This is a genomic window from Desulfobacca acetoxidans DSM 11109 (assembly GCF_000195295.1).
Classification (GTDB): Bacteria; Desulfobacterota; Desulfobaccia; order Desulfobaccales; family Desulfobaccaceae; genus Desulfobacca; species Desulfobacca acetoxidans.
The window spans coordinates 865074-922593 of sequence record NC_015388.1 but is presented as its reverse complement, the minus strand read 5'-3'; the positions used below and the strand labels follow the sequence as shown (position 1 = coordinate 922593).

Below are 57520 nucleotides of genomic sequence, written 5' to 3'. Positions count from 1 at the left end.
GGGGTGGCCGAAAACGGGCGCTTCCAGCGCCCCCCCCCCCGCCAAGGCCCCCAGTTTTGTGGGAGAAATCGGGTTTTCCCGTTGAGCGGCCCAATCTCAGGCCGGCGGGAGAACCGCGCGCCGCAGAAGACCGGAACCTTGACGGGGGCATTTATCGGTCAGAAAGATGCGGCGGCGGCAAGATTCGCCGAAGAGGTGCGGCCTTTTGTGGAAATTACCGACTGGCTGCCGGATCCTTCCCAGGGCTATGGCGCCATCAAAGGCTCAGCGCCGGCCTTGGTTTTCGCGCACCTGGGCGATGACCCGTGCAACGGGTTGGGCCTGGTCAAACGTCTCGTCAAGGCCGCCCCCGGGACCCTGGTTTTCATCCTGGCCCCCCACAAGTCCCCCGATCTCATCCTTGAAGCCTTCCGTCTGGGCGCCGCGGACTTCCTGGTCTGGCCTGTCAATAATGGCGAAGCCCTGGCCGCGGTCAGGAGGGCTGTGGAAAATGTCGGCGCAGCGCCGCGTCCGGGGGAAATTTATACGGTTTTCAGCCTGAAAGGCGGGCAGGGAATCAGCACCGTGGCGCTGAATCTGGCCGATCACGTCCAGCGGCTCAGCGGCGACAAAGTGCTGCTCATCGATCTCAACCTCTATTTGGGGGATATCGGCGTGCGGCTGAATCTGGGCGCGCCCTATAGCCCCTTCGATCTACACAAGGACCTCCACCGGCTGGACCGGGACCTGCTGTTCTCATCGCTGCTGAAACACGAAAGGGGATTTTATATCCTTTCCTGCCCCGATGAAATCAGCGATGCCGACCGCCTTCAGGGTGACGATGTTACGCAAATGCTCTCGGTTCTTACCAACTACCTGGATTATCTGATAATAGACCTGCCCCATGATTTTTCGACGCGGTCCCTGGCCGCCCTGGAGGCGGCGGACAACATATTACTCCTGGTTCAGCAGGAATTGGCTGCCGTCAAGATCACCTTACGGGTGTTGGATTTTTTCCGGGAGCTCGGATACGACAGAAATAAGATTCATTTGATACTCAACCGCTATCTGTCCCGGAGCGAGCTCGAGGCCGACGATCTGAGTAACATTCTGCAGCAACCGGTTTTCGCGACCCTGGCAAACGATTACAAGGCGGTAAGCGACAGTATTGCCACGGGGAAAACCGTGGACCTGTCGAGTGGGAACAGCCCTTTCAATCGTGATGTCAAAAAGTTGGCGGCGAAACTGACCGGCATAACCGTCCGGGAATCAGCGAGGCCCCTGTGGCAGCAGGCCTGGTCCCAGGTTCTGCATGGATTCTCCCGCAAGAAAGAGGCGACGGCCGTATGAAGCTCAGCGACAGTTTACGGGCGGGACGACGCTTGTCCCCGGTAAAGCCGCGGGCAGGCATCGATGACCAGCTTCACCAGCGCACCTACAACTCCGTTAAATCCAAGGTGCATTTTCGCCTCGTGGAGGAGCTTGATCTGGCCACGGTCACCGACCTGCCTCGTGAGGAATTGGCCGCGGCCGTCCGGCAGACCTTGCAGGAAATCACCACGGTGGAGCAACTGCCGTTGAACCAGACCGAGCGGTCCATGCTGGTGTCTGACCTCATGAATGAGATTATGGGCCTGGGGCCCTTGGAGCCGCTTATGGCCGACCCGACCGTCCAGGACATCCTGGTCAACGGACATGCCCAGGTGTACGTAGAAAAAAGCGGCCTTTTGACCCTGAGCGCCACCCGGTTTCGGGATGACGAACACCTGATGCAGATCATTGACCGCATCGTCACGGCCGTGGGAAGAAGAGTGGACGAATCGTCACCCATGGTTGACGCCCGGCTGGCCGACGGCTCCCGGGTCAACGTGGTTATTCCTCCCCTTTCCCTCTGCGGCCCGGTGCTTTCCATCCGCAAGTTTGCCCACCAGGCCCTCACAGTCGAGGCTCTGATAGACAATCAGTCCATTACCCCGGAGATCTATGAGTACATGCGGGCCGCAATCAAATCCCGATTGAACATCCTGATCTCGGGCGGCACCGGGGTTGGCAAGACTACCTTCCTTAATATCTTATCGGGATTCATCCCTGAAGCCGAGCGTATCATCACCATTGAAGACAGCGCCGAACTGCGCCTCCACCAACCCCACGTCATTAGTTTGGAGGCCAGGCCGGGAAACACGGAGGGGCGGGGGAGCGTCACCATGACTGACCTGGTTCGGAACAGCCTGCGCATGCGCCCCGACCGGATCATCGTGGGTGAGGCCCGGGGCGGCGAGGTCATGGATATGCTGCAGGCCATGAACACCGGCCATCCGGGCTCTATGAGCACCATTCACGCCAATTCTCCCCGCAACGCCTTGAGCCGCATTCAGGTAATGGCTGATATGGGTGAATCCAGCTTCTCCGAGCGGGCCCTGCGGGGCTTGATCGCCAGCGCCATCAACGTCATCGTGCAGCTCAACCGGCTGGCGGACGGGAAGCGTCGGGTCACCAGCATATCGGAAGTTACCGGAATGCAGGGGGAAACCGTCACCTCCCAGGACGTCTTTGTGTTCGAGCAGCACGGCATCGGCGCCAGGGGGGCGGTGTACGGCGTTTTCCAGGGAACGGGAGTAGTCAGCTCCTATCTTGATCATTTCCGCAGCCACGGCATAAACCTTAACACGGATATATTCTCTTTTCAAAGTCACGTGAGGTGACCGGTATGACCGCACTCATCGCCGGCCTTGTCTTCCTGACCGTATTCGGGCTCGTCCTTGCCTTTTATTTTGGTTATGAGGACCTCAAACAGGCCAGGAAGGATCAGTTGATCCGGAGTCTCACGGTGGGCCGCCGGAGAGGCGACCGGATGCCGGAGGAGGAAGCGGTTCGCCAGGAGACCAGGTTCCTGACAATGCTGCTGACCCGCGTTGATTTGAGCGGCCTGGAGACATTGATTCAATCTGCCTGGGCGGGCCTTAGTCTCGAGCGCTTTTTCCTGGTATCGGTTTGTTGCGGTTTTGTTTTCATGCTCCTCCCCCTCCTTCTATTCGGGAACGCCGTCCTGAGCTTCCTGGCTTTCGCAGCCGGCCTCTGCCTGCCCTTGGGGGTTCTCATGATCAGGCGGGCCCGCCGGGAGGAGAAGCTGGTGGCGCAGCTTCCCGACGCCATCGACACCATAGTGCGGAGCCTCAAGGTCGGGCAATCGGTGGATGCCGCCACCCTGGAAGTGGCCCGCGGCTTCCCGCCCCCCATCGGCGCCGATTTCCGCGCCATCAACGAGGAAATGGCCATGGGGCTGCCGTTTGAAACGGTTATAAAAAATTTCCAGCGGCGCTACCCCCGGCTGCCAGATGTGCGGATTCTCTGCGCCACCTTCGTTATCCAGAGGGAAACGGGCGGCAAGCTGACGGATATTCTGGCCGGATTGGCCAGCACCATTCGAGCCAGGTTACACTTCCAGCGCCGGGTGAGAGCCTCTACCGCCGAAGGCAGGACCACCGCTTTCATTCTGGGGATCTTACCGTTGGGTTTTGCCGCCGTCACCTGGCTCTTGAGACCGGAGTATATGCGCGTTTTTCGGGATCACCCTCTGGGCCGGAAGCTCCTCGTGGTGGTGATTCTTATGGAGGCGGCGGGTTTTCTCGTCATGCGCGCCATGTTGAGGGTCAAAGTATGAATCCATGGAGCCTCACCGCCGCGGTATTATCCTTTGCGGGGGTAACCACACTGGCCTATTATCTGGGCCGTCTGGCTGAGCAAAGGCTCTACACCCGGTTAATTAAAAGAAGTCTCACGGCAGGCCGGGACAGGCCCAAGTCTTTCTTCGGCGATGCTGCGCCTCAACGGCTGCTGACCGAGGTTGTCCTTCCCCTGGGACGCCTGGCGGCCCCGTCGGGTGAGGAAGATCTGGCCGTCATCAGGCGCCTTCTTTGCCAGGCCGGATACCGTTCGGCTCCCTATAATCTGGTTGAGGCTTATTTCGGGCTGCGAGCCCTGTTGGCTTTGGGGCTCGGCGCCCTCTATGTGCTCTGGCTATTTTTCGCCGGAGGGTGGACGTCAAGAAGTCTGCTCATTCTTTTCCTGCCGCTGACTGCAGGTTATTATCTCCCCGCGGTGATATTGCGCCGCCAGGCTTCCGAGCGCCGCCTGAAGATCTGGCAGGAGCTGCCCGACGTCTTGGATCTGTTAAATATCTGCATCGAAGCAGGGCTCAGTCTGGACAGTGCCCTATATCGCGTCAGCCGGGAGCTGCGGGATATAGCCCCGGTGCTTTCGCGGGAACTGGCCCAATACTTCCTTGAAATCCAAAGCGGCCTTCCCAGAAAGGAGGTCCTGGAAAAGATTGTTGACCGGAACCAGGTGAATGCCTTGAGCGGAGTGGTAAACGTGCTCATGCAATCCAGCCGCCTGGGAACGGATATCGCCGAATCCCTGAAGGTCTATTCCGTCTCCTTAAGGACCGAACGTATGCAGGCCGCGGAGGAGCAAGGGGCCAAGGTCTCCACCAAACTGACGTTTCCCATGACAATGCTGATCCTGCCGGCCCTCCTCCTGGTGGTCCTGGGTCCGGCCATGATTAAGATGCTTGAAAAGCTCAGTCAGCATTTTTAGCGTCAAGCCGGAAATATTTTCCTGGTCGGGCCGATGAATACGGCGGGCGCGGCCCGCCCTATAACATTTTTTCTCTCGATGAAAATCGGCTGTTTTTATGCTTCGTTGTGTTCCTCAGAACATGAGCACTTGTATAAAAACAGTGAGCCGTGAGCCGTGAGCCGTGAGCAGCAAAAACATTATTGTGAGCAGCCGCCACGATTCTGTTTTTATGCTTCGTTGTGTTCCTCAGAACATGAGCACTTGTATGAAAGATGGTGGTGCAGGCTTTCCAGCCGGCACGCTGATGCACAGGCCTGGAGGCCTATGCTACCAGTCATTCTTTCATGCTTCGTTGTGTTCCCCAGAACATGTGACAACCGGGTCGGCATTGCGGTACTCGAGGCGCCATGATTAAGGGCTGATGAAAATGACTCGTAAAATGACTTTTGCTGCGAAAGCAGGATTAATACCAAGGATACTTCTCGTCCTGTCTCTGCTGGGACTGCTGGTCCCGAGTCTGTGGGGGTGCTCTCGCAAAACCGCCTCTTCTCAGGAGCGCCAGATGGCCGAGATGACTAAACGGGCCGAAATGCAGAACCAGGAGAAATGGGAAAAAGAAAAGCCGAAGCCCAACCACCTGGAGCTGGCCCGGGCACTGGTGGACAAAGGCCTTTTCCAGGTGGCCCTGGTGCAACTGGAGCAGGCCCAGGATACCGCTGGAAGGACATGCGAGGTTTACCACCTTACGGGCCGGTGTTATTTAGGATTGGGCCAGTATCCCAAGGCCTTGGAGAGCTTCCGCCGAGCCTTGTCGATTGACCGGAGCTATGCTCCCTCTCATAACGGCCTGGGCCTGGCCCTGGATCTTTCGGGGTCGAGAGAACAAGCCTGGGAATCCTACCAGAAAGCCATTGAGCTCAATCCGGCCAGGGCCGACTTCTACAGCAACTTGGGGTTTTCCAAGCTCATGGCGGAACGCTTCCAGGAAGCGGAGAAATACCTCCGGGAGAGCCTCGTTCTGAATCCGGATTTAAAAATTGCCGTCAATAACCTGGCCTTGTGCTACGCCCTGCAGGGACGGTTCGATCAGGCCGCGGCGCTGTTAAAACAATATAGCCCTCCCGCGGCCGCGTCCAACAATCTCGGAGTCCTCTACGAAATCAACGGCAACCGCAAGGCGGCCTTGCAGCACTATCGAACGGCCCTCAGCATAGACGAAACCCTCCCGGCCGCGCAAGCAAACCTGGGGAATCAGGGGGACTCGCGGCAAGATCGCAAGACTGCGAAACCGTGATGGAGAAGCATGTATGCAACGTTTAATCCTATCATCTCTCTTGCTAGCGACCCTGCTGATGCTGAGCAGCGGCTGCGCCCATGACCCTGATAACTACGGCCAGTCTTACCAGCAGTGGTTTGAGGCCCAGGTTAAAAATCCCGACGCGCCGGCCAACCCCAGCCCGGCCGCGACCCTGCCGGGAGAAATCGCCATGGAAATCCAGAAAAAGCGGTATATCCCAATGTTGACCGAGAAAAAGAAGGATAACAAAGGCAAGGTTCAATCACAGTTTGACACCCAATCAAATGACTAGTCGGCATCGGGAAACCTGGACCGGGGCCTTATCATCTGCTTTGGCAGCCGGTATGTAACTTTTTAGATTTACTCTCGAAGAGAACAAAGTCATCATGTTGAGCGATGAAAAAGGAAGTGTCGCCGTCGTTGTGGCGGTCTGCCTCTTCGCACTGGTGGGGGTGCTGGGCTTCAGCCTGGACACCGCTTTTCTCTATGTGGAAAAAAACCATACGCAGAATGCCGTGGAAGCCGCCGCCCTGGCAGGGGCGACAAACTTGTGCGCGGGAGACCAGGAAGATATCGAGGCCATTGTCCGGAACGTCGCCGCGGAAAACGGCCTTACCGGGGCTAATCATGAGGTGTTCGTAACCTTCGGCTTCTATGACGAAATGAACGACTATGGCGACTTCCCCGTGTATAAAGATTTTGTCGAGAAAAGCGGCATGCCGGCGGGGGAATACGTCAACGCCGTGGCCGTGGCCTGCCTCACCAATAACGTCACGCTGACCGGGCTCAATAAAAGCGGGACCGTCGCTGCCATGGCGGTAGCCTTTTTAAGGCGGTTCGACATGGTAAGTCTGGACGGCGACATCTTGCTGGGACACAACAGCCAATGGCAAAACTGCACCTTTTATAGCAACGGCGATATCAAGTATCCGGCCAGCGCTTCCATGAGCGGCAAATCATATGGCCCCCCGACTTTCTCCGATTGCCGCCTCCTGTGCGCCGGACAGATGCTGGAATGCCCGGTAACCGTCAAGACATCCTGGTCAGGAAGCAAAATGACCATTAATTGGGATGGCGGTTCGCCGCATGCCTTGGCCGGGGCTCAGACGGGCGTGTCTCCCATCACCGAGATCCGCCCGGTGGATGAAGATTATCTGAAAATCTGGAAGGCGCGGGCCGATGTTATCTATACGCCGGCCGACGCCGGGAAAGACAATGTCTTCTACAGCACGTCTTCCTTCCTGTATCTCGGGAAGTATCATTACAACTTTGATTTGGGCGGACTGGCTGGTTCCGAGCGCCGGGTGATCTTCTTCGACGCCGGCAATCCCCCCCCCGACGACTACCGGGTTCTGATCGGTCCAAAGCCCTCCACTACCGATATGTCGCATACCCCGAACGGCTATACGATCAGCAATCTCACCTTTGTAACCACCTGCCCGATTCTGATAACACATTTACAAACCAGTGTTTACCCCAATCTCAGCTTGGGTAGCGAGGGTCAGGAACAGGTGCTCATCATCTCCCCCAAAAGTATAGAAATGTGGACTCACGGGGTCCTGTCGGAAGGCGTGGTGTTCCGCACCGGCGGGGACTTTCTGGTACGGGGCGCCCGTTCCGCCAAAATGAGGGTCATTGCGGATGGCGACATCGACGGCGATACCGACGGGGTAACGACCCGGCTTTATTACGGGATGCTCTCTCAGCCCGGCGACTGCCGCTTCGGTCCGCCCTGTCCGCCGGTTATACCTAAATTGGGGGTGCTGGAGTCCTCGGGGAATTAAAACAAACCCGGCTCACGGGGTGGAAACCGGAATGGTAAGTACCTCAAAGTCTTTCCGGTCGGTCCGGATCTGCAGGTGCGTTGCCAGGGGCTGTTCGCTCTCGGCAGTGTAGCGAACCTGGAGGCGATAGGCCCGGCCTGGAATAAGGGGCTCGACATAGCAGGTGAGTCCCTCACCGGCCGCGTTTTGGACCTGGAAGGGCACTTCGTCGTGACTGCGGATGGTGACTTCGCCGGAATATTTCTGCTTCGGGCACTGGGGACAGCGAATGTGGGTAAGGACGAGCCGCGCCGGATAAGCCGCCACTGCCGGGGTTATCCGTCCGAACACCGGGACCACGATTCTTTCCTTGCCCGGGAAATTCGTCCTGAGCAGCAACCGGCCCCGGTAACTTCCGGGAGTATGTAAAAGATTTTCCGCCTTCAGAAGAAATCTCCGGCCAGGGGTCAGGGGCGAGATCGCCACCCGAATATTCCGGGCGACGTCATTGAGATCGGCGTGCACCTTCAGACGGGTTTCACCTCTCCAGATAAGTTCCAGTTGCTGCTCCAGGGGCCGGCCAGCCAGGCCCGTGAGAAAAATCCGGTCTGGCGTGATGCTCAGCAGCGGGGTAATCTGCGCCATAACTTTTACCAGCGCTACTGGCAAGGCCGGGTCGTTGGAATGCACGGCGGTTTTGAAGGTGCGCTCGCCATTGACTCCTGTCGTGTTGATTCTGATCTGGATCTCGTCTTTACCACCGGGGGGAACCTCCGGCGGGAAGTCCAGCACCGTGATCCCACAGCACCCCGTCTCCACTTTCCGAATGTGCAAGGGAGCACCTCCCGTGTTCCGGACCTGGATTCGGGTTGTCAGCACCGCGCCTTCCAACACCTTCCCCAGGTTCAGAGACTCGGACTCGAAACGGATGACGGGAGCATCCGGGGGGGGCTGGCTCGCAGCAGTATGACTTGTCTGGCTGAACAGCAGCCAGAGGCCGAGGAGAGCAGCACCGAAGGCTCTATTTATATTGCTGGCGGGCATAAGGACGACCTCCCACCCAAAGCGTTACGGTTACGGGGCCGTTTTCCCCCGAATTTCTGCGGTAGAGATCGGCATGCTGGGCCATAAGGTCGCGGTGCTGACTGGCCTGGTCAGCCGGGAGCCGTATCCAAATCTCACCGGGCGGCGGCTGAATGTTGCCGAAAGGACCGGATTCCGGCGCCGGCATCGGCCCCTGGGCCGCTGACCCGCTGGTGGCCGACCGACCGTGTCTGGCCTCGTATTGCAGGGCCCAGACCGGATTGTGGGTTTGGACGGACAGGGTCGGCAAGGTGGCCTTGGCTTCGGCCTCGTACAACTGGTGGCGCACCTGGACAGCCTCAGCCTCGGCCAGATGCATAGGATCCACCGCTAGGGTTCCAGTCGTCCTGAGCGGCTGGACAGGTTTTACGGTGGGAGTCGCCGGCATTCCCGCAGCTTTGCTCCCCTGGCCCGGCGAGGGAGCCGGGCGGACCGCCGGAGCCGCCACCGTAGGCTCATCACCTGAAAAGAATTGCCCTTTTGCCAAAAAGGTGAGCAATACTAGGCCGGCCAGCACGGCCAGCCCGATAACAAGGCGCTTATCGTTCATACGCCCTCTCCCTTTTTCTGTTTGCATAAAAACAGAATGAATTTGTAGGATGGGCAATGCCCACCCTACGCCTCTGTTTTCATGCTTTGTTGTGTTCTTGAGAACATGTGATCTTGTATGAGAGATGGTGGTGCAGGCTTTCCAGCCGGCACGCTGATGCACAGGCCTGGAGGCCTATGCTACCGGTCATTCTTTCATGCTTTGTTGTGTTCTTGAGAACATGTGATTATCTATGAAAAGCAGCAAGCATCAGAAGTGCACTCCGCGGCCGTGGCTGCCGTCAGACTCATGAAAACGGCGATGGAGAGACGGACGCCCCCCATCGCCCTAACACACTTTCAGCCAGCCTGATTATCTCCTTACAGGCGCTCTCTCTTGCGAGCTCCGGCTGCCAGGCGCAGGAGCCCCATACCCAGAAGCCAGATCGCCCCGGGAATAGGAACGGCAGGGGGGCTGCCGACCGAAGCACCGTCATCTCCTGCGTAATGGTGTATAATTCCAGTTTCTTCTTGAATGCCGAGCCACTCAATTCCTATCTGGGAAAGGAGCGCCACATCAGGAATGCCATCCCAGGTATTGTCGGCAATAACTTTCATATAGAAAGTTGCGAAGTCGTATGAGTTTCCCGCAGTTATGTTCAATACATCAAACAAACTTCCAGCGGAAAGATCATAAATGCCATCTTTGAAGTAGCCATTTTTGATGTTTAGGGGACCAAAGCCGGCGTCAAAGGTATTATAGTATACTTTATATTTCCCACTGGCCAGCGTAGCAGGTTCTAATTCCGTAGCGTCAACCTGAAAATCGAGTTGCCAGCTAATCATAAGCGGAATATTTTCAGTGGAGTGGAAAGTCAGAGTAAAGGCGATTTCATCACCTATTTCCGTGTCAATCTGGCCGTCTGGGGTTAATGACCAGTAAGAAGCTAAGGCCGGTGTCAAGGTGAAAAGAGAAATTAACATAGACAACAAGAGAAATCTTAGGGGTTTCATAATTGTCTCCTAATTTCTTAATATCAATAATACGGTGTACTGCTGTTGTATCGTTGACGGAACATGAGATAGTCTTGCTGATTTACTTCCCCGCTGCTGTTCATATCTGCATCTGGGTCAGCGGTGTTGAACGTTTGCCTGAACTGGAGAAAGTCGCTTTGATTTACGGCATTGTCATTGTTGAGGTCCGCATCCGCGGCATTGCCGTAGCCGTCCCCGTCCGTGTCCTGCTGGCCCGCATTCGGGGTCAGGTAGGCGTTGTCGGCGGCGTCGGGGATGCCGTCGCCATCTGTGTCAGGAGCGCTGCCGGGATAGTAAATGGTTAACCTGGGGGTCACTCCGGGAAGCCAGTAGTCGGAGGCCGACCCGGCGCCACCGTAGCAACTGCTTTGGGTCTCGTAATAGGTCGGGTTCCACATCACTGCCAGCCCTTTGCCCCAGTTGCCGGCCAGGATGCCGGTGGCCGAATCGTCCTGGCAGGGGTCCGGCGCAAAGAACTTGTACTCGGCGTTGTCGGCCTTGTCGCCGTCGGTCACCGGGGTAGTGCGCGTCCCGGCGGCGATGTCGTTGACAATGCCATGTTTGATGAGGGCGGCATAGCCGTTTTCATTCACTCCACCGACGCCGAAGGCATCGCCGCCACCCACGTGCAGGTTTCCCTCCGCGTCTTCACCCAGATAGGCTACGCTGAGGATGTTATTGGCCACCACCTTGGTGTTGGTCCCGTAATCCAGTTCGGAACCGGCGGCCGGATCCCATTCACCCGGACCCCAAACCTTGAGTTCGCCCGTCCGGTTGGTGGGGTACGTGGCCCATCCCAGGCCGGTGAGCAGGTTGCCGTTTTTGTCCACGTGCACGTCTGCGGAGGCCCCTGGAATGCCCAATACCAGCGGCACGCCCACATGAGTTGCAGGATCCTCAACCTCCGTATCCACGGCCCCCACGCCGCTCTGGAACGAGCAATTCGGATTGTTGTAATAAGGCGGTTCGCAGCCGGTGGGCCACTGGCCGCCGTTGACCACGAAATAGCGATTATCAACCCAGGCCCCGTCATAATAGTTAATCTCGGTGAACACCCGTCCGGTGTTAAATACCGACTGCGGGTTACTCACGCTGAGCGCGCTGGTGGGAATGATCACCAGAGGCGCGCCGTAGCCGATTCCCAGAGCGATCTTGCTACCGTCGGGAGAGACGTGGATAAAGCTCGGATCCATCGGGCCGGGGGGCACTGTAGCCACCACGTCCCACTGGTTGGAACCGTAGGTGCGCTGCAGGTAGATCTTGTCGTTGTTGGCTGCGATCATGCGGCCCTGGGCTTGAAATTTGCCGTCAATCATGGCCGTGGCTTCGGTGGGGAAGTAGTCCACCGCCGTGAACCAGCCTCCCTCCACCGTGGGCAGATTCACCACCCCCGTCTTTCCGGCCGCTGTCTTGTAGTCGCTGAAATCATCCGCGACCACGGCCGCCGTGATACCGAAACAAAGCATCACGGTCCAGAGCAATATCCAAAAATTGCGGCATCCTTTTCTTAGCACGGCATCCTCCTTTCTATTTATATTTTTAGCAGTTTTCGAAAATTTCTTCGTGTTTATGCCTTTGAAGACGGCGGGCACGGCCCGCCCTATCCTATGCCTTCCTGCGATAAATCATATAGGGCGGGCCGTGCCCGCCATTTCTGGGCGAGTTATTGATGCGAAATAGCTTTTGAGAAAGAGTATATGTAAGGTGGAAGACCATTCCGCTGCGATATTCCATTTTTGGTATTGCTTCCTCCTTTCTTCATCGTTAGGGCGGAAGACAGAATAATCTATCTCCCGCTATTATCCCTGCCAAAATCAGTTAGTCCGCCGCCGCCAAGCCATCAACCTCAACAAGCCGCCTCCCAGCAGCAACACCGCGCCGGGCACTGGCACCGGCGCCACGTCTGCAAAGGCGTCGATTTCGCCTTCTTTAAAATCGGCGGTACCTTCGACCTTGATATATTGGATCCAGTCAAGGCCAAAGACGTCCAGATCAAAACCTGTTCCACCACCAGAGCCTTCGTACAGGGCAATGCCCGCGGCCCCGGAGAGCCCGCCGGCCATCAGGGTGTCGTAGTAGGCGGGATTGACCGGTTTGGTGAAATCCATCAGATCATCGGTCCAGCCATTGCCGGTAGCGTCGTATTTGGCCTGGTCCCATTCGTAGGCTTGGGTGGGGAAGGCGTTGTCCCCGTAAGGGCCGTTGGAATAAGTATACCAAGTCCATTCATTCTGGGGCTGACCCTCGTAGGCCGGCCCCTGGCTGACCGAGACCAGCACGTTTTCAGTAAAAGCGCCGCCGACCAGCATGTAAGTAGCCATGTTCGTTTCGTCGTTGACAAAACCGCTGCCCACGTAAAATGCATTGCCAAAAACCAGGAAGTCGATGCCGTAAGGGTTGTTTTGGTCGTTTATGACCTGATGATCAAAGCCCACAACGATGTAACTCGGATTTCTCAAGGTGGTGATCAGCTTGGTGGTTTGATCGGGGGCGTAGTTGTAAGCCGGCTCCACCAGCTTGACCTTGCGATAGTTGTCCCCCCCCGACCAGGAGCCCCAGGGATCGTAAAAATCCGTGGCCGGCGCGCCCAAGACGGATGCAGGATCGTTGTATGGGCTCGGCCCAAAAGTGCCGCCGGAATCCACCAGGGTCGTTGCATAAGGGCTGGCCCAAGCTGGGCCTGACATCAGGAACAGCGCCAATCCGATGAGAATGATTCGGCCTAATTTCATTATCTTCGAAGCTCCTTTCAATGATTGGAAAATTCCTTTGTTTTCAAATCAACTGGCACATCTGCGACAAATCCCGATCAAGCGCAGCAAACCGCTCCCCAGCAGCCAGACGGCCCCGGTGATGGGAACCGGCGCCGCCAAAGGCTCGCCCGGCGCCTGCTTGTGGTTCATCCATGCAAGTGTGCCTTCCCCCATGGGATCCCCCATGTCCAAACCGCCTGCCGCCACTGACCAACCGACCCACGAGCCATCTTCCAGGCTAAGGCTTGTAATGCCCAACCCGGAGAAATCCCACTCGCCATGAGAACCGCTGAAAAAAGAGCCCGTCCAATAAAGGTCGCTGCCACGGTCTGGGGCGCTGGTAAAACCGCCGTTGCCGCCCTGCTCGTGCCACAGCTCCCAGTTGGGTCCATACCACCCACCCCAGTACAGGTCGCCGGGGTCCGTGGGCAGCAAGGTGTCCGCGTCACCGTAAGGCTGATCGGCAAGGATGCCGTTGGCGAAATCGGCGGCCGTGTAAGTCGTGGAGCCGTCGCTCAGGCCAAACACGCCGTTGTTGTTAAGGTCGTAGCCGATGCCGAGTATGGCCATGCCCAGACCTGGCTGACCGCCGGCAAGCAGGTAGAGCCGCGGGTCCGCCGCCGCCAAGGCCACCATCATGGTTTCGGCGTTGGCCGTGCCGTCAAACTTATAGCCCCAAGCAACGGAGATGTCCGCAATGGGCGCGGGCATCGAGGTATTGTTGTAAACTTCCGGCGCCGACCAGTGTATGACCAGACCGGCACTATTAGAGCCGCTGCCGGCCCAGATGTTGACATCGTTAAAGGTGAATGCCTGGGCCGTCCCCGCGGCCAGGGCGACGATCCACAAAATCAGAATAATGCTCAGGTTTTTTTTCATATTCGGTTTTCCATTCTATTAGTTCCTTAAATGTGGAAGTTGCTTTCTCCTAAAGATGACAATAAAGCGCGCCAAACCGCTGCCCAACAACAAGACGGCGCCGGGAAGGGGAACCGGCGAGCTGGAAAAGACGTACACCGAATCCGGATCGGGCCCCCCAGTCCCTTCTCCCGTCAGGAGGATGTACTGAAACCAATCCAACCCTACTAATGCCGGATTGTCGTCTGTGGGGTCAGTCCAATTACCCACGTAATAGGCCGTGGACATATCAAAGGCATCACCTCCGGCCAACCCCGTTTCCGTGTGCGTCCACGTCGATCCGGTTTTAACAAAGTTTTCCCAAGGAGCGCCGGGGGAAACCAGACCGTCGCCTTCACCTGGGGTATAGTCGAAGGTCTGTGTCTTCCCGGTGGCTCCCGATTCGGTGTCCCAGGGAAGCTTCCACCAAGTCGAACCGTCCTGACTCAGGTAAATGGTTCCCGGTTCATTCCACGTATTAGGACTGCCGCTGGAATAAAACGCATTTCCCCAGACGATGGCATCATAGCCTTCCGGGTTGGTCGGATCGTTGTTGACCCGCAACAGATTGCCGAATGTATCGGCAAACCCGAGCTGGACCCAGCTAGCCGCCTTGTTGTTCATGGTTACAATGCTGGTATGTTTTGGGGAATAAGGATCCTGATTTGTGGGAATGGGTCCGAGAAGATTGTGTGCGTCGCTCCATCCGCCGCCAGTTTTAAAACTGCCATCAGCATTCTTATACTCAGCCCCGGCATCTACCAAAACATTGGCCCACATCCCGCCCCGGGCCGCGTCTTCGGGAAGATAGGTCAAGGCAAACGCCTGTGAGGTAAAGACAAGAAACACCGTTAACAACAATAGGATAAGCCATCCTTTTTTCATCATAGTTCCCTTTATTTTTTTACCTTTGATTTTTTGCGAAGCGCCATCATTCTAAATAGTCCGCTGCCCAGCAACAAGACGGCGCCGGGAAGGGGAACCGGCGGCGCAGTTAAAGGAATATCCAGTTGGTCATCCGCATAAGGAGGCAAAGAACCAAACCACATAATGGCATTGATCCCTTCGAACTGCCCGTTGGCAAGAAGCTCGCTGGTTAATCCGCTTGTATTGAAATCCCACTCGGAGTTACCCCAAGTGCCCCATTCGGCATAGGGATCGCTGGTGCTGGCCAGGTTCCAACTGCCTTCTTCAATGTGCATGTGGACTTCATTGTCGTCGACGTCATCGTAGCCGATGTTATCCAAAAAGGCCCCGCCGTAACTGGTGGTGACCGCCAGGATGCCGGCATCGTTCAAGGCGTTGAGCATATCTGATTCGTAAGCGCCGCCGTCCCAGCGGTATCCGAAGGCATGGGACTCGGAGATGGTGGCCTCGCCGTTGTCGAGGCGGTTCCAGTCCACCACCAGGATGCTTTCGTTGGCCCCGGTACCACACCAAGCCTCAACATCCACCCAGACACCATTAAAATAGTACGGGTCGGCTTGAGCGGTGACGCTAAGCATCAAAAAAAATAATAGTACGAGGAACTTCCGCATATTCTTCACCCTTCCCGTGATTATCCGTTCAACAGATTAAAAAGGCCGGGCTGCCTTCTGGCAACCCGGCCATCTCCTTTGAGACCCGCGGCTTTCCGGCCCCCGGTCGCCCGAGGTGTGGTTTTTTCACGGCTTAAACATTTTTGTACTGTGTAATGCCTTTTTTAAATCATTTTAAACTTCTCCACCGAATACTCCCGGCTTAGGATTGTCCCATAAAAAAACCCGATTCCGCAGATATCGGGGGGCTTGCCGCAACCTAAATATGTGCCGCCTGCTAAAGGCCCTCGGACCCTTCCCGCGAGGTCTGCATTGGACCATGTCCATATGATACTGCAAGGTTTTCTGGCTCACGGATCATTCTGCCAGCCGCGCCTTCCCGTGAGAGTTTGATAGTTCCCACAGTGGCTTTTCTGCGGCCTTCGTCCCCGCTTACAGCGGCGCGCCCGCCTGGGATTCACACCCAGTTCCCTTGGACAGTCATGGGGTCATCGTTCCTTGATTCTCACCCTTCCATCGTGTCCGCCCTGCGAACACTTGAGAGACAGTTCTGCGGCCTCACCTCCCTTCCGAATAGTTTGGAAATCATAATTTACCACCACTCCAGTTCTGAGGTGCCGCCCTGCGTAGCCGGATTGGTTAAACACCACAGAGAGACGGTTCCGGTTGCCAGGACGACATTATTTATTTTTTAATGCAATTCCCGCCTGAATGCTCGGTTGATATTGCTCAATATTGAGACATTATTGCTTTTCCTTGGGACGCCTATTTTGATGGTTTCATCAAATCTCGAAAGGCGCAACTGCACCCTGATAAAAAGCGACCAATCAGAGCTGGGGTCTTCATTCGGTTCCCAAGCCGGAGCTTGGGAACCAGGTCTACATTGAGATAAAAACGCGGGGGTGAGGGTTAACCCAAGAGGGGCAAGGGTTAGGAAGAGGTGCTAATGATTCGGGCTTATCCGGGAAAATATAGTCACTGACCGGCCACCCACTCCCGGCGTCTTCTCATTCCCGCCAGACGCAGCAGGCCGGTGCTTAGCAGCAGCACCGCGCCGGGAATCGGGACTGGCGCCGTCGCCGCGGCGTAAGGCCCCACGGGCTGGCCTATACCGTCGCCGCCGCCGAAAAAACTGTCCAGATCATCGTCCCAGCCCCACAGATCGATGCTGCCGTTGCTCAGGGTCCGGGCCGACATGCCCCAATTGGAGAAGGTCATGTTATTGCCGATGATATTGTCGCCGTCATCCTCCACCCAGTAAGACCAGAAACCGTTATACCAGCCTTCGAAATAGAGATCATCGGCGTCGGCGGCATGGCCGGTCTCGTCGGCGCCGTTGACGTAGGCAAAACCGCCGTCATTGTCCAGATCGTAGCCGATGCCGAACAGGGTCTTGTCGCCGCCAAACCCGCTCCAGGTGGTCAACTGGGCCCCTAACCGGCTGTCCGCTCCGGTAGTGGTGTAAACCACCGCGCCATTATTGGAAGAGCGTATATCGCAGGCCCCGGCGATGGCGGTCATCATATCTTCTCCCGAGGCCTCGCCGTCCCAGCGGTAGCCCCACACCAGGGCGTTTTCCATACGGGGGTCAAACCATTGGACCACCAGCGCCGCCCGATTGGAGCCGCTGCCAACCCAAAAGTCAATATCATTAAAGGTGAATGATTGCGCCGGACCCGCGGCCATGGCCACGGCCAGCAAGACCAGGATAATGCTCAAGTACTTTTTCATCTCCTTCGATCCTCTACTCATACCTCTTATGGTTATTGCCAACATTTTTCAAACCAGGGTCGGGAGACCCGGCCCCTGAATATTTCTTTAAGAAAAACTATGGTATTGGCGATAATTATGGGCTTATTTTCTCCGGCGCTGCCCCAACAGGCGGAAAAGCCCGCTTCCCAGCAGCAACACCGCCCCGGGAACGGGGACAGGGGCTACATCGGCAAATCCGTCGATTTCGGCCAGCTTGGTGCTGCTGGAGGATTCGACCTTGATGTATCGAATCCACTCAAAGCCCGATGCAGCGAGATCATAGCCGGTCCCTCCCGCCGAACCGGCATAAAGGTCGATGACATCCGCCACCGAGAGGCCAACGAAATCCTCGGTGGGATTCAGCGCCGGATTAACGGGTTTTGTCCAGTCGAGCTCGGCCCCCCAGGCGTCGTTCTCCCGGTCCCAGGCAAAGGCCTGGGTGGGATAGGTAGTGGTGTCGAAGTACGGTCCCGTCGAATACGTGTACCAGGGGCCTTCCAGGTACTGGGCCACACTCACAATGCCCGGGTCCGACCAACCGGTTCCTGAGGCAACGTAGTAGGTCTCCATGTTCGTTGTGGGACCCACCATGCCCGTTCCCCAGTAGAGGTCGTTTCCAAAAACGATGAAGTCGATCCCGTAGGGGTTCAGGGGGTCATTGGTGATGTTGTGGTCGAAGGTAACCGTGATCTGGGCTTGCGCGCCGATCGTGGTAATGAGCTTATTCCCCTCCGGATCGGTGTTCCAGGAGGGATAGACCATGGAGCAGGCCATATTCTTCCCGCCCACATCGGAACCCTTGATCCAGGTGGTGGGCTTGCCGAGCGCCGCGCTGGGATCGCTGTACAGTGATCCGGGGCCGAAAGTACCGGTGGCGCTTACCACTTCCGTGGCAAAAGGGCTCGCTAAGGCAGGAGCAGCCACCATCACCCCCGCCAGAACCAATAGAACAAACAAAAAAAACTGCCCTTGTTTCATCGCACTCTCCTTGCAGAATTTACCCGGTGATCACACTGCTCCGGCGCCGCCCGTCGTCCGGAAGACCGAAGTCGGCAGGCGGCGCCATAGATCAGGTTATCCCCGTTTAGCTCCTGCCGCGCCGTATGCCGATCAGGCGCAGCAAGCCGGACCCTAGCAGCAACACCGCCCCGGGGAGGGGGACAGGGGCAGCTTCCCGGACCAGCCAACTGCTGACAGTCGCAATAGCCGCAGTTTCACCATACCACTGGCCGGTCAATCCGGTTAGATAAGTTGGCACACCATTAGCCCAATAAAAATCGGCTCCTACGGAAGTGCCTGATTCCGTCATGGAAAGAATTTCCGGATACCCTGCCTGGCTGCGAGTCTGTCCCACCAAAGAGACCAGATAAGCCACCGCGTCAAAATCGGCCTGATTTTGTGTTTCCCCAAGAGGCATGCCGGCTGCCACGCACAAACCCTCGGCTTCGGCCACAGTGGCATACCGGAATCCTTCGAAATCTCCACCGACGCCAAACTGGGTGTTCACATAGCTGCGGCATTTGCCAAGCGAGGCCGATAGATCCAGCCATTCCCATCCGGTGTCGGTATCCAGGGTGATGGCATCATCGCCAAAAACCGCGTCATCTTTTACCACTAAGGTGGCATGGACTCCGGAAAAGCTGAAGAGGGACAAGACAAAAAGCGCCAGGCAGGTAAAGAAAAGTTTTTTCATAAGTTCTCTCCTCAAAAAATGTGTTCATTCAATGGACAAAAAAAACCGGGCTGTCTGGTGGCAACCCGGCCGTCTCTGCTGAGACCCGCGGCTTTCCGGCCCCCGGTCGCCCGGGGTGTGGCTTCTTCACGACGTAACCATTTTTGGATCAGGCGGTGCCTTCGCTTACATCATGCCATGCTGCTTTACTCCGGCTGAGAGTTGACCGAAAAAAACCCGATTCCGCGGGAATCGGGGCCTTGCCTCATTCTGGCATCTACCATCTCTATAAGGCCCTCGGACCCGTTCCGCGAGGTCTGCATTGGACCATATCCCTATGAAACTGCCAGGTCTTCTGGCTCACGGATCGACCTACCAACCGCGCCTTCCCATGGGAGCTGCACTACCCCACAGTGGCTCACCTGCGGCCTTCGTCCCCGTTCACAGCGGCGCGCCCGCCTGGGATTCACACCCAGTTCCCTTGGCCAGTCATGGTGTTATCGTTCCTTGATTCACACCCTTCCCGGGGTCCGCTCGGCGACCCACCGGGGATCACTCTGTGGCTTCACCTCCTTTCTGGAAAATTCGGCGCCCCGAGACAACCTCCATTGCCATCCCACGATCCCGGGCGCCCCCTTGACTGGCCGAAAACGCTGGAAAAACAACTTTCAGCCATCAATTCACAATTGCAATCATATTAAAAATCTCAGTTAGAGACTTGGGCAATATTGCTCAATGTTGAGATAATTTTGCTCTTTATCTGTCCTCTTTCTCAATGTCCGGTGATAATGTCTTCCTGCCTCGCCACCAAAGGGGGACTTAAAAAGCTCACCTTCCCAGCGCCTGTGGGAGGTTCCCCCTTTCCCCCCTTTTCTCAAGGGGGGGGCAGGGGGGATTGTAATATTTTCCTTTACCCCTACCTTTGTAATTTAACAACATTGAGGTCAGGGTGAGGGGTGAATCAGATATTGTGGGCATCGATAGACTTCCGCCGCGCCAACAAAGACCTGTTCGGTTAATGACAGGATAATCCGTCTTTCCCCCTGATCACGGCCACAATCAGTGACTCCGGCGCCGCCGCGCCGCAGCCAGGCGACAAAGACCGGCGCCCAGGAGCAGCACCGCGCCGGGGAGGGGAACTGGCGCAGCATCCAACGTAATCACCCAGGCTTCCGTCTTCCCAGCAGGATTGGACCCTTTTCCGGCAATCGTGAGGCCATCCGCAGAGACGCCAAGGGCTTCTGTTAACCCCCATCCGGTCGTGTCGACGCCGGCCGCGATCAACAATTCTTCAATGCTGACCATTCCAAGTTGTTCCGTCCATACAAACGCCTCAGTGCCGTTTCCAGATGTGCTTCTGCCAACCACGGTGGACCCGTCCGCAGAAACCGACAAGGCTTCGCTCGAAAAACTTCCTCCCGCCAGGTCGCCCAGGCCTATCATGCCGCCTGATTCGGTCCAGAGAAACGCTTCTCTTCCGTTGGAGGATAAGGAATTTCCGACCACGGCCAAGCCGTTATCAGAAATATCTTCCGCTACGCTCTTAAAAGATCCTCCCGGCAGATCTCCTAACCCCACCATGCCGGTTGATGCTTTCCAAATAAATGCTTCTTGACCATTGCTGGAGTGGCTCCAACCGACCACGACCGAACCATCCGCGGAAACTCCAGTGCCCTTGCTGTTAAAATCAGATCCCGGCAGATCTCCTAACCCCACCATGCCGGTTGATGCTTTCCAAACAAAAGCCTCATCACCGCTAGTGGACGTGGAGTAACCCACCACAGTGGAACCGTCCGCAGAGACGCTATCGGCGTAGCTTCTGGTATACCCCCCCGCTAGGTCGCCCAGACCTTTTATGCCGCCTGACGCGGTCCAAATAAACGCCTCTTCGCCTAAGCCAGACCGGCTCCAACCAGCCACGACCGAGCCATTCCCAGAAACGCCGAAGGCGATGCTATAAGTTTCCCCTCCCGGCAGATCGCCCACCTTCGCAAAGCCGCTCGAAGCCGTCCAACGAAACGCCTCGGCAGCGTAAGTAGGGGTAGACTGAAGACCGACTATAATGGAGCCATCCGCAGAAATGTCGTAAGCTACGCTACCTTTATAACCCTCCGACATGCCAAGGCCCGAAAATGTCATCGATTCGGAAGCCGCGGGAAGGAGCAGCATCAATGCCAAGGCCATGAAACAACCAAGCATCTGGTTCGTTATTGTCCTTCGATCAATACGCATGTGTTTATCTCCCTTCATGTACCATTATTTCAGGCAATTCGTTTATGCAATGGATAAACAAAAAAACCGGGCTGCCTGGTGGCAACCCGGCCGTCTCTGCTGAGACCCGCGGCTTTCCGGCCCCCGGTCGCCCGGGGTGTGGCTTGTTCACGACGTAACCATTTTTGGATCAGGCGGTGCCTTTGCTTACATCATGCCATGCTGCTTTACTCCGGCTGAGAGTTGACCGAAAAAAACCCGATTCCGCGGGAATCGGGGCCTTGCCTCATTCTGGCATCTACCATCTCTATAAGGCCCTCGGACCCGTTCCGCGAGGTCTGCATTGGACCATATCCCTATGAAACTGCCAGGTCTTCTGGCTCACGGATCGACCTACCAACCGCGCCTTCCCATGGGAGCTGCACTACCCCACAGTGGCTCACCTGCGGCCTTCGTCCCCGTTCACAGCGGCGCGCCCGCCTGGGATTCACACCCAGTTCCCTTGGCCAGTCATGGTGTTATCGTTCCTTGATTCACACCCTTCCCGGGGTCCGCTCGGCGACCCACCGGGGATCACTCTGTAGCTTCACCTCCTTTCCGGAAAATTCGGCGCCCCGAGACAACCTCCATTGCCATCCCACAATCCCGGGCGCCCCCTTGACTGGCCGAAAATGCTGGAAAAACAACTTTCGGCCATCAATTCACAATTGCAATCATATTAAAAATCTCAGTTAGAGACTTGGGCAATATTGCTCAATGTTGAGATAATTTTGCTCTTTTCTACTGTCGCCATATTAGAAATCTCAGTTGGCTCAAGGTTGAGATGAAGGCATAAAAAAAACCGGGATGCCTGGCAGCTACAAGGCTGTCTCTGGTGAGACCCGTAGCTTTCCGGCCCCCGGTCGCCCGGTGTGTGGCTTTATCAGGGTTTAGCTCTTTAAACTGAGCGCTGCTTTTGCCTCAATCAGCACCTCCTGAGACCCCGGCAGTCCGGCCCCTGGAAACCACAACGCTCTAAGGCTAGGCGCCGTGGCAGCCTCTCTGACCAAGCAGGATTCGGTCAACTTGATTGGGTGAAATCTATGAAGGAGTATTTTCGCCTTGCTGCCTGTACGTCAGGCCCGAGACGCGGGTATCATCGTAAACCGTACCAAAACAGCTGCCGTCGGCCTGCGGGTAAAGACCGACCACCTCTCGGTACCAATCGCCGTGATCATCCACGCGCTCGATGAGAGCCATGGCAATGAGGGGGTGTATTTGCTTGCAACCATCGTCGAAGGATAGCTCGACTTCCCATCCCGTGGCCGGAATAAGCTGCAGTATGCGGTAGGCGACCACTCGTTTCTCCGAATTACTATGGTGATGGACCGGTTTGCCCTTCTCAAGTTAAAAGGTTCATACCATGGTCCTCTTTTAGCGACTTAAGCGGAGATGCTTCCTGTTATTAGCTCAACCTCCGCCCTTCCAATAGCTATTTCGACGTCCATGACAAAAAACTTGAACTGACGCCGCCGATGACAAAAAGTCTATGACCTAAACCCGACCCCGGAAAGGCGCCAAGAATAGAATGCTGAATCATTTCTAACTTTTCATGTTGAACGTAACATATTTTGCCCTGGCGTCGCAATCTTTCCATAATGCAAAAATACCTTAAAGAGCAATTTTGGAGCAATATTTAGCAATATTGACCAAGTAATTAAATATCGAATTGGTTTCAATCACATTTTAAACTCGTTAACTAGTTTTATGGAGAAAGTCTCGTCAGTGACTTAGGTAAGGTTGAGGGTTCATGCGATCTATTGGACTGCTGCTTCTCTTTGGCGGTTTTCTTTTCCTGATGCCTGCTGCGACCATCGCCAAGATAAAGCTGTTTATCGATAGTCAAGGAAAAGTCCATATTACTAATCAGGATAATAATGACAAAGATACTCCAAAAATCCCGCCACTCACTGGTCATTCCAAAGACGCCGAAAAATCTGGGGAACGGCCCTTGGCGCCGGGTGCGCCCCCTTCTCCCCCAGCCATAAAGGATAATTTAGAAAAAGGTCCTCAAAACATTCTCTTAAGAGCCGTATCCAGACAATCTACGGATAGGCCATCGCCGCAGCCAATGGCAAAAATATCAGGGATAGTCGATCGGCGTCAGGCAACCGCGGTTGAGGAAGATCTTATAGAGGTTAGACTAAACGAAAAGGGATTTTTGTGTATCACCAATGTCAGCAAAGAGGAGCCCAAGGCAAATGGTGCAGCCGCCAACACCAGGGTGGTTCAGCCGGTCTCTCACATACCGGCGTTTTCAAAAACTTGCCTGGACCAGGGGGGAAAATCCACACCATCGGGCTTAATTATCCCGGCTGACGCCACAGTGCCAAGGGAAACCTCTTGGCTGACAACTCTGTCGGAAAGAAATATTCGCCGGCATTGCGATAAGCAGGGGACGATACACATCACCAATGTGGTCTTGACCAAAAAAAAACGGGCTATGGCGGCAACTCCTGCCGATCCCGGCACAGCCCTGCCTCTGGCCCTGGATAAAACTAAAAACCCTTCTGCCACTCTGGGCCAGTCGCCTCACAAAAATGCCAACCCGTCCGTGATCGTACGAAAAGACAAGGGGGGCCGGTTACATATCTACACTAAGGAACCGGATAGTCATTTAGCAAAAATTCCCGCCCCGCCGGAGTTGGGCGCAATCGATCCCTCCCTCGCCGCCATTGTTATGGAGGCGGCTCAGAATTATCGGCTGCCAGCGTCGTTAATTCTGGCCCTTATTCGCCTGGAATCAAATTTTTCACCATTGGCAGTCTCACCCAAAGGGGCCATGGGCTTAATGCAGTTGATGCCGGGGACGGCAGCCGATTTAGGGCTGCACGATCCTTTCTGTCCCCGGGAAAACGTGATGGCCGGAAGCCGGTATCTGCGGGAGATGATAAATTGTTTCAATGGGTCCATGCCGTTAGCCGTGGCTGCCTATAACGCCGGGCCACAACGAGTAGTTCAAGCGGGGTATCAGATTCCGGAAATTAAAGAAACTAAGCAGTTCGTTAGTCAGGTAATGGGACTGCAGGGTTTGTTGGAAAAATCCCCAATGTTCAGTTTGTCTAAATAATGCCGCTTGGTTTTCCTCACCTTTGACAGGCTTCGAAATCAGTATCTATGCCTTTTCTGTGTGAGAGTCGTGTGAGAAAATCTCTCCAAAATGCTCCACTATTTGGAAAACCTGCTAAAATGTAGAAAATTAACAACCTATGATATCAATAAGTTATAGATAATTGAGGAGTTTGTGAAGCTCTTGGGTTATTGACTTCTAATCCGTTTGTCGCAGGTTCGAGTCCTGCCAGGCGCGCCAAAGATTCTGATATAAGGGGCTTTTCCCGAGTCCCTTATTTCTGTTTGGTCTAATTTTGCTCTGGCCTGATACATGATCTAATATAAAAGGGTAAAACGCCCTTTCCATGAGTCTTAACCCTCCACCAACTTCTTTATCTCTTCGCAATCCGCTGGGTTGTATCTTTGCAACAGCTTAGTCTTCTGAGGGGTTAGGTATGTTGAGGGCGTTGAGTAATCTTCCCACTTCCGACGCGATCTCCAGGATGGCTTTCGTCTCCTCTGGTTTGAGATAATTCAGACGTGGCGCTATTAAAACCTGGGTTTCCACTTCCCTCAAGGACCCAAGGACCATCGACAGATAATTTATAAACTCCTTGGTGGATTTCCGCCCCTGCCCCTCGGCAAGGTTCGAAGGTATCGACACCGCAGCCCGCCGAATCTGACCGGTCAGCCCGTATACTTCCTCTTTAGGGAAATTCCTGGACTTCTTGTAAATCAGCTCCACCAGGTCCATCGCTCTCTGCCAAACGACCAACTCCCGATAATTCAACACCGCCAGACACACTCCCCCCAGAATGCGTTTTCTGTTTACCGCTCACTGCTCACTGCCCACTGCTTTTACCGCCTACTGCTTACTGCCTACTGTCCCGATGCCGTATTTCGCCAACCAGTTGGTCAACGTCTGATAGCTGGGCAGCCCCACCAGTCTGGCGGCGACCGTCTTATTTCCATGGGCTTCGGCCATGGCCCGCTTCAGATAATGGCGCGCCACCCGGTTCATCAATTCGGGAAGGTGTAAGCTTTCGCCCAAGGGCCGATCCAGAATTGCTTCTCTTCGGAGCGGCTGTTCCGGTAGCATTGCCTCACGCATATCCACCAGTTCAATCGTATCCCCGGTAGTCCAAATGGCCGCCCGAAAGAGGGTGTTCAGCAGTTCGCGAATATTTCCCGGCCAGCGGTGCTGCAGCAGGAGATTTCTTGCAGCCGGAGAAATTTTCTTGAATTTATATCCCGGTTCAGAGGCACTGTCGGCGTTGATTTTTTCCAGGAGCTTGTCGATGAGGACGGATAAGTCTCCAGGCCGCTCCCGCAATGGCGGCAGTTGGATGATGGCCACAGCCAGACGGTAGAATAAATCCGAACGGAAGGTCCCAGCAGATACTTCCTGGAGGAGATTCCTGTTGGTGGCCGCAATAATCCTGACGTCTACTTTAATGGGTTTCCTGGATCCCAGGCGAACAATTTCGCTTTCCTGGAGGGCCCGCAAAATCTTTACCTGGGCCGAGGACGAAAGTTCGCCGATTTCATCCAGAAACAGCGTCCCCCCGTGGACCTCTTCAAAATAGCCTTTGCAATCCTTATCAGCGCCGGTAAAAGCGCCTTTTGCATAACCGAATAATTCTGACTCAATGAGTTCGGCGGGGATGGCGCCGCAATTGACAGCCAGAATGAGTTTGTCTTTCCTGGGGCTGACCTGATGAATAGCCCTGGCCAGCAGTTCCTTCCCGGTCCCGGACTCCCCTTCAATGAGAACCGGGACTGAACGGGGGGCTACCAGTCTGGCCTTAGCAATCACCCGCTGCATGGCCTCACAACGATAGACAATGTCGGAAAATTCCGGAGCCTCCGGTGGCAGGCCAGCTCCCAGGCGTTTCAATTCCTGATCAGGCTGGCGCAACAGATCAGGGATGAATTCTGCGGAAATATCCAAAGGGACTGAGGCGGTGCAGATGCCATGCTCTCGGGAAGACTCGATCAGTTCGGCGGGAAATCGAGTTTTGGCCAGGATGATCCAGACCGCCGCCATGGCCGGTGTCCCTGGGCTCAGATGAAAGGTAAAGTTGAGATCTTCGCCATACGTTTTTCTGAGCTCAGCGACCCGTTTGACCGCCGCCTGGTAGATGTCGCCGAAGTGAGTAGGGGTGGAAAGCTTTTCATGGTGTAAGGTGATCTTGGCGGCCGTTAGTCCGGCCAGCCATTCCGGGTACCCCTTGGCGTCCTGAGGCGGGTAATTATTGAGAATGGTCACCACATCGTAGGACCGAGTTTTGACCGCTTCCCCGATAGGTCCTAATCCCACCTGCTCAGGCTCCCGCATGGCTCGCAAGTCGGTCCCGCCCAGCCAGCATACCAGAATCTTTTTCATAATTTACAAGTTTTCATGTTCTAAGGAACACAACGAAGCATAAAACAGAACGATGGCGGCTATTCACAATAGTGCTTTTTCTGCTCACCGCCCGCTGCCCACTGTTTTTTTAAAAGTATACAAGCAATTATATCTTTTTAAAAGAATTCTTGTCCATAACACCACCTGATAACGCTAAATATTTTTTAACCCTCCAATTGTTTGGGACAAATACCAGTTTTGCCCCTGCAAGGTGGCGGTTACGGTGTAGATCAGAGCGCTCAAAACACTATCCGCCTCGGCCTCGTTATGATTGGCTTGTCTAACCGGCTCCAGGATAATTGATTCTTCATCATGAGTGTTGGCGTTCAGCAATCAGCCTTCAGCAAAAGCAATACTGAAACATAATTTGCCAACATCCCCGTAGAATCCTTCTTTCTGTGCCAACCGGCTGAATGTAATCTTTAAACTGAAAACTGATAGCTGCATAATTTCATTAAGTTTCTCCTCCCATTATCCGATAAACAAATAAGAGGAGAGGAGTCTGATGGATAAGCACGTCAAAAAATTGCAGGGCATTACCCGAGTCGCCGGAGCCGTTTCAGGCGAGGCTTTGGTCACTTCTGAGAAACTGAGCCATCTGGTCAATGCCATAGGTTCGGACGGCGTGATCCGCATGAACGGCCACCCTCTTAAGGGCCAGTCTTATGCGGGCAAGATCATCGTCTACGATACCGACATCTTTTCCACCGGCGGAGCTTTGGGATTGTATTTCAAATCCAGAATCAAGCAAACCGGCCCCCTGGCGTTGATCTGCCGCAGGGTGCATCCCATCAGCGTGGGTGGGGCCGTGGACGCCCAAATCCCGGCGGTGGACGGTTTCGACCAGGATCCCTGCCAGGAGATCAAATCGGGTGACCTTGTCAGGATCAATGCTCCCGAAGCCGGCGGTGAGGCCATTGTCGAGATTTGCCCTGCAGGAACCGGAACTCCTTCTGGAGACACCGGCCAATGGTCGGGCCCGTCGAAGCCAGTCGCTCAAAAACGCCGGATATGGCCGCAGGACAGCCTGAAACTCACTTTTTATGAGGAAGAGATGCTGTACGGCAAGCACGGTCGAGCCAAGCAGGCCGCCATGGAGCGGTTGGTAGAGTTCGGGCAAGGTATGGCTTCGAAGCGTATGGTGCCGATTTGTTCGGCCCATGTCTTTTCCGATTGGAAAAACTATGATCTGGTGATCGGCAGCTGGCCGCTTTACGAGGAATTCGCCGCCCTGGGAGCGAAGGTCGCCGTGCCAACCACGGTGGAAAGCACCGTTATGGCCGACGAACTGGTCCATGACCAGGGGATGCCCTGGCATTATCAGGTCATGATGCCAGCCGGCGAGGTGTATGCCGCCATGAGACCGGTACATGAGGCCCTGAAAGACATGGGGGTGCAGGTGATCCCGACGTGCATCCCGTATATGCACCTCACCCCGCCAAGGTTCGGCGAGTTCCATGTGACGGCGGAATCCAATCATGCCGCCTACGCCAATATCATGCTGGGAGCCAGGGTTAATCGGGACCCGGCCAATATGGTGTTTTACGCCGCCATCACCGGAATAATGCCGGAATATGGCATGCACCTGGCCGAGAACCGCCGGGGGCAGATGCTTTTTGAGGTAGCCCCCGACCTGCTTCCGGAGTTGCAGGACGTGGGCGATTATGTCGCCTTGGGCGGGGCCATCGGCTTTCGCGCCGTGGATCGCGTCCCAGTGGTGCTGGGTCTAAATCATCTGAGCAACGAACAAGGCAAGGCCTTTTGCGCCTGCGTTTCCCCGGCTTTGACCTACCCGATGATGCATATTGTCGGCGTTACTCCGGAAGCCCGGACCATGGAGGAAGCCTTTGGCGGCCCGATTCCCAAAGATGTGGAACGCATCAGCATCGGCAAACAGGAGATAAGAGAATTGTTCCACAACACTCGCCAGACGGATCGGCAGGACATTGATGTCGGGGTGATCGGCTGTCCTTTTCTGACCTTCCAGGAGCTCGCCGGACTGGCCGAATTGCTGGATGGCCGCACGGTCAAAAAAAGGCTATGGCTCTATACGGATTACGTCTTCTACAGCGCAGCTAAAAAGGCGGGGCTGCTCGCCAGGATTGAAAAGAGCGGGGCCAGGGTAGTTCATTCCTGCTGTCCCGGGATGATCATTCGTGACGCCAGCGCGGCCGAATCCCTGGTCTATGCCACGGACAGCCTTAAAGTGGCCAGGCTCATGTCCGGAATCGGCTGGCCGAAAAACTGGCTGGGCACCCGCCGGGATGTGGTGAATGCTGCAATCACCGGCAGATTCGAGCCGTCACGGTGGCTCTGATGATATTGGCCGACCTGTGTAAAAGGAGCGTTGTATGGATATTTTTGAGCGTCTCGCACGAAAATTGGACGAACTGCCGCAAGGCTTCCCGCACACGGAGAGCGGCGTTGAACTGAGAATCCTGAGGCACATCTTCGATGAGGAAGATGCGGCAATGGCCTTGAAGTTGACTCCTCGTTTCGAGACCGCGGAGGACATCGCCCGGCGCCTGGAACAACCCGTAGCCGAAACCCGGACGCGTCTGGATGAAATGGCAATTAAGGGCCAGATCGGTTCCTTTAAGATGGGGGGGCATCAGATGTATCGTCTCATGCCCTTTGTCATCGGCATTTACGAGCAGCAGCGGCAGAGCCGGCTCACCCATGAACTGGTCCATCTCTTTGAAGAATACCTGCCCATGCTCAGCCAGGTTGCGGGGGGGCATCCGCCTCATGTCGCCAGGGTCATTCCTGCGCACGGGGCCATCTCCCCGGAACTCGTTCTTTTGCCCCATGAGGACATCCGCCAGATTATCGACAGGGCGAAATCTTTCCGAGTCCAGGATTGCATCTGCCGCAGGGAACAGGCATTATTAGGCAAACAATGCCATCATGCCACCAAGACCTGCCTGCAGTTTTCCATGGAGGCTGACGCCTATGCCTATTTCAAGCTGGACGGTGATATTATCACCCGAGAAGATGCTCTGAAAATCGCCATCGAAGCCGAGAATGAGGGCCTGGTGCATACCACCCACAATGTAAAGGACTTACCGGCGGGGTTTCTGTGCAATTGCTGCTCCTGTTGTTGCGGCCTGATACGCAGTTTAAAAGAATACCACTCTCCTTTTGTCCTGGCAAAAAGCAACTATGTCGCCCACATTGACCCCGACAGTTGCCAGGCTTGCGGGGTATGCAGGGATGAACGGTGTCCCATGGATGCTATCGAAGAGGGGGAAGGAGTCTACCAGGTCATTGACAATAGATGCATCGGCTGCGGCGTCTGTGTCATCACCTGTCCCGGAGAGGCGATTGCCCTGGTGGCACGGTCGGAGGCGGACAGGGATTTGATTGCTCAGGATATGCAGGACTGGGGCCAAAAGAAATTGGAAAGGTAAAAACCTCTGAACCGAAGAGGGGTTGTGGCGTGCATCTGGCTCAATTAGCCCACCTGCTTATATTTATCTGGCTTATTTGTCTGATGTTTCAGGTCGGGTTGTCCGTCACCGTGACCCAGATATTGGCATCCTGCCAGGAGGCCAGAGTCTTGATGCGGGGGCTGGTGGTCAATTTGTGCCTCGTGCCGTTATTCGGTTTCGGACTCCTACTGCTGTTTAAGGCCGAGTCTCTCTTATCCGTCGGATTTCTTATCGCCATCTGTTTTTCGGGGGCCCCCATGGGACCGGCCTTCACCGGTTTCGCCCGGGGAGACGTTCCCTTTGCCATCGGTCTCATGGTCCTCCTGGCCTTCTTGACCCCTCTAATCTCGCCAGCCGTCCTCAGCCTGCTCATGGGGTTTCTGACAAAAAGCCAGAAGATCGAAATTGATTACGTCCAGATAGTCACGCCTATTTTCGTGGGGCAGTTCCTGCCCCTGGGCATGGGCCTAACGGTCAACAGCCTGACACCCGGCTGCGCTGGAAAGGTTCTGGCTCCTGTCAAGATGATCAACAAATTTCTTATGCTGGCGGTGTGCGTGCTAGTAGTCGCGACGGAGTACAAAACGCTCAAGATCTTCGGGATTAAGGCCGCCATCGGCATCCCCGCCCTTTTTGCCGCCAGCGCCATAGCTGGGTGGTGGCTGGGAGGCCCGGGGAAGGGAAAACGAAAAGCTGTCATGTTTAACACCACGATCCGCAACGCCTCCGTTGCCCTGGTGATTGCCTCGGGCAACTTTCCCGGCACCCCTGCCCTGGCGGCGACTTTTGCATATTCCTTGTTTTCTGCGGTAGGAACAGTACTGCTCATCTTTCTGGTGCGAAAAACTTGTGATGTCACTGGTTAAGAAAAAATGAGGGGTGAGGGATCGGTTGAAGGGTCAAAGGTGTCATGCTTCCCAAGCCGCTCTGCGCCGGGCGTTTGCTCAGTGAGAATACGCCGAATCCCGGTAAGGACAGCCGACCGCCTGCCTGCAGGGTAGTGATGATGGTTTGGATGAGGGTATTTAGGGCCTTCTCCGCTTCAGCTAGCGCGACAATAAGATATCTCTTTACTCTATTCTTTTATACTACTATAATTATCTATAATACATTTAATCTAGTAGATAATTATATAAGGTAGAAAAATGCGGAAAGTAGTAATATCTGAAAAAGGGCAGATATGTATTCCTTCCTCTTTACGGCAGAGATTTGGTTTACAAAAGGGGGACCGTCTGGCGGTGGAGGAATCTGACGGAGCAATCATCTTGCGTCCTTTGCCCAGGCACCCGCTGTTGGCCCTTCGGGGGAAATTGAAGGGTGCGGGGGATGAGAAACTCACGGATCTCCTGCTCCAGGAACGCACCGTCGATAGGGAGCGAGAGCAGCGATGAGCGCCCGAAAGTATGTTCTGGACAGCTATGCCATTCTCGCACTCGTTGAGGATGAACCGGGGGCACAGGCGGTAGCCGCTATTATCCTAAATGAAAAAGCGGAACCCTACCTAAGTATAATTAATCTGGGAGAGGCCTACTACATTGTCTTGCGCCGGCAGGGTAAAGATGCCGCGGCGGAATTAGGGCACGCCGTCAGACAGGAAGATAGACTTGTCATCGCTGAAGCAACGTGGCCGAGAGTCAAAGCCGCCGCTGGGATCAAAGCGGGAGGCGGTTTAGCCTACGCGGATGCTTTCGGTTTGGGATTGGCTCAGGAATTAGGGGCGTGTTTAGTTACCGGCGATCCTGAACTCCGGGTTGCAGCCGCTAAGGTAAATGTGGAACTTCTTTGGATTGGCAGGTAATTGCCATTGCCTATCGGCCACCCGCGAACCGGGAAAATCATCTGCTGGCGGCACGGGCTTCCAGCCGGTGCGGAATTTTTTTCTATCAGCTCAGAACTTATTAACCATTAACCTGTTCGAGCAACTTCTCCACCGCGCGACCGAGGCGCTGCATGCCTATACCAATGGTTTCTTCATCGACACAGGAAAAATTGAGCCTCAAAGTATCGGTCTCCAGCCGATCTACATAGAAGGGGCTGCCGGGCACGAAGGCAACTTTGTCTTGAATGGCCAGATCGAAAAGTCGTTTCGAGGAAATCCCCTGCGGCAGGGTCAGCCAGATAAACATGCCGCCCGCGGGATGGGTATGCCCCACCGTTGCCGGCAGGTAGGTTTTGATACCCCTGACCATGGACTGCTGCTGCCGGCTATAAACTTGCACAATGGTCCTGATGTGGCTGTCAATATCGTTGTCGGCCAGGTACTGCCAGATAAGCCTTTGGGCGAAATGATTGCTGTGTAAATCCGAGGCCTGTTTGGCCACGATCAGCTTGGGCATGATGCGGGCCGGAGCTGCCACCCAACCCAAACGCAGACCCGGGGCGATGATCTTCGAGAACGACCCTAGCAGTATCGCCTGGTCCGGCAGCAGCTTCCGGAAAGATGTCTGGTGAGTTCCGGTGAAGCGCAGCTCGCGGTAGGGATCGTCTTCAACCAATAGAATATTCCGGCCTTGCACCAATTCCGCCACAGCCTCCCGGTTCTGGTCCGTATAAGTAATGCCCGCGGGGTTCTGGAAGTTGGGCACCAGATACATCAGCTTCGGCTTCCTGGTGGCTAAGACCTCGCGGAGACGGTCCATCGCCATGCCGTCGTCCGTGATGGGCACTGGATGAAAGCGGGCCCGGTAGAGGGACAAGGCTTGAATCGCCCCTAAATAACCGGGCTCTTCGATGATCACGTCATCGCCTCGATTTAAGAAGGTTTTGCCCAGAAGATCCAAGCCTTGCTGGGAGCCGTTAGTGATGAGAATGTTGTCGGGTGAAATTTCCAGACCTTGCTTTTCACGGTATCTGTGGGAAATATATTCCCGCAATCCTAGCAAGCCTTCGGAATTGGCATACTGCAGCGCTTCCTGGCCCACGGTATCAAATACCCGGTTAGCTGCCGCCCGCAGCTCCGCCACCGGGAAGAGATTCCGGTTTGGCAAACCCCCGGCAAAGGAGATCACCGATGGGTCTATCGCCACTTTGAGGATTTCCCGAATAAACGACCTGGGCACATCAGCGATGCGATCTGAAAAAAGATTATCCATCTGTCTTCCTAGATGCAAACAGTGAGCAGTGGGCAGTGGGCGGTGAGCAGCAAAAGCATTATTGTAAGCAGCTACCACGGTTCGGTTTTCATGCTTCGTTGTGATCACCGGAACATGCCAATTTATATGATTGACCGATTACGGGAATCGCCCGCCTTGTCGAAATTTTTCAAAGAGGCTTTTGATGGCATCCTAATCACCGATTTCTCGGGTGCCGATAATGCCGTCCTCTGTACCGGCCGCCAGACCTGTAGCCCCATCTCTGGCGTGAATTGAAAAAGGTGGATGATCAGAACGGCGACCGAGAGGGTCGAGTTTTCCAAAAAATCGGGTCGCATTCTAAAAGACGCCTTAAGACTAAAAAAGAAGGAGCTACCAGAGGCGAAATACCGGTCCGGGCGATCCCGGTTGGACTACCGCCTGGACTCTCTCATGAATATGTCCTGCCGGGATGGCGATGTCAAGAGACTGATGAAACGCCTGCGCTGGTATCGACAGGTTTTTTATAACTCTTCGGTTGCTTGGGGCGAATACCAGATTTGCCCCTATGGATGGGCCTGTTGGTGCTGCAGTGTTGTAAGATGGGCTCGGCCCACCATTCCTTGATTTATTTTCTTAGGAAGCTGATGTATTATTAAGTTCTTAAGCAATGCCATGCTAAAATGTCGCGGAGTCTATCTGCTATGGCAAAAAGACACACGCTTTGGGCACTATTGGGAATATTGATTTTTCTTTTTTTTAATTTTCCATTGTTGCAGATTTTTAACCGGGATATTTTGTGGGCAGGGATTCCAATACTATTGATTTATCTTTATGTGGTTTGGGTACTGGCCATCGTTGGTCTATATACCCTGGGCAGACGATCAATCTTTCGGGAGTAAACCAGACAGATTTCCTATGCTAAGTACCGCTCTGGTAGCAGCCGCTGCCTTTGGCTATCTCTTCCTGCTTTTTGCTATCGCCTATTATGGGGACAGGCAGCGGACTTCAGGGAAGAGTATTATTGCCAATCCCTATATCTATGCTCTTTCCCTAGCGGCCTATTGCACTGCCTGGACTTTTTTCGGCAGCGTCGGCAAAGCGGCCACTTCAGGGGTGACTTTTCTGACAATCTATCTGGGTCCCTCCGTCATCGCTTTTTCCTGGTGGTTTGGTTTACGCAAGTTGCTGCGCATCTGCAAGGAAAACAACCTGACCACCATGTCCGATTTCCTGAGCTTGCGCTATGGCAAAGGGGCCTTTCTGGGGGTCATCGCTACCGTGGGGGTGCTCCTGGCCATAACCCCTTACATCGGCCTCCAGCTCAAGTCAATCTCCGATACTTTTAACGTCCTGGTTCAAAAAGAAATTACCCCTCCTCTGACCATCCCGATTTATCAGGACACCGCTTTCTATGTGGCCCTGCTCCTGGCCATGTTCGGCATTCTGTTCGGCGCCCGCCATCTGGACCCCACCGAACGTCACGAAGGCTTAGTGGCGGTAGTGGTGTTCGAGTCCCTGATCGAACTGTTGGCTTTTACCAGCCTTGGCCTCCTGGTGACGTTCGGTCTGTTCCCGGGCTTAGGAGAAATCTTCGCGAGTATCCGGCAGAGCCCCGAATTTCGCCAACTGCTTTTGGTGAATACCGGACCTCACAACAGTTATGTCCTTCTGATGGTGCTGACCCTCCTGGCCATGGGGGCGATCCACTTTCTGCCCCGCATGTTTCACATGGCGGTGGTAGAGAACACCAACGAAAAGCATATCCTAACGGCTGTCTGGCTCTTTCCCCTATATCTGTTGCTAATTAATTTGTTTGTCATGCCCATCGCCTTCGGGGGATTGTTACTAGGCTTGCCTCTGGAACAAGCCGATACTTTTGTTTTGCGCATTCCCCTGGAAACCGGCCATCCCTATTTCGCCCTGCTGGTCTTTTTGGGGGGCTTGTCAGCCTCCACCGCCATGGTGTCAGTGGCCTCCATTGCGGGGAGCACCATGATTCTCAACAGCCTAGTGATGCCCCTGGCCATTCGGCTGAAATTGCAAGAGAGGCTTACGCCTCATCTCCTAACCGTCAAACGAGGCGGCATCCTCTTACTGATTCTGCTGGGATACTTTGGCTATCATTGGGTCTTCCCCACCGTTATGCTCGTGGATGTAGGGTTAATCGCCTTTTGCGGGGTGATGCAACTGGTACCGGCCATGCTGGGGGCCTTGTACTGGCGGGAGGCCACCAGATGGGGAGCGATTGCGGGTTTGGGATCGGGGTTTTTGCTCTGGGCTTATACCCTCGTGTTTCCCTATCTGGTTGAGGCAGGCTGGTTTCCCCAGAGCATCATTTCGGCAGGTCCCTTCGGCCTGACACTTCTTAACCCCACCGCTTTTTTAGGCCTGACCGGACTGGATAGGCTCTCCCACGCCTTCTTCTGGTCCCTACTGATCAATGCCAGCACCTTTGTGGGTGTTTCCTTATTGACAGATCCCAGCCCGGTGGAGGAGGAGCAGGCCCGGCAGTTTGTCAATGTATTTGAGCGGGAAAGAGAACTGCCGTTGGAGAAACGCTATACGTATCTGCCGAGTCTAGAGCAATTAACCAATTTTATTGAAAAATTCATTGGCTCCCGTAAGGCTGCAGAGGCGCGCCAGGCCTTTCTCCGGGAGATTGAGACCCCTGAATCCGAGTGGGGGGACCGGGAAAAACTCCGGCTGGCAAATTTTGTCGAGCGCATCATTGCCCGCTCCGTCGGACCGGCGGCGGCCCGGGTCGTTGTGGAAGGCTACCTTTCCTCACTAGGCTCCCGCATGGAAGACGTTTTCGACCTCTTCGGGCGGATTTCCAGTTCACTGGAACAGAGCGAGCAGCAGCTTAAAAGGCGGGTTGCAGAACTCTCGGTGCTTTACGAAGCAGCCCGCAAGTTGGCCTCTTCGCTTTATATTCCAGATCTGCTGGAAGGTGTGCTAAGGGTACTGGTGGAACAGCTAGGAGTAGAAAAATGTGCGGTACGGCTGTTGGATGAAGACGGCTTGCTCCATATGAAAGGCTTCCTGGGACTGCCATCTGAAGCCCGGGAACAGGTGCTCAAGCCCAGTCCCGAATCCTTTTTGGGGCAGTGCCTGCTGACCCTCCAGGTAATATCCGTGTCGGATACCACAACGGTACCGGATCGCCTGCAGGGTCTTCTGGAAGATGAAACCCTGGCCTCCCTGGTGCTGGCACCCATTACTACGGAAACCTTGACCTTGGGAGTATTGACCGCGGCCAGTAGCCAGAAGGGGTATTTCGCCAAAGAACACGAGGAGTTTTTCCAATCGCTGGCCGGGCAATTGGGACTGGCGGTGCGCAGCGCCAACATGGAGGAGGCGCTGCGCCTGGACGAGTCCCGTCTCGAAGCGGTCTGGCGACTTAGCCAAATGACCAAGGAGACACTGAAGGAGATTACCGATTTTGCCCTGGAGGAAGGGGTCCGGCTAACCAAGAGCAGAATCGGTTACCTGGCGTTTATGAATGAAGATGAAACGGTGCTCACGATGCAAGCCTGGTCTCAGACTGCCATGGAGGAATGCGCTGTTCCTGATAAACCCCTTATCTATCCGTTGGCGACCACCGGGCTCTGGGGTGAAGCCGTGCGCCAGCGCCACCCCATTATTACCAACGACTACGCCTCGCCCAACCCTTATAAGAAAGGCTATCCGGCGGGTCATGTGGCACTAAAGCGTCATCTGAATATTCCGGTTTTTGAGAGTGACCGCATAGTCGCGGTGGCCGGAGTCGGCAACAAGGATGAGGAATATGACGAATCGGACGTGCGTCAATTGACCTTATTGATGAACGGCATGTGGTGGCAGGTCATGCGCAAGCGGGCCGAAGAGGCCTTGGCCGCCGAGGTGGAGCGGGGCATTTACTTCCAGAAGCTCTTGATTCATACCTCTATGGATGGCATAGTGGCCTCCGATATGGAAGGAACCATTCGTACCTTTAACAAACCCGCGGCCAAAATCTTCGGCTATGATCCGGAAGAAGTCCTGAACAAAATGAATCTCAGGGAATTCTATCCCTCCAATCTAGCTCAGGATATCGACCGGAAAATCCATGATCCCGGTTACGGCGGCGCCGGCATACTGGAGGATTATGAGACCTTAATGCGAGCAAAGGACGGCACCCTGGTACCCATCTGGTTATCGGCCCGGCTGCTGTACGAAAACGATCGGGAGATCGGTATGATCAGCCATATTAAAGACCTGCGGGAAAGAAAACGCATGGAGGAGGAACTATTGCGTAGCGAGCGCTTGGCCGCCCTCGGCAAGATGGCGGCCCATATCAGCCATGAAATCAAGAATCCCCTGATGGTTATCGGAGGGTTTGCCCGCCAGGTGCTGAAAGATACTGCCCAAAGTCCACCAAAAAATCTGGAAAAGCTGCATATCATCGTAGATGAAGTCAAGCGATTGGAAGACTTCCTCGTTGAGGTTGGCAGCTACGCCAAATTTTCCGAACCCCAAAAGCAGCCGGGAAATCTCAATGAGCTGATCCGGGAAACCTGCCAGCGGCTGGAGCCGAGTCTCCAGGAAAAGAACATCGACCTGGTATTGAAACTGGACCCCGACCTCCCGGAGATACTATTTGACCCCGGCCATATACGCCAGGTACTCCTGAATATCGCCAAGAATGGCATCGAGGCCATGGATGCAGGGGGCACCCTTTCCTTTACCACCGGCAGGCGGGCGGGCAGGATTCTCGTACAAGTCTCTGATACCGGTTCGGGGATTCCTCCGGAGATCCAGGAAAAGATTTTTCAGCCCTTCTTTTCCTCCAAACCCAAAGGTAGCGGCCTGGGGCTGGCCATTTCCCAGAAAATTATCGAAGCGCACCAGGGAGAAATTACCATTGAAAGCGAACCTCAAAAGGGGACCCGAGTGATACTTTTCCTTCCGACCGAGCCATAATATGGTTAATTCATAAGTCTTCCCCGTTCAAGACCTGGCCAAGGCGCGAAACTTCTCATTTGCAAAGAAAAGACCCTGATATAATCAATCCGGAAAACATTACATTTCGATATGCGGAACCTCCGCTCGAATCCATCCCTACCGAATGCGGAAGGGGAGTCGTAAGGCAAAACCACCAACCGGAGAGCCGGATGCGGGAGAACCGCACGTCCGGTTCGGAGGGGGGGGAGGTAGCTGGCTCTTCCTATCCTTATACGTCTTAATTGTGTGGAAGATGGTATGAAAACAGAAAATCGCTGATCTTAGGCGGCTGGCGGCGCCGTGTTAACGTCTTCCTTCAGATTCATGCTCTGTTCGATGACCAGGAGGTACTTGAGGTACTGAAAGGCAAATTTCATCAGGGCAATGTCATCTTGCTGAATGGCGGCAACGGTCTTGGGATCAACGTCAAAGATTTTCAAAAATCTGCTCTCTAAGACGAAACGGCGGAAGTTGTCCGGGTCATAACTGGCCAGATAGAACATTTTCTGTTTCTTTTCATCGATAGCCTGGCGGGCATCGGCGTCCCGCCGCAGCATCATGGCCTTCCATTCGCGGTTCATTTCATCATAGAGATCGGGTTCCTGATCCACCCGCCAGGAGGCCACGGTCCATTCCGTCTCTTCCTCATGTCCCTTACAATAGGGTTCCTTGATGAGAAAGTAAAATTCCTGGATGCCTCCCAGACCCTCCTCACGTTGCAGGGTGGCCTGCCCGATAGGATAGTAGCGGCAGGCGCAGGGCCGGTCGGAATAGATGGTGCAACCCTCGGAGGTGACAAAGGGGCACTTATTGTTGTTTTCCGGCGACATGCGGAGGAAGACCAGGGGCAGGCCCGATTTTGCATCCAGCTCCGACCGGGTGTAGAGGTGCAGGATTTCTGTTGAAGAGATACCCAGCCGCTTTTTCAAGCGGATGATGTCATAGGGAGTGAGGGGAATATCAATCCGGCCGCAACACTCGGTAAAACAAGAGATGCCCGGATAGCATTTAAATCTAAACCGGCTGTTGAGGCTTAGTTGAACCGGTTTTACATTTTTCATACTTGGCATATTCATAACTCCTTGGAAACTCGAAAACACGGTAAAGTAAATTATAATCTAATTTTTTCGGATAGCAACGGGGCTGCCAGCTAGGTGGAACGGAGTGGCGCATCGCTCTGGCCTGGTGAATATTGCGAGTTTCTTCTGCCGCCCGGCTATCAAAAAAAAAGTGAAAGATCAACCGGATAATTAAAGTCCAGCCTAAAGGCTGGTTCGGTGCATATATTCATCCGAGCGGCCAGCCCCCGTGCTCCTCGATCAGGGCGTCTATTTCCCCCATGAGACGGATGGTCTCGGTCAGGGCCGCGACGATTTTCTGGTAGTGGTGGATCTCTTCGAAGCTCAGTGCCCGCCCCTTGCGGTCTTTGAGCCATTGGTGCAAGACCTGATAACCGCCCACCTGAAAGGCCCAGACTTTCGGTGACACCCCGGCGACATACTGTTCGGCATTGATAAAGACGCGGCCTGACATCGGTGGCACAGCCGCCTCGGCTGCGCCCTGTTGCACCGTCGAGGGCGACCCAAGCACAGGCGAGGGCGCTTGTGCTACATATTCAACTTTTTCAACAATATTGGACCCAGGGACCGGAAACGTGGTAATGAGCCTTTCCAAGGCCGGGGCCTCCATGAGATGCAAGGCGGTCAATGCCGCACCTTTATCCACCAGAGCAGCAAAAAGGGTCTTATTTCCGGTCAGCGGCAGGCGGGGAAAATCAATCCTCAGAAATTCGGCGAAACGCTCCCGATAGCCTGGCGAATGGAATGTTGCATAAGCATAATAAAACACGTCTAGGGGGCCAAAGAAGGTTTGTCGATCGCCCTGATTTTCATAAGTGAAGGTTAATCCTAACTGTTCTTCCAGGTGGCGCAGAAAATCGGGGTTTATATTTACCTGGCGGCCATAAGGACTCTCGGGTTCGGACAGAGCGAGAAAGGAGTTCTGGCCGGCGCTTGCATTATTGTTGGGATTTTCCGAAGGGAATAGATAAAGAGGGAATAGATAATTAACCTCTTTTAAAGAAACCGTGTGGTTTTGAATAATATGTTTGCTACAGAAGATATGTTCCCAGTCGCCGCCGATTTCTACCCCTCGGGAGGCACATAATCCCAAGTTCTTCCCCGGCAGCAGGTGCCTCATGACCTCGAACCGGGGTCTGCACATAAAGCCCCGTGTTTGCCCGGTGTAATAGGTGAACCGGGTATCGAAAGGTCGGTAAAAGATCGGGTAAATCTTTTTCTTATTAGGGCCGCTCAGTTTTATGTCAGCCTGGGCCAGGTGGACTTTCCAATCCCTCACATCTTTGCCAAGGTTATATTTCTCTCGGGCCTCATCTTCCGGAAGAGCCACAAAATCCCGCACCGTCTCCCAGACCTCTGCTCGGGACCACTTGATGGTTAGATGGTCACGGGCAGTGACTAAACCCACGGAGTTCACCGGAAAGATTTTGCTTATCGGCCAGGCCCGGTCATATTCGGCTTGCAAATCAGCCTCATGGGGCACAAAGAGATAATAGGGCGAATAGGGCTGAAGTTCCTGCCAAGGGGTTGAGGTCAGATCCATTTCGGCCAGGGTCTGATACTTCGCCTCCCGGAGCCCCCAGACATCGGCATAGTAAACTTTGACCTCTTGCTGTGGTCCAGCCGCTCCCGGCTGGGCACTATCTAACTGCACAGGCGAGGGCGCCTGTGCCACATGTTTGATGAAGATGCCGATAGCCACACCCTGTTGGATATCGAAGACGTTTTCATCCTTGGAACCGTCCGGACAGACTTCTTTCTTTCTTAAGTTGCCGTGCAGATTTACAAGATATATTTCATTAAAGCTTTTCAGGAATGCTTGCCGCATACCACGAAACGTGGCATTATCCAGGTAGCCGTGATTGGTAATCATGGCCAGCACGCCCTGCCCTGTCCGGTCCAGGCGCCACTGCCCCCACCTGAGGAATTTGACGTAATCATCTTGAAGCGACTTGGGATTTTTTTCGTCTAAAGGCAAACCATCGACTTTTTTATAATCTTTTATCAGACTCCGAATCCAATCTCCTTTATTGGCAGATTGGACAGAATAAGGGGGATTCCCCAAAATGACCTCGATGGGCTCATCCTGCTTTATGGCCGCGGCGGTGTTGCTCTCTTCGGTGATGAATCCGGCCAGGGGCAGGACTTGGGATTTCTTCAAGGCCTCTTCCAGGGTATTGGTCAGGTAGACCCCCAGACGCCGCCCCATAGGGAAGTCATAGCCCCGCTCTTGCAAAGCCAGACCGAGCTTGACATGGGCTACGGCATAGGGGGCCATGAGCAGTTCAAAGCCGAAGACCCTGGGGAGCAGGCTGTCAGAGACATAGGCGCGCCAGCCGCCCGCCTGTCCCTGGGCGCAAAGGGTGTCATACATCAGGGCGATGACGCTGTGGAGAAAAGTGCCCGTGCCGCAGGCCGGGTCCAGAATCAGTGTGTTGGGATCGGCCAGACCCCAGGGGCGGCTAAAGCCTTCCTTGAGGACATGGTCAATGGCCCGCACGATGTAGGAGACCACTGGCTCCGGGGTGTAGTAGACGCCCCTGACCTTGCGCTTTTCCGGGTCATAGGCGGCCAGGAAGGTCTCGTAAAAATGCACCACGGGGTCCTTCTCTATGGACCCCCGGCCGAAGTCGGCCAGCACCGCCTCCAAATCCACGGCGTTGAGCAGGGCCATCATATCGTCAATGACCCAGGATACCGTGGGGGGCACATCCGGCCCGGCCAAATGATAGAAGAGCCGCTTGAGGAAGGGATTTGTCTCCGGCAGGAGTCCGGCGGCGGTGTCCCGGCGCACATCCTGGCCGGAGCCCACCGTCACCCTGGCGGCGAAGAGGCCATAGGTGAGGGTCTGGGCGTACATATCGGCAAATTCCGCCGCCGAGAGGTGGGGCAGGAGCGTCTGTTCAAAGGCGGCCAGCCAGCCCGTAAGGGCGCCGGTCTCCGGTTCTTTTTGCAAAGTTGCCAGGGCTGCTTTTCGCATGAGGTGGGCCAGCCCTGCCATTTTAACCGCCAATTCCCTGGCCGTGCCGATACTGGGAATGACGTGGGCCAGGAATTGCCCTAACAGCTCGCGCCCGGCGGCCACGCCATCTTTGGTGGGCTTTACTCTGCCATCTGGGTCGATGCGCCCTAAAGAGGCCGTCATGTGCCACTCGCCACCCACATACCACCTGAATTCCAGGTAATTGGTCAGAATGAAATTGGGCAGGCCCTTCAGATAGCGCCGAATCTGGGGGCTTTTCTCTTCAGCGTCCAGGTTCTTGCCGAGATCTTTGGTCTCCAGATAGCCCAAGGGGACCGCCCCCCGGAACACCGCCATGTCGGGCTTGCCGCAATCGCTCACCTCCTGGCGAGGTTCATTGATGACCGTTACCCCGGTCCCGAGGGATTCCAAGAGGGTCTGCAAGGTGAGGCGGTGCGTGTGCTCCGTGGCCTTGCCACCCGCCAGAGCGGTTTGGATACCCTGAATGAATTCAAGAAATGGGTCTTTCATGAAATCTTTCTATGGGGGAATAGGGCTACCACATTCTTTACCAGAATTGATCTCTGTCCTCATTACGGCTACCTTCGGTTTTTCTTTTGGCGCTGCATCTCCCGCTCTTCATCCCTCCGACGGATGGTTTCCCGTTTGTCATATTTCTTTTTGCCTTTGGCCAGTCCGAGTGCGATTTTGATGCGGTGATCCCGGAAATAGAGCTTGAGGGGAATGAGAGTATACCCTTTTTCTTCGGTTTTGCCGATGAGACGTTTAATCTCCTGCCGGTGCAGGAGCAGCTTACGGGTGCGGGTGGGATCGTAGGAATCAAGTGGCGTGAACGGGTAGGGGCTGATGTGGGTGTTGTGGAGATATACCTCACCCTTATGAATGCGGGCGAACCCATCGTTAATGTTGACTTTTCCCAAACGGACGGATTTGACTTCCGGTCCAATGAGGACAATGCCGGCTTCGATGACGTCGTCGATAAAATAATCGAAATAAGCCTTGCGATTCTGACAGATTATTTTTACTGCGTCTTTTTTCATGTCTGGAATTCACCAGGGGAAAGGTACTTGTGTGAGAATACCTTACTGCATTAGGAGGACATGCTGGCCAGCTCACGGCCGAACATAAAGACTTCGGGGAAGCGCCTGGCCATCACCCCGGTGACGTAGGCATTGACGTCTTCGAAGGTTTGGTGATGGAGCGCCTGGCGGGCAAACTCTTGAAATTCTTCCATGGTAGAATGGCGTATAATGCGTTTGACCACCGGAATTGCCAGGGCGTTCATCGAGAGCTCGTCTACCCCCATTCCTAAAAGAACCGGCGTGTAGAGCGGATCTCCGGCCATTTCGCCACAGACCGCGACGGGGATGCCCTCAGTGTGGGCGGCGTCGGTCACCTGTTTAATCATGCGCAACACGGCGGGGTGAAGTGGTTGGTACATCTCCGCCACGTGCTTATTTACCCGATCGATGGCCAGGGCATACTGAATCAGGTCGTTCGTGCCGATGCTGAAAAAATCGGCCTCTTTAGCCAAAAGGTCGGCTAACATTACTGCCGAGGGAACTTCAATCATGACGCCCACGGGCAATTCCGGGTTAAAGGCCAGGCCTTCAAGCCGCAACTCCTGCTGAATCTCGCTGAGGATACGGCGGGCCGCAATAACCTCCTGAATCCCTGAGATCAGGGGGAACATTAAACGGACCTTCCCAAAGACCGAAGCGCGCAGGATAGCCCGGAGTTGGGTGCGGAAAATCTGCTGTTCCTTAAGGCAGAAGCGGATAGCGCGCAGTCCCAGGGCTGGATTTATCCCAGGCGCATATTCCAGGTGTGAGGCAAACTTATCCCCGCCGATATCCAGAGTCCGGATAGTAACCGATCGCGGACGCATCATCAGGGCCACAGTCTTATAGTCTTCGAATAATTCCTCTTCAGAGGGAAGCCGCTTCTGGCGCAGATAAAGAAACTCAGTACGGTAGAGGCCGATGCCATCAGCGCCGTAATCCATGGCCAGGCCGACCTCTTCCTGAAACTCAATATTGGCCAGAACATGCGTCTGATGCTCGTCTAACGTGATGGCGGGCAGAAAACTGCAACTGTTGACGTCACGCTTAAATTCCTGGAACTTCTTCTTACGCTCAACATAAATTTCCAGTATTCTGGCATCGGGGTTGATAATTACCGCACCATTAAGACCATCCAGGATCAGGGTATAACCGGAATCGATTTCCTGTGTCGCCTTTTCCAACCCCACTACTGCCGGGATCTCCAAAGATTGGGCCATAATGGCCGTGTGGGAGGTCTTCCCCCCGATCTCGGTGATAAACCCCTGTACTTTATCGACGGAAAGCTGAGTGGTGTCAACCGGGGATAGATCGCGGGCGACAATGATTACCGGTTCGGAGAGGCTGCTCAGATTAAAGGAACCTCCGCCGGAGAGATGGCGCAGTACCCGTTCACAGACGTCCTCAACGTCTTGTATGCGGCTCTTGATATAGGGATCGGCGATGCGACTGAATAGCTCCTGGGCCTTTTTCACTGCCTGTTTCAAGGCCCACTCAGCATTGATTTTTTCCCGGCGGATAGTATCTATGCTGGCTTCGAAGAATAGCTTGTCCTGAAGGATGAGTAGATGAGTGTCAAGAATATAGCCGTGATCCTGAAACTCATCGGTGATAGATGCCTTAATGGAGGCAATCTCTTGGCGGGTGGCTGCCACGGCATCTCGAAACCGCTCTACCTCTCTATCGACCTGATCCAAAGAACTCAGATAGGTATGGTTGATACGGATTTTGGTGCTGTCCACCAGGACATAGGCCGGCCCGATAATGATACCCGGCGAGGCTGGGATTCCCTTCAGGACTTTATTCTGGGGCCAGACTTCCCGGGCAGTCAGGGGCGGCATTGCGGTTCCCCGAAATAATGGTGAAAAAGATCTGATAAAGCCTCTACTGCCTGGAAGGCTTCCGGTCCCTGAGCACGCAGATGCACCTCGGACCCCTGAGAGCAACCCAGGCACAAAATGTCCAAAATACTGCGGGCATCCGCCTTGACTCCGTCTTTTTCCAAAATTATATCAGCCTGATATTGTTGAGCCAGTGCCGCAATTTTAGCCGCGGCGCGGGCGTGCAACCCCAAACGGTTCAACACCGGCAATGTAATCTTGAGATTTTCGCTCATAAGGTAATAAAGTTTTTTTCTTAATAACTCGGAACTCGAAACTGTATCATTATAATCCGCTTTAGCTTAATTCTTCAACCGTTAGAAAATGATGTTGGATACTATTTTCAAAAGGAAAGAACCTCTGCCGCTCTGTCTATTCCTCCGGTATCTGCCGAGCGGCTTTTAGGGCTAAATAAGTCTGATAGGCTTCTCTGCGGGAAACGCCCAAAACCTCAGCCGCCTCTAGTGCCAGGGCCCGGCCCCTCTTACGGGTAGTCCTGGCCGCTTCCAAAAGGTATCCTTTAACATCAACGGTCGGTTTTTGCAGATGTTCCGGTCGGGACAACACCAGCGCACACTCCCCTCTTATCTCCCGGGAGGACAACTCCGCCGTTACTGCCGCCAACGGCCCACGCCAAGACTCTTCATATAATTTCGTCAGTTCCCGCACTACCAAGATCTGACGCTCTCCCATAGTCCGACATAATTCCTGGAGGGTACCGCCCAGACGTCGGGGTGACTCATACATGATCAAGATGCGCGGTTCCTGGGCCAATTGCTGAAAAAATTCCAGACGCTTTTTGACCTGGCGGGGCAGGAAACCGATAAAGGCGACATCGCCGGTAAAACCCGACATCGACAGGGCTGCAATTCCGGCCGCCGGTCCAGGAATAGCCGTAACTGGAATGTCCGCTCCCCAAGCGCGGGCCACCAACGCCGCCCCCGGATCAGAGAAACCTGGAGTACCGGCGTCGCTCACCAGGCCTACGGTCATGCCTTCCTGCAGGCGATGGATCAGCTCTGGCCCCCGTTCAGCTTCATTATGGGTATGGTAACTGACCAGCGGTTTGGATATCTGATAATAACTGAGCAGCTTGCGGGTCTGGCGGGTATCTTCGGCCGCAACTAGATCTACCTCCCGGAGAACTCTCAGGCCTCGCAGGGTAATGTCTTCTAAATTGCCGATGGGGGTGGCGACCACATATAGACGCCCCTTGGCGGCCGCCTCCGTCGCCGATGTCTTCATACAACCCAAACTTCCCGGATAAAAAGCCGATCTCTAGCCATGCCGCTATTCAAACCAGGAAAACCACCGTTAAAATTCATTTTCCCCGGCTTGAATCTTTAGTCTTTTTTATAAGTCCACATGTTCTCAAGAACACAACGAAGCATAAAAACAGTCGACTTCCAACGGATTGGCAGGAGTCATTACCTCTTACCCCTTACCTATAACCTGTTTTTATACAAGGCTGCCTCATCCTTAAAAAGCCTCAGAAAAAATCTCTATCTGCGGAGAGTTTTTTTCAAGGGTAATGGCCACAACATCGAACCGTACCTTTGCATCCAAGGTTCTTTGCCCTTGAAGATAATATTGGGCCGCGAGCCGGACATGCCGCTGTTTATTGGGAGTAATAGCGGCTTGAGGTGGACCGAAGATTCTGCTGCGCCGCAGCTTGACCTCGATGAAGACCAAGGTGTCTTGATGTCGGGCGATGAGATCGATTTCGCCAAAAGGGGTGCGGTAATTGCGGGCTAGAATGTTGTAGCCGGACTCTTTCAGAACGTCCGCTGCCAGGGCTTCTCCCATCTGGCCGAGAAGACGGCGCTCCTGGGTCATCGGTTATCTGCACCATTCCCTGACGCCTCGAAAGGTCCGCCGATGCACAGGACAGGGACCCCAACGGCGGATGGCCTCCAGATGCTCACGAGTGCCATAACCCTTGTGGCTGGCAAAATTATAGTGCGGATACAGTTCATGGATGGCCTGCATCTGCCGGTCCCGGTAGACCTTGGCAAGCACCGAGGCGGCCGCAATGCTCAGGCAACGCTGATCACCTTTAATAATCGGCTGCTGTTGGACTTGTATCTGAAGCCCCCAGGGCCCATCAATTAACACGAGCTCTGGTTTTAGTACTAGGCTCTGCACCGCTAGGGCCATGGCTTTCAGACTGGCTGAAAGTATGCCCAGACTCTCAATTTCCGGAACTCCAACCTCTTGAATGGCAAAAGCCAGCGCCTGATCTCGCACCTGCCGATCGAAAAATTCGCGACGCGCTGGCGTCAATTGCTTTGAATCAGTGAGTCTGGGGAAGACCGAGTCGCTAGCCAAGATTACCGCCGCTGCAACCACGGGACCGGCCAAAGGGCCGCGTCCGACTTCATCCACGCCGGCTATGAACCTGATGCCTTGCCGGCGATAAGCCTCTTCAAGATCAGATTCTGAGGGGAGTAACTTCAACTGCCTTGGTGTGGATCGGGCGAGCCCCACTCATCCACTCCCTTTTAAGCGAATTGTCTTTCCTTGATGCGTGCCTTCTTACCGAAGCGGGTTCGCAAATAGTATAGCCGGCCCCGGCGTACCCGACCCTGGCTGATGACCCGAACTTCGTTGATGCTTGGGGAGTGTAGGGGGAAGGTTCTTTCGACCCCGATCTCATAGGAGATCTTTCTCACCGTGAAGCTGGCCCCGGTATTGCTGCCCCGTTTACGGATAACCACCCCTTTAAAGACCTGGATACGTTCTTTGTCGCCCTCAACAATCCGGACATGCACCTCCACCGTATCGCCCGCACGAAAGTCGGGCAAATCCGCCCGCATGTGCTCCTTTTCCAATAAATCTATAGTATTGTCCATATTAACCTCATATTATTCCGCCGATGGCTCTGCCTCTAAAAACTGCAGAAATAACCGATCCGCGGCAGTCAAACCAGCATCTCGGAGTAGATCCGGTCGCCGCCGCCAGGTGCGGCGCAGGGCTTCCCGCCGCCGCCACTGGGCAACGCGCTGGTGATCGCCGGATAACAAAATCTCCGGTACGCTCCACCCTGCAAATTCTCTAGGCCGGGTGTACTGCGGTCCTTTCAGGAGATTGTCTTTGAAGGAATCTTCGGCTGCCGAGTCTTCGTCTCCCAAGGCCCCCGGTAATAGCCTGACTACCGCATCCAACACCGCCAGTGCCGGAATCTCCCCCCCGGTCAGGATAAAGTCGCCCAGAGAAATTTCATCATCAATATAATGCCGCACCCGGTCGTCAAAGCCTTCGTAATGACCGCAGACCAACATTAAGCAAGAGTTTTTCACCAACTCCGCGGCAACCGCCTGTTTGAAAAGTCGACCTTGGGGGCTTAGGAGTATTACCCGGGCATTTTCCCGCCGCCGCCGCTCCCATTGTATCGCCGCCGCCAGGGGCTCTATTTTCAGAACCATACCAGGCCCTCCGCCAAAAGGGCGATCATCTACCACCTGGTGGCGACCGGGGGCGAATTCCCGGAGGTCTATTATTTCCACCCCGAAAATGCCGCTGGCCTGGGCCCGTTTGAGAATACTCTCACTGAGCGGCGAACCAAAGAAGGCAGGGAAGAGAGTTAATATGTCAATCTGCACCGCTGAGGGCCGCCAACCCTTCGGAACTAACCAATAACCGACCCTCGGTTAGATCGATTGCCTGAATGACCTCGGCTACTGCTGGGATCAACAATTCACTTTCGTGCTTCTGGACGACATAGATATCATGGGCCGGGGTGGGCACAATCGCCGCCACCTTCCCCAAATAGCCGCCATTGTCAGCACGATACACCATCAATCCCAAGATCTCAAACCAATAATATTCCCACGCCGGCAGGGCCGGAAGACAGGAACGCTCTACCAAAACCGGTTCGCCGACTAGCTCCTCTGCCTGCTGGCGGGTTTGCACCCCTTCCACGCGCAGCAGGAGATGGCGTTTATGAAACCTTCCCTCTGCCAGGCGATATAAAGCGCCCCCGATCCATAGCTCAGCGACCGCATCTAAGGTTGCCAAGTCATCTATCTCGGCCTGAACCTTGATTTCACCTCTGATGCCATGGACCCCGATGACACGTCCCAGGCAGATAAGTCGGGGCGTGGACGCGCTAACCTTACTCAAGGATTTCCAGCATCGACCGTTTTTTAATTTTGGTGGAGGCGGCGGTCAAAATGGTTCGCATAGCCCTCGCCGTCCTTCCTTGTTTGCCTATGACCTTCCCAAGATCTTCTTTGGCCACTTTCAATTCGATTACCGAGGTCTGTTCTCCTTCAATCTCCGAAACTTCCACCTGGTCCGGGTGATCCACCAGCGCTTGAGCGATGTATCTGATCAACTCCTTCATTGTGCGACCTCCGATGGCGGATTGGGTCAAATCCGGGGGGACTGGCCCCTAAAGGGTATTCCTGAAGTATCGTGGCCATCTTGACGTTTAGGTTCCTGCCAAGGCTCTCCTCTTCCGGCAGACCTGTTATGATTGCGCGGCTGTGGCAAACCTACATGATATAATGATGGCGTCATGCTTATCGCTCAGGCCGGTTGGCAAAAAACTGTTAATCTCCGGTCCTGGCTTTTTTAAGCAGGCTGGCCACCGTCGTGGTGGGTTTGGCACCTCGGCCCTGCCATTGATCCAGCGCCTCCTGCCTGATGGCGATCTTCGCCGGATTACAATTGGGATCATAGGCGCCGATAATTTCAATAAACCGGCCGTCCCGCTTGGCCTCGCTATTGGCTACAACGATGCGATAAATTGGATGTTTTTTGACCCCATGTCTTGCGAGTCTAATTCGTAGCGCCATCTATATTTGGTTCTCCTGTATTAAGTTGTTCATGAATAATGACTATTCTCCTGAAATTCCTCGTCATCCTAAACGGCTGGTAGCTCATGCGGGCAAATTAAAGACCGAAAGGTAGAAAACGACGTTTGCCGCCTTTCTTGCCCGCCTGGATCATTTTCTTCATCATCTTTTGGGTCATGGCGAAGTTTTTCAGCAACCGATTGACATCCTGCACCTCCACGCCGCTGCCTTTGGCGATACGCCGCCGCCGGCTGCCGTCAATCAATACGTGATTAGCCCGTTCAGCGGGAGTCATTGAGTTGATGATAGCCTCTATCCTGACCAACTCTTTTTCATCAGGCTGCATATCCTTCATGCCCTTGATCTTGTTTAAACCTGGGATCATGCCCATGAGCTGGTCCAAACTACCCATCTTGCGTACCTGCCGGAGTTGATCCCGAAAATCCTCCAGCGTAAAGGTTTCTTTCCGGAGTTTGCGCTCCAGCTCTTTGGCCTGATCGGCGTCAAAAGCATCCTGCGCTTTTTCAATGAGGGTCAGGACATCGCCCATGCCCAGAATACGGGAAGCCAAACGGTCGGGGTGGAAAACTTCTAAGGCGTCTAATTTCTCGCCCACTCCGAGGAACTTGATAGGCTTATTGACCACCGTCCGCATGGATAAAGCGGCGCCGCCTCGAGCATCGCCCTCCACCTTGGTGAGGATGACGCCGGTCAGATCAAGGGCCTCGTGAAAATTCTGCGCCACCGCCACCGCGTCCTGGCCGGTCATGGCATCGGCCACCAACAGGATTTCGGCAGGACCAACGTCGGCTTTGATAGCCTGGAGTTCGGCCATCAGGGGGGCGTCCACATGCAGGCGTCCTGCCGTATCCAGGAGCAGTACATCATGCCCTTTGGCCACGGCTGCAGCCATGGCCTCCGAGGCAAGGGCCACCGGATTCTGCTGAGGCTGACTGCGGTAGACATCGACCCCGATCTCAGCTCCAAGGCGATGCAACTGTTCTATGGCCGCCGGCCTTTGGGTGTCGACCGGCGCCAACAGAGGCTGACGCCCCTGCTTTTTAAGATATAACGCTAACTTAGCGGCGGTCGTAGTTTTGCCGGAACCTTGCAGTCCCACCAACATAAGAGCCACCGGCGTCTTGCCGCCCAACTCCAATCGCGGAGCCTCGCCTCCCAATAAAGCCGCCAGCTCATCGTGCACGATCTTCACGACCTGCTGACCGGGCGTTAATGAGGTCATGACCTCCTGCCCTAAGGCCCGCTCCCGGATGCGGTCAATAAAAGTCTTGGCAACCTTGTAATGAACGTCCGCCTCCAGGAGGGCCAACCGAACCTCTCGCAAGGCCTCCTGAATATTGGCCTCGGTAAGCTTGCCGTGGCCTTTTAATTTCTTAAAGACCTTTCCCAGCTTATCGGACAGACGGTCAAACATACAGTTCCCCAAATTTTACATAAAAGTGGAATATATCTGTTAATAATTTATCTTGTCAATACAATATTTACGACCGGCCAGGCTTATATACCAATACTTCCTGTTAATCCGCCCTGTTAAAATTTTGCTCGAATCCGTTATCCTTTTATTACCCCTAAAGGATGCAATTTGGCCACCTTGCGGCTTATGCCAGCGCCGTGTACCACTTCCACGACCTGCTCCACGTCTTTATAGGCCTCCGGGATCTCTTCGGCCACCGTGCCCTTACCGGCACCTCGGATGATAATTCCTTGTGCTGCCAGTTCCTTGACGATAGAGCGGCCCCGAGCCCTCTTGAGGGCCTGATGGCGGCTGAGAATCCGCCCGGCGCCGTGGCAGGTGCTGCCGAAGGTCTCCTCCATGGCCTGCTGGGTACCCACCAACAGATAGGAGTAGCGCCCCATATCACCCGGAATCAGCACCGGTTGGCCAGTCTCCTGATAGAGCGCCGGAACCTCGGGGTGATGTGCCGGAAAGGCTCGGGTGGCGCCTTTGCGGTGCACGCAGAGTTTCTGCGGCCTGCCATTCACTGTGTGGGTCTCAATCTTGGCGATATTATGAGCCACATCGTACACCAGTTCCAGTCCCAGTGCTTTGGGACCCAGGCCGAGAACCTGCTGAAAAGTCTCCCGTACCCAGTGGGTGATGATCTGTCGATTGGCAAAAGCGAAATTGGCCGCCGCGGCCATGGCGGCAAGATACTCCTCCCCTTCCGGCGATTGGATGGGAGCGCAGCACAACTGCCGGTCGGGCAGGTCGAAGCCGTATTTAGTGGAGGCCTGCAGCAGCTTCTTAATGTGGTCGTCGCAGACCTGATGACCCAATCCCCGGGAGCCGGTATGGATGATCACCGTCACCTGATCCAAGAAGACACCCAATGCCCGAGCCAATGTTTCATCAAATATCTCTTGCACGTAGCCGATTTCAGTAAAATGGTTACCGGAGCCCAGGGTGCCGAGCTGATCATGTCCCCGCTCCAGGGCCTGGCCCGAAATCAGTTCCGGGTCAGCGCCTTTAATACAACCGCCGGCTTCGATGTGCAACAGGTCATCGGCGTTTCCGAAGCCGTTTTTTACTGCCCAGGCAGCTCCGTAGCGCAGGACATCTTTCAGAGTGGGGGGCGCCAGTTTAAAATCCCGGCGCCGGGAGCCCAGACCGGAAGGGATATTACTAAATAGGGTGTCAACCAGCTCCTGGACCAGGCCGGCTATCTCCGACCGATGCAGATCGGTTCGCAGCAGCCGGACGCCGCAGTTGATATCATAGCCGACCCCGCCGGGTGAAACCACGCCTGTCGCTAGATCAAAGGCCGCCACCCCCCCGATGGGAAAGCCATATCCCCAGTGGATGTCCGGCATGGCCAGGGAAGGTCCTACAATGCCAGGCAGTGTCGCCACATTGGCCACCTGCTGCAGGCTCTGATCCTGGCGCAGGGCCGGTATCATTTCGGCTGCACAGAAGATGAGGCCGCGGGTGCGCATCTTGCCTTCCTGGGGAATCTCCCACCGATAGGCATCTAACTGTCGAAGCTTAATTCCAACACTCATAGAGCACCCAGGACCCAACAACCCTTCAATCGCTGGTCAATGCTATCAATGATCTTGGTATCTATCGGAGCATTCCCGAAGGCGGGATGCGTTCTACTTTCCCGCCCTCTGGCATCCGTAGCCCCATCCGTCGGGGCGACTCTTACATTCGCCCCCAGCAACTTTATATTCTATGTAAGGTATAGCTAATAAGTCAGATTTTCAAGGGGTAAGAGGGAGAAAACGGGGGCAGACAGGTATGCTTGCCATAAATGTCTGCCCCCGTTTTCTGACAATTTTGTATCGCTACAAGTCGAAGATGACGGTCGCCTCCCATCCCGCCTGGGTCTGCCGCACCGCTAACTTATGATAAGTAGCGGCCTTGACGCCGGTTTTTAGGTCATGGCGTTCTGGATCCAGTTTTTCCCCCTGCATACGCGCCCCTAAATTGACATCCGAAAGATCCAGGATGTCTATTTGTTTGCCGAGAAACCCTGTGGTATCGAAAAGATAGAGCAGGTGATTGAGCCAGGCTATGAGGAGGGCCTCCCGATCCGGAGCATCGACCGCCACCATCCGGCTCTCGAGCGCGCGCAGGCGGCGGCGGTCAACCATCATTCCGTAGAGGGCATGAGCCCCTTGGACAAATATATCCGCCAAGGTTTCGCCGTACAGTTTGAAACCCACATCGGCGGTGTGCGCTATCGATCGGAAACCGGAACGCTTCGGGGACCGCACTAGGTAAGACCTTTTAGAGGTTTTAACCGGGGAATTTCGGGATGGCGGCGATGGCCTCCTGAATCTTCGAGTCCGGATATTCGAAGTCTATTAAATTTCCCCCGATAAAGTTGTCGTAGGCCGCCAGATCCAGAAAGCCGTGGCCGCTGAAGGCGATCACGATACACTTTTCCTCTCCCGTTTCTTTGCATTTCAGGGCTTCGTCGACGCCTGCTCTGATGGCGTGGGCGGTTTCCGGCGCCGGAACGATGCCTTCTGTCCGGGCAAAGGCGATGGCGGCCTCGAACACCGGATTCTGCGGGTAAGCTCTGGCTTCGATGACTTTCTCATGAACCAGCAGGCTGAGCAGCGGGGCGTCGCCGTGGTAGCGCAGGCCGCCGGCATGAATTCCGGGGGGCACAAAGCTGTGTCCCAGGGTATACATCAACATCAGGGGCGTCAGACCGGCGGTGTCGCCGAAATCATACATGTAGGCACCCTTGGTAAACGTCGGGCATGAGGTCGGCTCCACCGCCACCATGCGGATATTATCCCCCTTCAACTTGTCCGGCACAAAGGGAAAGCAAAAACCGGCAAAATTGCTGCCGCCGCCAACGCAGCCTACCAACACATCGGCTTTTTCACCGGCCAACTGCAGTTGTTTTTTGGTCTCCAGGCCAACAATGGACTGGTGTACCAGCACATGGTTCAACACGCTTCCCAAAGCGTATTTAGTATCTTCATGCTTGACTGCGTCTTCTACCGCTTCGGAGATGGCAATACCTAAGCTCCCAGGAGATTCGGGATCTTGAGCCAAAATAGCGCGGCCGGAGTCAGTGCGGTCAGTGGGGGAAGGATACACCTCGGAACCCCAGATCTGCATCATGGAACGACGGTATGGTTTCTGTTGGTAGCTGACCTTAACCATGTAAACGGTGCAGCCCAGACCGAAGGCATTGCAGGCGAAGGACAGGGCCGAACCCCATTGTCCGGCGCCGGTCTCGGTAGCCAAGCGGGTTACCCCGGCCATTTTGTTGTAATAGGCCTGGGGTACGGCAGTATTGGGTTTGTGGCTGCCGGCCGGGCTCACCGATTCGTTCTTGAAATAGATGCGTGCCGGGGTTTTCAGAAGTTTTTCCAGACGCCGGGCCCGATGCAGGGGCGATGGCCGCCAGAGTCGATAAATGTCTAATACTTCATCAGGAATTTCGATCCAACGTTCCTGGCTCACCTCCTGTAAGATAAGCTCCATAGGGAAAATGGGCAACATATCGTCCGGAGTAACCGGTTTCCCCGTCGCCGGATGGAGATACGGCGGCAGCGGTCTGGGTAAATCGGGTTGGACGTTATACCATTGTTGGGGAAGCTCATTTTCACCTAAGAGAATTCTGTAAGAGTCGGCCATGTTATCCTCCTTAACGGACAATTTTGCACTTCTTTGGCAGAAAGATACATTAATTTATTCTAAATTTCGACTCAAGCAAACTTTTTCTTCAGCACACCGCCCGGTATGCCTGAGTTGCTTGAAATAATCTGACTAAGCTACCAAGAAAATATGGTTTGCGGTTGTTGGTCAAAAATTAAGTCCGATACGGACTGGAATGCCTCTCCCACCAGGAAACCATTTGCAGAGCTCGCAGATTGCCGCTAGACAATGGCAATTAGTCAGAAAATTTGTCGCACCGCTAAAATTTCTGACACTTATCGGGTCGCCTCACCCGTCAGAGGGGTGCCAGATTGTGTCGATTATCTTTAGTTGCAATCAGTTAGCCGATCTGCAGTCGCCTTGCCCACTGGCATGAGCGTTGCTTTAAGATTTTATCATGAGGCGATTATCTCGTGAGAGGGGGGAACACTTTTTCGCTTGGGGCTCAGGCAAATTTCTCTTTCTCCTTCATTAAGCCATTCTTAGAATACCAATATATTAAAAAATCGTGAGATAGAGACCCTCCCCGGCATCCACAACGGCCAAAACGGCTATTCTGCCAGAGCCTCCTTTGATCACTCAATCCTCCTGTCGATCTGCAACTTTCGGGATACATGCAGATGAAGGTGGTACACAAAGTAACCAAGTGTCTTTTGGCACCGGAGGGATACAGAGAATGGCGGGCATTCAGCCTAACCGCGCATATTTTGCAGTAAGGCCATACAGTTATACTTCTGACCGAGAAAACTGCCGCAGCCCCTAACGCTTGCTCCGGCCAATTTTACTGCCAACAATTTTTTATCAAAAGAATTTTCTTGACAGGGTATGAATATCTGCTATATAAAGAGATCGTGCTATTATTCACGAGCAAAGCGCCGTGTAAGCGGCGGCCATTCACGACCCTAGTTATTGGCGCCGGAGCCGGAAGGGTGGCGCGGCGGATCAGATAGCCACAATTAGCGCTCAGAAATCAAGCAAAATAGCTAGCTATTATTGGAGCCCGAGAAACATATTGTTCCTTATGGGTTTAAGATTCAATAGATAAAGAAACCATATTGAGGAGGAAGTTTTCAATGGCGTTGGTAAACCCTCACGGTAAAGAAAAGAAACTCAAACCCCTGCTGTTGACCGGCAAGGCTCTGGAAGAAGATAAAGCCCGCGCTAAGACTTTGACTGCCGTTACCATGAACTCTCGGGAAACGGCCGATCTTATCATGCTTGGCATCGGCGGCTTCACCCCCCTGGACGGCTTCATGAATGAGGCCGAATGGAAGGGTTCCTGCTCGGATCAGATGACCCTGCCGGACGGCGTCTTCTGGCCCATCCCCATCACCCTGTCCACTACCAAGGGCAAGGCCGACAGCATCAAGATCGGTGAAGAGGTTCTCTTGGTTGACAAAGAGACCGAGGAAATGATGGGGACCATGAAGGTCACCGAAAAATACACCATCGACAAGAAGTGGGAGTGCAGACAGGTTTTTAAGACCGATGAGATGGAGCATCCCGGCGTTCAGATGGTCATGAACCAGGAGGAAGTCAACCTGGCCGGGCCGGTGAAGGTTTGGAGTGAAGGCCCCTTCCCGCGGGACTACAAAGACGTCTACATGCGGCCGGAAGAAACCCGGCGGATTTTTGAGCAGAAAGGCTGGAGCACGGTAGCTGCACTGCAGCTCCGCAACCCGATGCACCGTTCCCATGAATACTTGGCCAAGATCGCCATCGAAGTCTGCGACGGCGTTCTGATTCACCAGCTTTTAGGTAAACTCAAACCCGGCGACATCCCGGCGGAGGTTCGGGTTGAAGCCATCAATACCCTGGCCGAGTATTATTTTGTCAAAGACACTGTTATCCAGGCCGGTTATCCCTTGGATATGCGTTATGCCGGTCCCCGGGAGGCCCTGTTGCACGCCGTCTTCCGGCAGAACTTTGGCTGCTCCCACCTCATCGTCGGCCGCGACCACGCCGGTGTGGGCGAATACTATGGTCCTTTCGATGCCCAGAAAATCTTTGACACTATTCCCCCGAATGCCCTGGAGCTCAAACCTCTGAAGATTGACTGGACCTTCTACTGCCACAAGTGCGACGGCATGGCCTCGATGCGCACCTGTCCGCATGGCAAGGAAGACCGGCTGTTGCTTTCTGGCACGATGTTGCGCAAGATGCTTTCCGAGGGGTTGGACGTGCCGGATCATTTCAGCCGCCCCGAGGTTTTGAAGGTCTTGCGGAAGTACTATGAAACCCTGACCGAAAAGGTCGAAATTAAGGTCCACAAGTTCGCCACTGGCGAAGAGACGAAAAAGTAGTAAGATGCTGGCAACCGGGCTTGGCCGCATCAGGTCGAGCCCGGGAGTTGCCTGGCGCCGGGTCTGACGCCATACTAATATATCTAGTTTTTCAAGTGGGAAAGGAGGTGAAGCGGGCAACTCATTTGTCTTTCCCCGTGCAAGTGCAGTAATCAACACACTAAGAAACGATACAATCCTTAGGAGGTATAACTAATGCCCAGTTTTGTAATTGCTGAAAAA

The 57520-nt window shown here is 54.6% G+C and carries 53 protein-coding genes and 7 riboswitches (2 of these 60 only partly in view); of the genes, 19 read left to right on the top strand and 34 right to left on the bottom strand.

Annotation, left to right across the window (positions count from 1 at the left end):
• The 8 genes from DESAC_RS03910 to DESAC_RS03875 form a co-directional block, all read left to right on the top strand.
• Positions 1-85, top strand: the final stretch of a protein-coding gene (locus DESAC_RS03910) for a type II and III secretion system protein family protein (protein WP_169311498.1). The gene continues 1307 nt to the left of window position 1, outside the view; the window shows 85 of its 1392 coding nt (coding positions 1308-1392); its start codon lies off the left edge, out of view; its stop codon occupies positions 83-85.
• Between the two features lie 53 nt (positions 86-138).
• Positions 139-1329: a hypothetical protein gene (locus tag DESAC_RS03905; RefSeq protein WP_148231174.1), complete on the top strand. Its 1191-nt coding sequence runs from the start codon at positions 139-141 to the stop codon at positions 1327-1329.
• Positions 1326-2681: a TadA family conjugal transfer-associated ATPase gene (locus DESAC_RS03900; protein ID WP_013705778.1), complete on the top strand. Its 1356-nt coding sequence runs from the start codon at positions 1326-1328 to the stop codon at positions 2679-2681. The genes DESAC_RS03905 and DESAC_RS03900 overlap by 4 nt, the downstream gene beginning before the upstream one ends.
• 5 nt (positions 2682-2686) lie before the next feature.
• Positions 2687-3640: a type II secretion system F family protein gene (locus DESAC_RS03895; RefSeq protein ID WP_013705777.1), complete on the top strand. Its 954-nt coding sequence runs from the start codon at positions 2687-2689 to the stop codon at positions 3638-3640.
• Positions 3637-4575: a type II secretion system F family protein gene (locus tag DESAC_RS03890; RefSeq protein ID WP_013705776.1), complete on the top strand. Its 939-nt coding sequence runs from the start codon at positions 3637-3639 to the stop codon at positions 4573-4575. Before DESAC_RS03895 ends, DESAC_RS03890 begins: the two co-directional genes overlap by 4 nt.
• 409 nt (positions 4576-4984) lie before the next feature.
• Entirely contained in the window at positions 4985-5851 is an 867-nt protein-coding gene (locus DESAC_RS03885; RefSeq protein ID WP_169311497.1) for a tetratricopeptide repeat protein, read from the top strand.
• A 13-nt stretch (positions 5852-5864) separates the two neighbouring features.
• On the top strand, positions 5865-6146 hold the full coding sequence (locus DESAC_RS03880) for a hypothetical protein (protein ID WP_013705774.1): 282 nt from the start codon (positions 5865-5867) through the stop codon (positions 6144-6146).
• Positions 6147-6240: 94 nt separating this feature from the next.
• Positions 6241-7638 carry a pilus assembly protein TadG-related protein gene (locus DESAC_RS03875; RefSeq protein WP_013705773.1) on the top strand — a complete coding sequence of 466 codons (1398 nt, stop codon included), beginning with the start codon at positions 6241-6243 and terminating at the stop codon, positions 7636-7638.
• 12 nt (positions 7639-7650) lie between these two features.
• On the opposite strand, the gene DESAC_RS03870 is transcribed toward DESAC_RS03875, so the two are convergent.
• From DESAC_RS03870 to DESAC_RS15995, 13 genes are all read right to left on the bottom strand, one after another.
• Positions 7651-8661, bottom strand: a complete 1011-nt coding sequence (locus DESAC_RS03870) for a DUF1573 domain-containing protein (RefSeq protein ID WP_013705772.1) — start codon at positions 8659-8661, stop codon at positions 7651-7653.
• Entirely contained in the window at positions 8639-9250 is a 612-nt protein-coding gene (locus DESAC_RS03865) for a hypothetical protein (RefSeq protein WP_013705771.1), read from the bottom strand. The genes DESAC_RS03870 and DESAC_RS03865 overlap by 23 nt, the downstream gene beginning before the upstream one ends.
• A gap of 359 nt (positions 9251-9609) precedes the next feature.
• Complete coding sequence (locus tag DESAC_RS03860) at positions 9610-10242, bottom strand: hypothetical protein (protein WP_013705770.1); 633 nt, start codon at positions 10240-10242, stop codon at positions 9610-9612.
• A gap of 23 nt (positions 10243-10265) precedes the next feature.
• Positions 10266-11855: a dockerin type I domain-containing protein gene (locus DESAC_RS03855; RefSeq protein WP_148231173.1), complete on the bottom strand. Its 1590-nt coding sequence runs from the start codon at positions 11853-11855 to the stop codon at positions 10266-10268.
• Positions 11856-12077: 222 nt separating this feature from the next.
• The gene (locus DESAC_RS03850) at positions 12078-12995 is read right to left on the bottom strand and encodes a hypothetical protein (RefSeq protein WP_013705768.1); all 918 of its coding nucleotides are present in this window, start codon (positions 12993-12995) and stop codon (positions 12078-12080) included.
• 48 nt (positions 12996-13043) lie between these two features.
• The gene (locus tag DESAC_RS16375; RefSeq protein ID WP_013705767.1) at positions 13044-13895 is read right to left on the bottom strand and encodes a hypothetical protein; all 852 of its coding nucleotides are present in this window, start codon (positions 13893-13895) and stop codon (positions 13044-13046) included.
• A gap of 18 nt (positions 13896-13913) precedes the next feature.
• Positions 13914-14801 carry a hypothetical protein gene (locus DESAC_RS03840; RefSeq protein ID WP_013705766.1) on the bottom strand — a complete coding sequence of 296 codons (888 nt, stop codon included), beginning with the start codon at positions 14799-14801 and terminating at the stop codon, positions 13914-13916.
• Between the two features lie 8 nt (positions 14802-14809).
• Entirely contained in the window at positions 14810-15451 is a 642-nt protein-coding gene (locus DESAC_RS03835; RefSeq protein ID WP_013705765.1) for a hypothetical protein, read from the bottom strand.
• Positions 15452-15507: 56 nt separating this feature from the next.
• Positions 15508-15583: riboswitch (cyclic di-GMP riboswitch) on the bottom strand.
• Between the two features lie 206 nt (positions 15584-15789).
• Positions 15790-15924: riboswitch (cobalamin riboswitch) on the bottom strand.
• A gap of 502 nt (positions 15925-16426) precedes the next feature.
• Entirely contained in the window at positions 16427-17182 is a 756-nt protein-coding gene (locus tag DESAC_RS03830; protein ID WP_013705764.1) for a hypothetical protein, read from the bottom strand.
• 123 nt (positions 17183-17305) lie between these two features.
• Complete coding sequence (locus DESAC_RS03825; RefSeq protein WP_013705763.1) at positions 17306-18181, bottom strand: hypothetical protein; 876 nt, start codon at positions 18179-18181, stop codon at positions 17306-17308.
• A gap of 106 nt (positions 18182-18287) precedes the next feature.
• Positions 18288-18896, bottom strand: a complete 609-nt coding sequence (locus DESAC_RS16370) for a hypothetical protein (protein ID WP_013705762.1) — start codon at positions 18894-18896, stop codon at positions 18288-18290.
• 56 nt (positions 18897-18952) lie between these two features.
• A riboswitch (cyclic di-GMP riboswitch) is annotated at positions 18953-19028 on the bottom strand.
• A gap of 175 nt (positions 19029-19203) precedes the next feature.
• A riboswitch (cobalamin riboswitch) is annotated at positions 19204-19380 on the bottom strand.
• Positions 19381-19934: 554 nt separating this feature from the next.
• Positions 19935-21107, bottom strand: a complete 1173-nt coding sequence (locus DESAC_RS03815) for a hypothetical protein (protein WP_013705761.1) — start codon at positions 21105-21107, stop codon at positions 19935-19937.
• A 77-nt stretch (positions 21108-21184) separates the two neighbouring features.
• A riboswitch (cyclic di-GMP riboswitch) is annotated at positions 21185-21260 on the bottom strand.
• Positions 21261-21435: 175 nt separating this feature from the next.
• Positions 21436-21612: riboswitch (cobalamin riboswitch) on the bottom strand.
• Between the two features lie 323 nt (positions 21613-21935).
• A riboswitch (cyclic di-GMP riboswitch) is annotated at positions 21936-22014 on the bottom strand.
• Between the two features lie 152 nt (positions 22015-22166).
• Complete coding sequence (locus DESAC_RS15995; RefSeq protein ID WP_013705760.1) at positions 22167-22424, bottom strand: hypothetical protein; 258 nt, start codon at positions 22422-22424, stop codon at positions 22167-22169.
• Between the two features lie 451 nt (positions 22425-22875).
• On the opposite strand from DESAC_RS15995, the gene DESAC_RS15005 reads away from it, so the two are divergent.
• Entirely contained in the window at positions 22876-24195 is a 1320-nt protein-coding gene (locus DESAC_RS15005; RefSeq protein ID WP_013705759.1) for a lytic transglycosylase domain-containing protein, read from the top strand.
• A 414-nt stretch (positions 24196-24609) separates the two neighbouring features.
• Here DESAC_RS15005 and DESAC_RS03800 read toward each other — a convergent pair whose 3' ends face one another.
• Both DESAC_RS03800 and DESAC_RS03795 read right to left on the bottom strand, forming a co-directional pair.
• The gene (locus DESAC_RS03800; protein WP_013705758.1) at positions 24610-24969 is read right to left on the bottom strand and encodes a four helix bundle protein; all 360 of its coding nucleotides are present in this window, start codon (positions 24967-24969) and stop codon (positions 24610-24612) included.
• A gap of 72 nt (positions 24970-25041) precedes the next feature.
• On the bottom strand, positions 25042-26562 hold the full coding sequence (locus DESAC_RS03795) for a sigma-54 interaction domain-containing protein (protein ID WP_013705757.1): 1521 nt from the start codon (positions 26560-26562) through the stop codon (positions 25042-25044).
• A 526-nt stretch (positions 26563-27088) separates the two neighbouring features.
• Here DESAC_RS03795 and DESAC_RS03785 point away from each other — a divergent pair.
• Genes DESAC_RS03785 through DESAC_RS03775 form a run of 3 tightly spaced genes read left to right on the top strand, consistent with a single transcriptional unit; the run spans position 27089 to position 30880 of the window.
• Positions 27089-28900: an aconitase X gene (locus tag DESAC_RS03785; protein ID WP_013705756.1), complete on the top strand. Its 1812-nt coding sequence runs from the start codon at positions 27089-27091 to the stop codon at positions 28898-28900.
• A 34-nt stretch (positions 28901-28934) separates the two neighbouring features.
• Entirely contained in the window at positions 28935-29993 is a 1059-nt protein-coding gene (locus DESAC_RS03780; protein ID WP_013705755.1) for a 4Fe-4S binding protein, read from the top strand.
• A 29-nt stretch (positions 29994-30022) separates the two neighbouring features.
• Entirely contained in the window at positions 30023-30880 is an 858-nt protein-coding gene (locus DESAC_RS03775; protein ID WP_013705754.1) for a bile acid:sodium symporter family protein, read from the top strand.
• Here the strand turns inward: DESAC_RS03775 and DESAC_RS16920 are convergent.
• On the bottom strand, positions 30870-31073 hold the full coding sequence (locus tag DESAC_RS16920) for an HU family DNA-binding protein (protein ID WP_083800318.1): 204 nt from the start codon (positions 31071-31073) through the stop codon (positions 30870-30872). The two genes, DESAC_RS03775 and DESAC_RS16920, sit on opposite strands and share 11 nt — an antisense overlap.
• Positions 31074-31159: 86 nt before the next feature.
• Here DESAC_RS16920 and DESAC_RS03770 point away from each other — a divergent pair, with 86 nt between their 5' ends.
• Both DESAC_RS03770 and DESAC_RS03765 read left to right on the top strand, forming a co-directional pair.
• Positions 31160-31405, top strand: a complete 246-nt coding sequence (locus DESAC_RS03770) for an AbrB/MazE/SpoVT family DNA-binding domain-containing protein (protein ID WP_013705753.1) — start codon at positions 31160-31162, stop codon at positions 31403-31405.
• Positions 31402-31812, top strand: a complete 411-nt coding sequence (locus DESAC_RS03765; protein WP_013705752.1) for a type II toxin-antitoxin system VapC family toxin — start codon at positions 31402-31404, stop codon at positions 31810-31812. Before DESAC_RS03770 ends, DESAC_RS03765 begins: the two co-directional genes overlap by 4 nt.
• Positions 31813-31912: 100 nt before the next feature.
• Here DESAC_RS03765 and DESAC_RS03760 read toward each other — a convergent pair whose 3' ends face one another.
• The gene (locus DESAC_RS03760) at positions 31913-33106 is read right to left on the bottom strand and encodes an aminotransferase-like domain-containing protein (protein ID WP_013705751.1); all 1194 of its coding nucleotides are present in this window, start codon (positions 33104-33106) and stop codon (positions 31913-31915) included.
• A 126-nt stretch (positions 33107-33232) separates the two neighbouring features.
• Between DESAC_RS03760 and DESAC_RS16445 the strand changes: the two genes are divergently transcribed.
• The 3 genes from DESAC_RS16445 (at position 33233) to DESAC_RS16425 (ending at position 38029) form a co-directional block, all read left to right on the top strand.
• Positions 33233-33382: a hypothetical protein gene (locus DESAC_RS16445; protein WP_218915708.1), complete on the top strand. Its 150-nt coding sequence runs from the start codon at positions 33233-33235 to the stop codon at positions 33380-33382.
• Positions 33383-33391: 9 nt separating this feature from the next.
• On the top strand, positions 33392-33712 hold the full coding sequence (locus DESAC_RS03755; protein ID WP_041283787.1) for a hypothetical protein: 321 nt from the start codon (positions 33392-33394) through the stop codon (positions 33710-33712).
• A 291-nt stretch (positions 33713-34003) separates the two neighbouring features.
• Positions 34004-38029 carry a GAF domain-containing protein gene (locus tag DESAC_RS16425; protein ID WP_013705748.1) on the top strand — a complete coding sequence of 1342 codons (4026 nt, stop codon included), beginning with the start codon at positions 34004-34006 and terminating at the stop codon, positions 38027-38029.
• A 302-nt stretch (positions 38030-38331) separates the two neighbouring features.
• Here DESAC_RS16425 and DESAC_RS03740 read toward each other — a convergent pair whose 3' ends face one another.
• The 17 genes from DESAC_RS03740 to DESAC_RS03660 all read right to left on the bottom strand — a co-directional run bounded on the left by DESAC_RS03740 (position 38332) and on the right by DESAC_RS03660 (position 54974).
• Complete coding sequence (locus tag DESAC_RS03740) at positions 38332-39120, bottom strand: YkgJ family cysteine cluster protein (protein WP_013705747.1); 789 nt, start codon at positions 39118-39120, stop codon at positions 38332-38334.
• 217 nt (positions 39121-39337) lie between these two features.
• Positions 39338-42622 (bottom strand): type ISP restriction/modification enzyme, encoded by a 3285-nt coding sequence (locus DESAC_RS03735; protein ID WP_013705746.1) that lies wholly within the window; start codon positions 42620-42622, stop codon positions 39338-39340.
• Positions 42623-42690: 68 nt separating this feature from the next.
• A complete protein-coding gene (smpB, locus tag DESAC_RS03730) occupies positions 42691-43152 on the bottom strand; it encodes an SsrA-binding protein SmpB (protein WP_013705745.1) in 462 nt (153 codons plus the stop codon).
• Between the two features lie 50 nt (positions 43153-43202).
• Positions 43203-45014, bottom strand: a complete 1812-nt coding sequence (gene ptsP, locus DESAC_RS03725; RefSeq protein WP_013705744.1) for a phosphoenolpyruvate--protein phosphotransferase — start codon at positions 45012-45014, stop codon at positions 43203-43205.
• On the bottom strand, positions 45002-45289 hold the full coding sequence (locus tag DESAC_RS03720; protein WP_013705743.1) for an HPr family phosphocarrier protein: 288 nt from the start codon (positions 45287-45289) through the stop codon (positions 45002-45004). Before DESAC_RS03720 ends, ptsP begins: the two co-directional genes overlap by 13 nt.
• A gap of 136 nt (positions 45290-45425) precedes the next feature.
• Positions 45426-46298, bottom strand: a complete 873-nt coding sequence (gene rsmI / locus DESAC_RS03715) for a 16S rRNA (cytidine(1402)-2'-O)-methyltransferase (RefSeq protein ID WP_013705742.1) — start codon at positions 46296-46298, stop codon at positions 45426-45428.
• 234 nt (positions 46299-46532) lie between these two features.
• Positions 46533-46889, bottom strand: a complete 357-nt coding sequence (locus tag DESAC_RS03710) for a YraN family protein (RefSeq protein WP_013705741.1) — start codon at positions 46887-46889, stop codon at positions 46533-46535.
• Positions 46890-46892: 3 nt separating this feature from the next.
• Complete coding sequence (gene rnhB, locus DESAC_RS03705; protein ID WP_013705740.1) at positions 46893-47540, bottom strand: ribonuclease HII; 648 nt, start codon at positions 47538-47540, stop codon at positions 46893-46895.
• A gap of 14 nt (positions 47541-47554) precedes the next feature.
• Positions 47555-47905 (bottom strand): 50S ribosomal protein L19, encoded by a 351-nt coding sequence (gene rplS / locus DESAC_RS03700; protein WP_013705739.1) that lies wholly within the window; start codon positions 47903-47905, stop codon positions 47555-47557.
• Between the two features lie 12 nt (positions 47906-47917).
• Positions 47918-48655: a tRNA (guanosine(37)-N1)-methyltransferase TrmD gene (gene trmD / locus DESAC_RS03695; protein ID WP_013705738.1), complete on the bottom strand. Its 738-nt coding sequence runs from the start codon at positions 48653-48655 to the stop codon at positions 47918-47920.
• Positions 48645-49175, bottom strand: coding sequence for a ribosome maturation factor RimM (gene rimM / locus DESAC_RS03690; protein ID WP_013705737.1), 531 nt, complete (start codon positions 49173-49175; stop codon positions 48645-48647). Before rimM ends, trmD begins: the two co-directional genes overlap by 11 nt.
• A complete protein-coding gene (locus DESAC_RS03685; protein WP_013705736.1) occupies positions 49168-49398 on the bottom strand; it encodes a KH domain-containing protein in 231 nt (76 codons plus the stop codon). Before DESAC_RS03685 ends, rimM begins: the two co-directional genes overlap by 8 nt.
• 208 nt (positions 49399-49606) lie before the next feature.
• Positions 49607-49852 carry a 30S ribosomal protein S16 gene (gene rpsP, locus DESAC_RS03680; protein ID WP_013705735.1) on the bottom strand — a complete coding sequence of 82 codons (246 nt, stop codon included), beginning with the start codon at positions 49850-49852 and terminating at the stop codon, positions 49607-49609.
• A 97-nt stretch (positions 49853-49949) separates the two neighbouring features.
• Entirely contained in the window at positions 49950-51287 is a 1338-nt protein-coding gene (ffh, locus tag DESAC_RS03675; RefSeq protein ID WP_013705734.1) for a signal recognition particle protein, read from the bottom strand.
• A 137-nt stretch (positions 51288-51424) separates the two neighbouring features.
• On the bottom strand, positions 51425-52873 hold the full coding sequence (locus tag DESAC_RS03670) for an RtcB family protein (protein WP_013705733.1): 1449 nt from the start codon (positions 52871-52873) through the stop codon (positions 51425-51427).
• A gap of 285 nt (positions 52874-53158) precedes the next feature.
• On the bottom strand, positions 53159-53590 hold the full coding sequence (locus DESAC_RS03665; RefSeq protein WP_013705732.1) for an archease: 432 nt from the start codon (positions 53588-53590) through the stop codon (positions 53159-53161).
• Between the two features lie 22 nt (positions 53591-53612).
• Positions 53613-54974: a TrpB-like pyridoxal phosphate-dependent enzyme gene (locus DESAC_RS03660; RefSeq protein ID WP_013705731.1), complete on the bottom strand. Its 1362-nt coding sequence runs from the start codon at positions 54972-54974 to the stop codon at positions 53613-53615.
• A gap of 1094 nt (positions 54975-56068) precedes the next feature.
• On the opposite strand from DESAC_RS03660, the gene sat reads away from it, so the two are divergent.
• Both sat and aprB read left to right on the top strand, forming a co-directional pair.
• Complete coding sequence (gene sat, locus DESAC_RS03655) at positions 56069-57298, top strand: sulfate adenylyltransferase (RefSeq protein WP_013705730.1); 1230 nt, start codon at positions 56069-56071, stop codon at positions 57296-57298.
• 195 nt (positions 57299-57493) lie between these two features.
• A protein-coding gene (gene aprB, locus DESAC_RS03650) for an adenylyl-sulfate reductase subunit beta (RefSeq protein ID WP_013705729.1) crosses the window boundary here: on the top strand, positions 57494-57520 show its start. Its footprint extends 399 nt past the window's final position; only the first 27 of its 426 coding nucleotides appear in the window; it begins with the start codon at positions 57494-57496; the stop codon falls past the right edge of the window.

Excerpts from the sequence above, each read along its gene's own strand:
- DESAC_RS03890 (WP_013705776.1), top strand. The coding sequence starts at position 3,637 with ATGAATCCATGGAGCCTCACCGCCGCGGTATTATCCTTTGCGGGGGTA.
- DESAC_RS03850 (WP_013705768.1), bottom strand. The coding sequence starts at position 12,995 with ATGAAATTAGGCCGAATCATTCTCATCGGATTGGCGCTGTTCCTGATG.
- DESAC_RS03710 (WP_013705741.1), bottom strand. The coding sequence starts at position 46,889 with ATGACCCAGGAGCGCCGTCTTCTCGGCCAGATGGGAGAAGCCCTGGCA.
- DESAC_RS16370 (WP_013705762.1), bottom strand. The coding sequence starts at position 18,896 with ATGAAAAAACTTTTCTTTACCTGCCTGGCGCTTTTTGTCTTGTCCCTC.
- DESAC_RS15005 (WP_013705759.1), top strand. The coding sequence starts at position 22,876 with ATGCGATCTATTGGACTGCTGCTTCTCTTTGGCGGTTTTCTTTTCCTG.
- DESAC_RS03860 (WP_013705770.1), bottom strand. The coding sequence starts at position 10,242 with ATGAAACCCCTAAGATTTCTCTTGTTGTCTATGTTAATTTCTCTTTTC.
- DESAC_RS16375 (WP_013705767.1), bottom strand. The coding sequence starts at position 13,895 with ATGAAAAAAAACCTGAGCATTATTCTGATTTTGTGGATCGTCGCCCTG.
- DESAC_RS03780 (WP_013705755.1), top strand. The coding sequence starts at position 28,935 with ATGGATATTTTTGAGCGTCTCGCACGAAAATTGGACGAACTGCCGCAA.
- DESAC_RS03740 (WP_013705747.1), bottom strand. The coding sequence starts at position 39,120 with ATGCCAAGTATGAAAAATGTAAAACCGGTTCAACTAAGCCTCAACAGC.
- smpB (WP_013705745.1), bottom strand. The coding sequence starts at position 43,152 with ATGAAAAAAGACGCAGTAAAAATAATCTGTCAGAATCGCAAGGCTTAT.
- ptsP (WP_013705744.1), bottom strand. The coding sequence starts at position 45,014 with ATGCCGCCCCTGACTGCCCGGGAAGTCTGGCCCCAGAATAAAGTCCTG.
- DESAC_RS03895 (WP_013705777.1), top strand. The coding sequence starts at position 2,687 with ATGACCGCACTCATCGCCGGCCTTGTCTTCCTGACCGTATTCGGGCTC.
- DESAC_RS03720 (WP_013705743.1), bottom strand. The coding sequence starts at position 45,289 with ATGAGCGAAAATCTCAAGATTACATTGCCGGTGTTGAACCGTTTGGGG.
- DESAC_RS03880 (WP_013705774.1), top strand. The coding sequence starts at position 5,865 with ATGCAACGTTTAATCCTATCATCTCTCTTGCTAGCGACCCTGCTGATG.
- DESAC_RS03900 (WP_013705778.1), top strand. The coding sequence starts at position 1,326 with ATGAAGCTCAGCGACAGTTTACGGGCGGGACGACGCTTGTCCCCGGTA.
- DESAC_RS03670 (WP_013705733.1), bottom strand. The coding sequence starts at position 52,873 with ATGAGTGTTGGAATTAAGCTTCGACAGTTAGATGCCTATCGGTGGGAG.
- DESAC_RS03785 (WP_013705756.1), top strand. The coding sequence starts at position 27,089 with ATGGATAAGCACGTCAAAAAATTGCAGGGCATTACCCGAGTCGCCGGA.
- DESAC_RS03875 (WP_013705773.1), top strand. The coding sequence starts at position 6,241 with ATGTTGAGCGATGAAAAAGGAAGTGTCGCCGTCGTTGTGGCGGTCTGC.
- rsmI (WP_013705742.1), bottom strand. The coding sequence starts at position 46,298 with ATGAAGACATCGGCGACGGAGGCGGCCGCCAAGGGGCGTCTATATGTG.
- DESAC_RS03770 (WP_013705753.1), top strand. The coding sequence starts at position 31,160 with ATGCGGAAAGTAGTAATATCTGAAAAAGGGCAGATATGTATTCCTTCC.
- DESAC_RS03865 (WP_013705771.1), bottom strand. The coding sequence starts at position 9,250 with ATGAACGATAAGCGCCTTGTTATCGGGCTGGCCGTGCTGGCCGGCCTA.
- DESAC_RS03840 (WP_013705766.1), bottom strand. The coding sequence starts at position 14,801 with ATGATGAAAAAAGGATGGCTTATCCTATTGTTGTTAACGGTGTTTCTT.
- sat (WP_013705730.1), top strand. The coding sequence starts at position 56,069 with ATGGCGTTGGTAAACCCTCACGGTAAAGAAAAGAAACTCAAACCCCTG.
- DESAC_RS03755 (WP_041283787.1), top strand. The coding sequence starts at position 33,392 with ATGATCAGAACGGCGACCGAGAGGGTCGAGTTTTCCAAAAAATCGGGT.
- rpsP (WP_013705735.1), bottom strand. The coding sequence starts at position 49,852 with ATGGCGCTACGAATTAGACTCGCAAGACATGGGGTCAAAAAACATCCA.
- DESAC_RS03660 (WP_013705731.1), bottom strand. The coding sequence starts at position 54,974 with ATGGCCGACTCTTACAGAATTCTCTTAGGTGAAAATGAGCTTCCCCAA.
- DESAC_RS03760 (WP_013705751.1), bottom strand. The coding sequence starts at position 33,106 with ATGGATAATCTTTTTTCAGATCGCATCGCTGATGTGCCCAGGTCGTTT.
- DESAC_RS03885 (WP_169311497.1), top strand. The coding sequence starts at position 4,985 with ATGACTCGTAAAATGACTTTTGCTGCGAAAGCAGGATTAATACCAAGG.
- DESAC_RS03870 (WP_013705772.1), bottom strand. The coding sequence starts at position 8,661 with ATGCCCGCCAGCAATATAAATAGAGCCTTCGGTGCTGCTCTCCTCGGC.
- DESAC_RS03795 (WP_013705757.1), bottom strand. The coding sequence starts at position 26,562 with ATGAAAAAGATTCTGGTATGCTGGCTGGGCGGGACCGACTTGCGAGCC.
- DESAC_RS03815 (WP_013705761.1), bottom strand. The coding sequence starts at position 21,107 with ATGCGTATTGATCGAAGGACAATAACGAACCAGATGCTTGGTTGTTTC.
- DESAC_RS03825 (WP_013705763.1), bottom strand. The coding sequence starts at position 18,181 with ATGAAACAAGGGCAGTTTTTTTTGTTTGTTCTATTGGTTCTGGCGGGG.
- ffh (WP_013705734.1), bottom strand. The coding sequence starts at position 51,287 with ATGTTTGACCGTCTGTCCGATAAGCTGGGAAAGGTCTTTAAGAAATTA.
- DESAC_RS03735 (WP_013705746.1), bottom strand. The coding sequence starts at position 42,622 with ATGAAAGACCCATTTCTTGAATTCATTCAGGGTATCCAAACCGCTCTG.
- DESAC_RS03835 (WP_013705765.1), bottom strand. The coding sequence starts at position 15,451 with ATGCGGAAGTTCCTCGTACTATTATTTTTTTTGATGCTTAGCGTCACC.
- DESAC_RS03765 (WP_013705752.1), top strand. The coding sequence starts at position 31,402 with ATGAGCGCCCGAAAGTATGTTCTGGACAGCTATGCCATTCTCGCACTC.
- rplS (WP_013705739.1), bottom strand. The coding sequence starts at position 47,905 with ATGGACAATACTATAGATTTATTGGAAAAGGAGCACATGCGGGCGGAT.
- DESAC_RS03830 (WP_013705764.1), bottom strand. The coding sequence starts at position 17,182 with ATGAAAAAGTACTTGAGCATTATCCTGGTCTTGCTGGCCGTGGCCATG.
- DESAC_RS16425 (WP_013705748.1), top strand. The coding sequence starts at position 34,004 with ATGCTAAGTACCGCTCTGGTAGCAGCCGCTGCCTTTGGCTATCTCTTC.
- DESAC_RS03685 (WP_013705736.1), bottom strand. The coding sequence starts at position 49,398 with ATGAAGGAGTTGATCAGATACATCGCTCAAGCGCTGGTGGATCACCCG.
- DESAC_RS16445 (WP_218915708.1), top strand. The coding sequence starts at position 33,233 with ATGATTGACCGATTACGGGAATCGCCCGCCTTGTCGAAATTTTTCAAA.